This is a genomic window from uncultured Fibrobacter sp., from assembly GCF_900316465.1.
Classification (GTDB): domain Bacteria; phylum Fibrobacterota; class Fibrobacteria; order Fibrobacterales; family Fibrobacteraceae; genus Fibrobacter.
This window is the reverse complement of record NZ_ONDD01000004.1, coordinates 1-57671: the sequence shown is the minus strand read 5'-3', so window position 1 is coordinate 57671 and position 57671 is coordinate 1. Positions and strand designations below refer to the sequence as shown.

The window sequence follows — 57671 nt, the reverse complement described above, 5'->3', positions numbered from 1 at the left end:
AGGCGATATCACATTCTTGTTGATGCGATAGAGCCGAGCAGTCTCCGTGAGCAACAAAGCCCTCGGGTGTTAACCGAGGGCGGTTGCGAGAGCGAGGCGATATCACATTCTTGTTAATGCGATAGAGCCGAGCGGTCTCTTACTTACGACACGAGCATCATCGAGAACACCATGACGAACAGTGCGACGGTTTCGCCGACGCCCAAGACCATCAGGTAGTTCACGAGGCCCTTGCCGGTTTCGCCGAGGGCGTTGCAGGCGTCCGCAGCGGACTTACCCACGTACCAGGCGCTGGCCATCATGCCGATGCCACCGAAGATGCCCACACCCAGGTATGCAGCCCAGTTAGCCGGAGCCGCCTGAGACTTGTTCAGGATGTACATCATCAGCAACATGCCGTAGATTGTCTGCGCAATCGGCGCGCCCACGAAGATGAGCAGCGTAAACAGCGCGTTCTTACCCTTGAGATACGCCTTCTTCCAGGCTCCGATGGCCGCCATGCCGGCAGTCCCGCAGCCCAGCGCAGAACCCACCGCGGCAAGGCCCAAGGCCGCCACCGCGCCAAGTTTCGCGAGCGTTAAAAGTTGAGCTTGATCCATACGTGTTACCTCGCTGGATTAGAGCACCATCATGGAGAACACGAGAACGAACAGGGCCACGGTTTCCACGATACCGAGCACCATGAGGTAGTTCACCATGCCCTTGCCGGTTTCGCCGAGGGCGTCGCAGGCCACGGCCGCGGACTTGCCCTGGTACCAAGCAGAAGCCATCATACCGAGACCGCCGAAGATACCGGCGCCGAGGCAGCCGCCCCAGTTGGTAAAGCCGGATTCAGCAGCCTTGCTCAGGATGAAGTTCATCAAAAGCATGCCGTAAATCGTCTGGGAAATCGGGGCACCCACGAACACCAGCAAGGTGAAGAGAGCGCTCTTGCCCTGGGCATAAGCCTTCTTCCACATGGTGATGGCGGACATACCGGCCGTTCCGCAACCAAGGGCGGAGCCCATTGCCGCAATGCCAAGCGCAGCTGCAGCACCCATTTTAGCGAGAGTAACCATTGTATTCGGTTCCATTGTTTTTTCCTCATTAAGTAGCGGGAATCATCCCTTGGTTTAATTTTTCTGCTTGGCGAAGGGCGCGAACGCGAATCCGCTCCATTCCTGGCCAAGTCCATTTGAAAATTCGAGTGTATTCAGACGTACCGCGTGGACCGCGACGCCCATGACCGCAAGCGCGATGTTCAGGCCATGCACGAAGAGCAGCAGGAAGGCAGCACCGGCGATACCGACAGCAGAGCCGAACAGCGGCGAAAGCATGTCGTTGAACGCCTCGGCAATGGCCGCACCAGACATGCCCACAGCAAACAGACGGATATAGCTGATCACGTCGGTAAAGCTGTTCACCACGTCGAGCACAAGCATCGGGATGCTGATGAAGTCCTGTTTGAGGCGCTTCGGCGGCACAGTAAAGAGCACCAGAAGCACCGCTTCCACGATGAACATCGGGATGACGAACTTCGGCATGTCGATACCGAGCACCATCTGGCACGCAAGGAAGAACATCACCCAGCAGCCGATAAGCCAGCCCACCTGCGCCATGAACGTGGAGTCCTTGCGCTTGATACGCACGCACACGTTCCAGATATGAGCGATACTCAAGTGGACCACGGCGATGCAGAAGCAGAACAGCTGGATATGCTGCATCTGGGAGGCACCTGCCGCCTTCGGCACGAAGCTTTCGGGCAACAGCGTGATCGACTGGGCGAAGGCCTTGTAGGCTTCGAACTTCGCAGGGTCAGTCGGTGCGCTTGTGCGGATCCAGAGCATCGCGTTCTTCAGCGGTTCAGGCAACCAGCCGTAGTTGGTGATGTCCAGGTAATACGTCCACCCCGCAAGCGCCGGAGAAAGTCCGAGGAAGCTTGCGTTGATGACACCCCACACGATGGTGGCGATGCTCATGAGGTAGATAAAGTGGAAACCAGCAGGGTTCGCCTTCGGCATCTTGGAGCGGGCAAAGAGTGCCAGACCGAGGAACAACAGGCCGTAAGCCGAGTCGCCCACAATCATCGCAAAGAAGATGCTGAAGAAGCAAAGGAACACGGCCGACACGTCCACTTCCTTGTACCCCGGCGAAATGCCGATGATGTCGTACAGGAACTGCATGGGGCGGCTGAGCTTGCTGTAGGTCAACAGCGTCGGGATATCGTCGTCTTCGGCGGGGTCGTCCACTAGGAGGCCCCAGCCGTGCTCGCGGGCGGCCTTCTCGAGTTCGCCCACGCGAGGTGCGGGGCAGAAGCCCTGCACGGCGGCGACGTTCTTGTCGCCCACCATCGAGGCTTCGGCTTCGACCATGCGGTAGTCGTCACCCACTTCGAGGAGTTTGTCTTCGATAGATTCCCTGACGCCCGAAAGTTCACCCAGGCGTTTTTGGACGCGGGCAAGCGTTTCCTTGGCTTTCGCTTCCATTTCGCGGTATTCGGCAAGCGACTTCTGCGGCATCGTGAGTTCGGTGAAGTTTCCCTTCACGGCGACAGGGGCTTCTCCCCTGCTCACGACAGCCACATACTTGCCGTTTTCATCCTGGCCGAATTCTTCGATAGAGCCTTCGCCCTCGAGTTCGAACGGGATTTTACCGTCATGGAGCTGGTAAAGTTTGACATAGATACCCTTCGCCTGCAAGGCTGCAGCCGTTGCGGGGTCCAGGTTCTTGAACATGGAAAGTTTAGAGAGTTCCTCTTCAGCCTGTTCCTTGTCGATTTCCGCCTGCTTGCTTTCGGCAACCAGGTTCTGGATTTCATCGATAAGGCTTGCTGCGGTCGCGGCTTCCTTCACGGGAGTCACACCCTTCGGAGCTTTTTCGGGCACCACTTCCAAGGCCTTCTGCACGCGATTCATTTCGCCGCGGGCCTTATTCAGCTTAGCGCCTGCAGCCGCCTGCAAAGGCGTGAGGTGCAAAATTTCAAGCGTACGGAGCGCCTGGAGCGTCTCTTCAACTGCACTTGCAACCGTCAGCACCGTCACTTTCTTCATAGGAGTAATCATGCGGCGGCCTCCTTCGCGAGTGCATCCTGGGCAGCGGTACGGGCGGTGGCCTTACCCTTGGCAAGCTTGCTGCGGGCAACGCCGGACGTCTGCTGGTCGCCCAGGAAGATGTTGATGACGCGGATATTTTCCTTCGCTTCGGGAATCTTCACCTTTTCGAACAGGTTCACGCGCTGGCTCGTGGTACGCAGTTCCTTAGAAAGAAGTTCGTACTGCTTTTCGAGCACGCGGCGTTCCAGACGCAGCGAAATCAGGCCCTGAAGGCTTCTGATACCGTCGTCCAGCCACACGGGCGTGGTAAAGAAATCCGGAATGGCGATATTAAAGTCTACCCCGTCGTATGTCGGAATCTTCACGCCGGCGATGTTACCTTCGCCCTGGCGCACTTCCTTCACCGACAGGTACTTTGACCATTCGATGGGTTCGGCAAACAGCGAAATCCAGGAAGCCATGCTCTTGCGGAGCTTATCCTCCTCTTCTCGCTTAGCCATCACCCTCTCCTGGAGCGTGCGCATTTCCATCTGCAGCTGCTGCTTTTTCAACAGCAACGTCGGCAGATAGCGCTGGAAGCGCTTCAATGCGTCGCGTTCCGCCTTGAGGGCGTTTTTAGTTAACTTGACCTTCGCCATATTACCCCTTCTTGGGCCAATATTCGTTGATCATCTTGGTCGGAATACCCGTTTCTTCGGGTGCGAAACAGTCAGCAAGGATTTCCCAGCCAAGGTCCAAAGCCTTTTCCAGCGGAATGTTGACAGAAAGGTCCATCATTTCGCTTTCGAAACGCTGGCCATACTTCAACAGCTTCTGGTCCCAGTTACTCATGTTGAAGCCCATGGACTGCTTTTCCAAAGTTTCCTTGTAGCTTGCGTACAGCTGAATCATGGTGTTCATGATGGTACGGTGGTCGCTACGGGTCTTGCCGTTCACCTGCTGTTTCAAACGAGACAGAGAACCGAACGGTTCAATACGGCCCTTACGCAGGTAGAACTGACCTTCGGTAATGTAACCGGTGTTGTCCGGAACCGGGTGGGTCACGTCGTCGCCAGGCATAGTCGTAACGGCCAGAATGGTGATGGAGCCCGAACCTTCGAAGTCCACAGCCTTTTCGTAACGGCTAGCAAGCTGAGAGTAAAGGTCGCCAGGATAACCACGGTTCGACGGAATCTGTTCCATCGTAATGGCGATTTCCTTCATGGCGTCTGCAAAGTTCGTCATATCGGTGAGGAGCACGAGCACGTTCTTGCCTTCGGTAGCGAACTTTTCTGCCACAGCGAGGGATGCATCCGGCACGAGCAAGCATTCCACAATCGGGTCAGAGGCGGTGTGCATGAACATCACCGTACGGGAAAGAGCACCGTTCTTTTCGAGGAAGTCCTTCAGGTACAGATAGTCATCGTGCTTCAGGCCCATGCCGCCGAGGATAATCACGTCCACTTCGGCCTGCAATGCGATACGGGCCAGGAGTTCGTTATACGGTTCACCGGCGATAGAGAAAATCGGGAGCTTCTGCGAAACCACAAGCGTGTTGAACACGTCGATCATCGGGATACCCGTACGCACCATCGTCTTCGGGATGATACGCTTTGCGGGGTTCACGGAAGGGCCGCCAATAGTAATGCGTTCGCCGTCCACTTCGGGGCCGTTGTCGCGGGGCTTACCAGCACCGTTAAACACGCGGCCAAGCAAGGCTTCGCTGTACGGAACCTTCATCGGTTCGCCAAGGAAGCGCACTTCAGAGTCGGTCGAAATACCACGGGCACCTGCGAACACCTGCAAGTCCACCATGTCGCCGTCAATACGGATCACACGGGCAAGGGATGTTCCGAACGAGCTTGTCACCTGGGCAAGTTCCTGGTTTGCTACACCTTCGGCACGGAGCGTAATCACGGAACCGGCGATGCGTTCAATACGATGGTATGCCACATTATGCATTAGCGGAAACCTCCTTCACGGAAGCAAAAATACTTTGTTCAAGGTCCTTGAATTCCTGGGAATCGAACTTGACGCGGTTCCAGTCCTTCGTCGACTGAGTGAGCTTAAGGAAGAACGTACGAGCGACGTCCTTTTCGCTGAACTTCATCGGGGTCTTGAGAATGGTGTAAACCTTGTCGAACACGTACTTCTGACGTTCAGCAGAGCAAGCGGCGTCAATTTCGTTATAGGCGTCCTGCTGCAGGTAAACGGCATCGAGGTATTCGGACTTCAGGTAAATCACGAAGTCGTCGATAGAGGTACCTTCTTCGCCCACCACCTTCATCATGTTGTTCACGTCCACGCCGTTTGCGAGGATGTGACGGGCTTCGGCAACCTTCTTGGAATCGATAATGCCTTCGTACTTGGACCAGGAATCCAACGGGTGGATTGCCGGGAAGCGGCGCTGGTCGGAACGTTCACGGGAAAGGCCGAGGAATGCGCCCACCACCTTCAAGGTAGCCTGGGTCACCGGTTCTTCGAAGTTACCACCTGCAGGCGACACGGAACCGCAAATCGTCACGGAACCGGTAGAGCCGTCCTTCAAGCGAACCACACCACCGCGTTCATAGAAGGCGGCGATCACGGATTCGAGGTAGGCCGGGAAGGCTTCTTCGCCCGGAATTTCTTCCAGACGGCCGCTCATTTCACGCAGAGCCTGAGCCCAACGAGAAGTCGAGTCAGCCAAGAGGAGCACGTTCAGGCCCATCTGGCGGTAGTATTCGGCGAGAGTCACGCCCGTATACACGGATGCTTCACGAGCAGCCACCGGCATCGAAGACGTGTTACAAATAATCAGCGTACGTTCCATGAGGGACTTGCCAGTACGCGGGTCAATCAGTTCAGGGAATTCGCGGAGGGTTTCCACCACTTCACCTGCACGTTCACCGCAAGCGGCCAAGATCACGATATCCACGTCGGCGTAGCGGCTCATGAGCTGCTGAAGCACGGTCTTGCCGGCACCGAAGGGGCCCGGCGTACAGAACGTACCGCCCTGCATCACGGGGAAGAACGTATCGATAATGCGCTGCTGCATGGTGAGGGGCTTGGAGGGACGCAGGCGTTCTTCGTAGGCCTTGATCGGCATCTTCACCGGCCAGGTCTGCACCATGGTCACGTCTTGGGTTTCGCCCTTGTCATTCTTGAGCTTAGCAACCACATCTTCAACCACATGTTCGCCAGCGGCAGCGACCGATTCCACAGTCCACTTACCGAGCAGGCGGAACGGCACCATAATGCGGTGCGTGAACACGCCTTCGGGCACGGTGCCGAGGGTATCGCCCGCGACCACCACATCGCCCACCTTGGCGACCGGGGTAAATGCCCACTTCTTGTCGCGCGGGAGCGCCTTCAAATACTTACCGCGCTGCAGGAAGAAGCCGCATTCATCGGCAAGCTTCGGGAGCGGGTTCTGCAAACCGTCAAAGACCTGGGTCAAAAGGCCGGGGCCAAGTTCTACGGACAAAAGTTCGCCGGTGAATTCCACCTCGTCACCCGTCTTGAGCCCCGTGGTGTCTTCGAACACCTGGAGTTCGGCGTAGTCACCGCGAATACGAATAACTTCGCTCTTAAGGGGGATAACTTCGGACTTACCGTCCTTGTTTTTCTGGGTAAGCTTGGCATATGCCACTTCGTTCTGAGACACGGCGGTTTCGAACTTGACACGGATCAAGTTTCCGTTCACGCCGATGATTTTTCCGATACTAGCCATTGAAAATGGACCTCCGGTCATTCCTGCTCCGCCGCAGAGGCGTATGCAGGATCGTTTGCATTAATAACATTCAATACGGCGCTGTCACCTGCAGCTTCGGTCAGGCGAGCCCAGCGTTCACAAATCTTCAGCTTAATAGCATAAGCGTAAACATGCTTGACGGTACCCTCGCCCACACCTGCGAGCGAGTCCACAAGCCAGAAACGGGCCTTGTCAATATCCTGCTCTTTTTCCATAGGATTCGACTTGGCAAACGCGTCCTGAATCATCTTTGCGAAAGTGACATCGTAGCCCGGGAAGGACTTGTCCGTAAAACGGACATCGGGACCCCACGCAGCAGCGCGGAGCCTACCTGAAACGTTCTTCATCTGGATTTCGTGGGCCTTGTAGGCACGAACGAACTCGTCGTCACATTCTTCGCATTCACCGTCATCGAGAAGCGCGTCCAGGGCGGAGATTTCCGAATCGGACAGCACACCGATGCAGCGGTGACGGAACTCTTCCATGGAGAGAGGCGGAACGTCGCCCATCTCGATCATCGGAAGAGAGGCCATCAGGTAAGAAGGAGAGCTCATCGCTAACCTACTTGGCCTGGGCAGCGGCGTTTACAACGCGGGAAAGTTGCGGACGGAGCAGGGCCGAGAGAGCATCGGCCATGGCAGCTTCGGTAAATTCGTGAGTGACCTTGCCACCGTCGAGCTTGACGCGGAAGCCGAACTTGACGCCCTTGTCGCTTTCGACCTTAACGCCGGCGGAAAGCTGCTTGGCAAATTCGCCCATCACAAAGGAGCTGAGCTTGCGAGCATCGGCGTCAGAAAAATCCACTTCGATGTCGGAAGAATAATTCTTAGCAAGGGTCAAAAGCATGGACTTCACGGTGGATTCGTCGAGGGACTTTTCCACCTGGAGGTTCAGCAAATCCATAATCATCTTTTCAAGGTTCTTGCCTACCGAAAGCAGGAGGTCGCGGGCGGACTGTTCAAGAGTGCGTTCGCTGCGTTCCGTGAACGCTTCGGCGTCCTTGTCGGCCTTTTCCAGACGGGCGGACGCTTCGGCTTCGGCAGCCTTCACGATATCGGCCGCCTTTTCCTTGGCCTTGGCAATGATAGCCGCCGCCTCGTTTTCTGCTTTATCGACAGCATCTTTCTGGATGCGTTCCATAAGGTATTGCAAGTCTTCTGCCATATATATCATCTCCAAATAACGTTTCCAAAAGATTCCAATAGCAAAAAACGCACCAAAAGAGTCTTTTGGGAAAATTTCGATAGTAATATACAAGTAATTTTGACAAAAAGTCGAAAAAAACGGCAAATTTTTTGAAATAATGGATAAAAACCACGTTTTTGGCGATAAAAACGCAAAATTTGCGAAAACTAAAGTTTACAAGAAAAAACTTTTGGATTTACAGGATTTGCTTTGGAGCCAAAACAGTTTACAGAATTTGTTTTCTACGCAAATTTAGCGGTGCTCGTTAGTCGAGGGTTCAAGGCCACGGAAAAAAGCCAAACCATCAAAATCGTCCTTGAGGGCCTGCACCGTTTCGCCAATCATATAGAGGCTGCCGGTCACTAAAACAGGAATATTTTCGTTATCTACAGAGGCAATTTCGGCAACTTGGTCCAAAAAATTTCGGCTGAGTTCGCCTTCGCTAGCAACTTTCAAGCCCAAATTCGAGAGTTCCGAGCGCAAATCGTCCAGTTCGCGGAAACGCGGGTAAGGAGTCTTGGTTATATGCCAGTGACTTACAAATGGAGCCATCAACTTGAGCATTTCGCCCACATCTTTATCTTTAAGGGCTCCGAAAACGCAGTGGAACTTGGTACCGGGGTAATATTCCGCCAAGGTTTCAACCAAGCGACGCACCGCATGAGAATTATGCGCCCCATCCAGAATGTAGCGAACCACCCCATTTTTATCGGTCAACTGCTGCATGCGGCCAGCCCAGGAACGGGTTTCAAGCGTTTTTAAGGCGAGAGAATCGTCAAAAACGCGACCCACACTGTGAACAAAGCTTTCGGCGGCAGCCAAAGAAAGGCTTGCGTTTTCAATGTAATGGTGGCCCAGATTCGGGAGTTTGATGTCGGTCCGAATCGCAGGAACGAAACATTCTGCACCAAGTTCGCTTGCATAAGCACGGGCTTCTGCCAGTAATTCTTCGGAAAGGCCTCCAACGACAAAAGTCTTATTGCGGCGACGGTCCGCTTCGACAACAGCCATCTTTTCTTTAAGAATGGCGCTTTCGGTGGGGCCCAGAACTTCGGTGTGTTCAAGTCCGATACTCGTGAGCACCACGATATTGCCGCATGCCACCGCCGTACTGTCCAAGCGGCCGCCCATGCCTGCTTCCATCGAAACCACGTCTACACCCTGCTCGGCGTAATACAAAAACGACACAAGTGTCAAGACCTCAAAGAAGGTCGGCTCCACCTGCACCTGTTCTGCTGCAGCCTTCACCTGGAGAAGCAAACGATCCAAATCAGCGTCACTAATGGGATTGTCGTTTACACGAATACGTTCGCGAAGGCTTACCAGATGCGGGCTCGTGAAAAGCCCAGTCTTAAAACCATGGGCCTGCAAAACGCCCGCGAGGTAATAGCTCGTTGAGCCCTTGCCATTCGTACCGACGATATGGATTGTCTTGAAAGATCGTTCAGGATTTCCGAGAGCGTTGCAGAGTTTGCGAGTCGATTCAAGCCCCGGCACCATGCCGAACATGAGCCTAGAATTCAAATAATCCATACCAAGCGATTGCATGCGCCAAATATAGCTAATCGTACATACTCCACCATATTGTCATGCCGCACTTGATGACAATAGCCACTTGCAGCTTTGCTGCTTAGTGGATATGATCCTCGGCAACGGGGACAGCATCTCCTTTTCCATTTAAATAAAAAACGCTTTTTTCAAATACAAGAGGAGATTCCCGCCTACGCGGGAATGACATCTTACTATCTTACTTCATGTTACTACATGGTTTTTATATGAAAAGTTTTGGAATTATACTGCTTCTGGCGGTTTTTATCGCTATTGCCTGGTCGCGCGTAGACCCGACAGCAGCCCCGCAGCATTACAACTACCGCGACGCGAGCAAGCAGCTGAGGCGCGTGTATTACGGCGAACTTCAAGAAACTCTTTACTGCGGTTGCCGATACGACGACAAGAAGAACGTCGACTTTTCAAGCTGCAACTTCAAGCCGCGCGAAAATCCGAAACGCAAGAGTTTTAAGCGCGCCGAGCGCATTGAATGGGAGCACATGGTAACCGCCCACAATATGGGACAGCACCTCCCCTGCTGGCGCGATGGAGGTCGCAAGAACTGCAGCGCGAACGACACGACCTTCAAAATCATGGAAGGCGACATGCACAACCTGTACCCCGCCATTGGCGAAGTCAACGGCGACCGCAACAACTTTATGTACAGCCAGTGGACTAATGACCCAGAACCCATGTACGGCGGCTGCAAGACCATTGTAGATTTCAAGCTAAAAAAGGCCCAACCCCGAGAAGAAGCTCGAGGAATCATAGCCCGAGCAAGCCTTTACATGGAAAAAACCTACGGCGTTAATTTATCCAAACAGGACCGTCAGCTTTTTGAAGCCTGGAATAAAATGTACCCCGTAACCCCCAGGGAATGTGAGCGAGACCGCCGAATTTTTAAGGTTCAAGGGGATCATAACCCCTTTGTGTACGAAAAATGCCCTAAATAATGGAAAAATGTTAGACAAATTACATATTTAATTGTTCGTTTTTCTTTTTTAATTCCCACTTACATTTATTTATATATATTTACAAACGAGGTTAGTATGTACAGGACCCTATTCTTTTTTATTGTCTTTTTTGCAGTTTCTGTGTGCGCCCAGGTGGAATTCCCCATGGCGTCCAAGATTATTAATGTCACAAAAGACCCATATTATGCTAAGGGTGACGGCAAAACCGATGACACCGAAGCTATTCAGAGGGCCTTGAACGACCACCCCGATGGCGACTATATTATTTACTTACCCCATGGTATCTACAAGATTACCGATGGATTGACTTGGCCTGTTACCAAAAAACAGGAATCTTCGAGCCGTCGTACGATTTTGCAAGGTCAAAGCATTGGCGGAACCATTCTGCAATTGGCAGACAACACCTACGGTTTTGACAATCCTGAATTTCCGAAAGCAGTCATTTTTACAGGTGAAGGCCCCGGCCCCAAGTACAGAAACGCCGTCCGCGATATGACGATCCGTACCGGTAAAGGAAACCCGGGTGCAATCGGCATCCAATTTAACGCTTCGAACCAAGGCACAATCCACAACGTCAAGATCCATTCCGGAGACTCCCTGGGTGTGTACGGTATTGACCTCGGCTTTACCGAAGGCATTGGTCCGCTTTTGCTCAAGAATGTCGAAATCAACGGTTTTAACGTCGGTGTTTACGCCAAGGGCGAAACGGGAACGGCAACGCTCGAACATGTAACCATGGGCGGCCAGAGAAAGTACGGCCTTGAAAACGACAACATGAACCTTGCTGTTCGAGCTCTCCGATTCAAGGGTTACGTTCCTGCTGTTTACAACCACGGCGATTTCGCCATCATGAGTTTGCTTGATGGTTTGCTGGAATTCGATAGCGGAAACAAGAAGGTCAAGCCCACTACAGCCATTTTGAACGAAAGCCACCTGTTCGCCAGGTCCATGAAGGTTTCGCGTTACAAGACCATGATCAATTCCAAGAAGAAAGGCTACAACGAGGAAATGATCCAGGGCGAAATCATCGAATTCTCGACACAAGAAACCAAGCAACTTTGCCACAGCCCCAAGCAGTCGATGCGCTTGGCTGTTGCAGAAACGCCGGCATACCCGGAACAGAAGCCCGACAACTGGATTACCATTGCCGGCGACTACGGTGGAAAATCAAACACGGGTTCCGACGACTCAAAGGCTATTCAAGACGCAATTGATGACGGCGCCGAAACGCTCTACTTCCCGCCGGGAGGCCGCTGGACAATCAACCGCGACATTTACATCCGTAACCGCATTCGCCAGATTATCGGTATCGAAGGCCGTATTGACGGTAAGGGCAAGTTCATTATCGAAGCCGGCGCATTCAACGAACTCACGATTGAACGTTTCTCGGAATTCGGTAGCGGAATTATTTTGAAGGCAAAGCGCAACCTGCTCCTGAAGAACATGATGGTGCGCTCGCTCGAAACCGCCGAAGTCGGTGGCGGCGACATTTACCTCGAAGACGTAACGCTTGGAACCCTCCAGCTGAACTACCAGAAGTTGTGGGGACGCCAGGTGGCCTTGATTGGCGACACCAAGGGTCCGAAGATTACCAATAACGGTGGTCACATTTGGATTCTCGGGCTTACGGCCAAGAAAGGCAACACGATTATCCAGAACTTCAACAAGGCTCACGCCGAACTCATCGGTGTTGAAATCGTTGCAAGCGACAAGGCAAAAGACCGTCCGATGTTCATTAACGACAACTCTGGACTTTCGATTACGGGCCTTCGCGAAACGCTTACCCGCGGAAACGCTTACCCCACTATTGTCGAAGAATCCAGAAAGGGATCTAAAATCAAGTCGCTGTACGGAAAAGACTTGAAGCACACCCCCAACGGCGGTGTGATGATTCCGCTGTTTACGGGCTACGCTCCGAAGCTTGGCGCAAACGAAAAGCCTCAGGCATTCATTCCTGACGAAATGGTGATCGTGCAGCCCAACCTGCTTAGAATGAAGGGTTCCGTGGTCGATGACGGTCGTGGCGACGGTCTTTGCGAAGACCCCGTGCGCTGGACGAAGGGACTTGGCCCCGGAAAGGTCGTGTTCTCGGACAGCATGGCTTACGAGACCGACGTTTCGTTTACGGCAAGCGGCCGCTACAACATTATCTTTACCGCCGACGACGGATACCAGACTGGCTCTGACACCGGTAAGGTTTACGTGTTCGACCTGCACTATACCACGCTCGACAATACCGGCAACGGATTCCCGAGCGGTAAGGGTGCCGCCACCTGGATTTCAGAATTTGACAACTTTAGCCCGCACAACTCCGACCAAGAACTGCATGTCGCAAACGTGACGACCGGAAACGCCGGAAAGATCTATCTGCGATTTGACCTGTCTTCTTTGCCGGGCCCGCTGTTCGACGCAGCTCTCAAGTTGGAATTCAACAAGGATTCTATCAAGAAGCCCGTGCAGCTGAACATCTTTGGCCTTAAAGAAACCAGCAAGGACATGAACTTCGGCGACCAGAAGCTGGGCGTCGACTGGGTTGACTACGAACTCACTTGGGAAAACGCTCCGGCAAATATCCCGCAGCAAAAGGGCGGCCAGTTCAACATCCGCAAGAATTCGGGTGGTGGCGTTGACACCAAATACGCAGACTTCTTGGGCATTATCACAATCAACCCGAAGGCTCCTCTCGGCGCATTCGTAAGAACCCCGACCCTCACGGAATTCTTCAAGCGCAAGCACCCCTCACAGCTGTACACGCTGATTCTTACCGCCGTAGAACCGGGTGAAACCGTTTTGCCCAGTGCCGCCGCAGGCAAGGAATTCGCGCCATCGCTCTATGTCGGCTACTTCGACAACTCTCGTTCTGTTGGCGGTGAAGCCATGGACGGCGGTTATACGCTTACCAAGGTAAACATCGACATTTACAGTTTGGAGTGCGACTTTGACTTGACAGTCGGTTACCCGCAGTTCGTGCAGATTGAAATCGTGAACGAATTCGGAAAGCGCATGCTTACTGTCGCAGCCCGCGACCTCGCTGGCGAAAAGAAAACCCACTTCAAGTTTAAGGCCATGGCCTTCCCCACCGGCAAATATATTCTTCGCGTAATCGGCGAAGCATTCACCGCCGAGCAGCAATTCTATATCCTGAACTAGGAGACACCAAATGCAGTTCAAGAAACTATTTAGCCTTAGTGCAGCATTATTCATGACCGTCGCCTTTACCGCATGCGGCGACGACTCCAGTTCTTCGGCCTCTGACGAAGAGTCCAGTTCCTCGGTTCCTTCGTTCAGGTCGAGTAGCTCCTTGAGCACTCGTGCAGACCTTGACTACAAGGATACCGTCAAACTCGGCGACACGCTCCGCATTTACTTGGAACTGTTCAAGGGTGATTCCTCCAAAATGGACGAAAGCGAAATTTACCTTGACAGCACGGCAACCACGATGCCGCTATACTTGGGCGAATTCCCGAAAGGCAGTCGCATCAAGGTATTCGCAAGCACCTCTAACATTGAAAATGACCAAATTCGAATCAAGAGCGAATACGGAGATTACCTGCAGGCAACCAAGGCTGCCCCCAAAACGGCAGCCCGCAAAGATTCCGTTTATAGAAACGCCTTGATACCCAGCTTTGGTGCAGATTCTTCTGCAACTTTCAGGGATTCCAACACCTTCGTAACCTTTAACGACAACCACTACTTCCTTGAACTTGAAGGCGAATTCAGCGATGAATCCAGCATGAAGCTCAAGGTCGTCGTTGATACGACTTATTACAAGTACACAGGCGAAGACGAAAAGATTTCCATGAAGATGAGCGACACCTTGCGCGGCATTCTTTTAATTGACAACGCGCCCAAGGAAGTGTCTATCGCATTCTCCGCTAACGAAGGCTACAGCGTAAACCTCACCACCGTCGGCGAAAACATTATTCTCTACAAGCTTACCGATGGCGACAAGGAACTCGGTTCTTCAAAAACGAATCTCGATACCATGCTGGTACCGAATGATTCCGTGAACTGGTCGATCAAGATCAAGCCTGAATCTTTCTCTAGCATTTGGACAGGCCCGTACGCCTTCTTTGAAGCCATTACCAAAGCCCGCGAACTTGAACAGGGCGAATATTTCTCTAATCCGGATTCAATCAAGTACCCCGGCGAAGCTTACGAGCGCACCCGTCCTAAAGACGACATTGGTACGTACAAGTACAACTTACGTCAGGAACAGTTCGTGTGGATCGGTGACTACAAGAAGGGAGATTCCGTAATCGTCAAACACTGGATTCAGAACTACAACGACGAAAATTTCCAGAACGTATCTATTGAAATTTTGGACAAGAAAAAGAAGTCTCAGGCCAAAATCAGCAGCGTTTACGGCGGAAGCTTTAAGGTGAGCGGAGACATGCCCGAAGGCCCGTATTACTTGCATTACCTTCGTTTGAATTCCGACCCGTACGACCAAGGCATTCCTGACAGCCTGCGTTACGTGCTGCAGCTCTACACCATGGTTCAGCAGCCCGGCCTCTTAAAAGAAATGAAGTTCTACGATTCCGAAAAAGACGTTCCGCTAAACGAAAAGGTTCTTGCTGTTGGCGACACCATGCGTTTCGAAAACTTTGACTTCTTGATGACTCCAAATTCCAAAACTTCTTGGGATATTATTGGTTCAGACATTGCCTGGTATGTGCCGTGCAAAACGCTTGACTACCTGAACAACAGTAGTAACTACAAGTCTGAATCGTGTGAAGAAGAACAGGAAATTTCGTCGAACTACCTGATTGCGCTTGAAAGCGGAATTGGCGAAAAGGCTCAACTGATTGCCCAAAGTGTCGCTGACCCCTCTATGCGCGACACTCTGACCATTACGATTATTGCTAAAGCGGACTAATCTTCCCAGATTTGGTTCGGAAGTTTACCGATATCGCGAAAGTCTAAAAGCCCTGCCGTCGGAGCGTTCACGTTTACCAGACGCGCCAGGGGTTTTCCTGCGCGTTCTATGACAATTTCTTCGTCCTTGAGAGAAACCTGGTTCAACATCGAGCCAAAATTTTGGCGGACTTCCATGGCTGAAACAACTTTAGACATGTCCTAAAAATAGTATATTCTGCGCATGGAAACCGAAAACAAGTCCTACTCCGTTACGCAATACATGAAAGCCTTGAAGCAGAAGGTAGAATCAACCCCTGCCGTATGGGTGCGTGGCGTGATTACCCAGATTAACGAAAAATCGAAAGTCGTTTACCTGAGTATTGCGGACTTTGAAGAAGGGAACGTGAATCCGCTCGCGACTGTACCGCTTTACTGTTTTGCGGCCAAATTCGCAGCCATCCGCGCTAAAATAGAGAATTACCCGCAACCTTTTGAACTTAAGGAGCAGCTCAAGGTCAGTTTTTTGATTAAGGCAGACCTTTACGTGCCTTACGGCAAACTGCAGGCGCAAATTCTAGACATAGACCCCGTTTACACGCTCGGCGAACTGGCGCTTACCAAAAGTGCCATTTTAAAGAGGCTCGCGCTTGAAGGCTTACTTGAGAAGAACAAGGCTTTGACGCTTGCCGATGTTCCCATTCGCGTGGGCCTGATTACCGGCGAAGGCACCGCCGCCTACAAGGATTTTACCACAAAACTCGCAGAATCCCCGTTCGCCTTCAAGGTGAAAACGGTGTATGCCAAAATGCAGGGATCCGAAACCGAATCTACAGTTCTTGCTGCACTCGAAGAACTCGCCAAAGATTCGGAGCTTGACGTAGTTTGCATTATCCGCGGTGGCGGAAGCAAGACGGATTTAAACTTTTTCGATAGCGAAGCATTGTGTCGCGCTGTCGCAAACTTTCCGCTGCCCGTATTCACCGGAATCGGGCACGAGATTGACCGCAGTTTGCTAGATGAAGTCGCGTACCAGTCCTGCATTACGCCGACCGATACCGCCAAGCGCTTGCTTGACCGCGTTGCGGACAGTTGGAACAAGATGCTTTCGACAGCGCAAGAAATCGCCGGGCAAACTAAAGAAGTCCTTCACGACTACAAGCAAGAACTTTCTAATACAGGCAACCGCTTGCAGCAAAAGGTGAATGCCCTGATTCAGAAAGAAGCCCTCAAACTTTCGCTCTACAGAAGCAACATGCAAAAGGATTTGCAGTTCATTTTTAGAGGCGAGCGCGAGCGCATTGCCCGCGACAGCGAAGGTTTGCATCAAGGTTCCCGCAAGATTCTGGATCTTGAAAAATCAAGATTCAACCTGGTGGAGCTGCGTGTCAAGAATGCCGACCCCGAAACGACACTTTCAAAAGGCTACACGCTTACGCTTGATGCCAACGGAAAGTTTGTTCGTAACAAGAGCCAGCTCAAGCCCGGCGACACGCTTACGACTCGATTTAAGGACGGAAGCGTACAATCAGTCGTAAAGTAGCCGCATTATTTAAATTCCGGCAATTTCTCAATTTTCATGAAGCGCTTGGTTACAGCATCCAGCGCAAAGTAGCGCACGGCATCGCCCAAAGAAAGCATTACGTACTTGGGAGTAAGAATTTGCAAGTACTTATTCAACTGCACCTGTAAAGCTTGCCATGTATACTCGCCGGGAGCCTTGCATTCCACCAAGAGCCACGGGTGTTTTAAGTCACCAGACGCCTTGAAATCTTGCACCAGCAAATCCACTCGGTCATCAGTTTTAGGCTCCACCGTCGAAAGCGCAAACTCCACCGCAATCAAGTTCTGAGGCACCTTGACTTCATCGATCAGGAATTTGATAGTCGCCTGACGCACCCGTTCTTCGGGCGTATCGGGAACATCTTTCCCGCGAATCGGGTCATATATCATGCCGTGTGTCATATCTGCAAAAATAAAAAATTACCCACCAAACCTTGACAATTTCACATCTCTGAAAGTATATTTAGGCGCATGAATAAAATCTTTGGACAGAACATCGCAGCAGCAGCGAAAGCAGCAAGCCCGGCAGCAGCCCGAGCTATTATGGGGCTGTCCAGAGAAACCAAAATCTGTAAAGCATAATGCTTAAATCCAGACAAAAAGTTTCAAGGGCAGCCCCGCAACAGGCTACCCTTTTTTAGACCGCTCGTTCGTCATATCAAGTGACAAGACCTCCGGGTCCTCACGAGCTCTCGCCATCACGGCACGTTCACACCGTGCCGTTCCTGGCTCACGGTTTATACCCTTTTTAACCATTAACCATAAGGAAAAACGAAAATTCTTAAAAGATTATATTCTATAATTACAAGGTAAAAACAAGAATTTTCGATACCTATACAGGAGCATAAAATGCGCAGAAGACTATTGAGCGAAGGTGCCAAGGAACTCTCTTACGAAATCCGCGAGATCGTGAAGAAGGCAAACCAGCTCAAGGCACTCGGCCTCCCCATTCACTGGGAAAATATTGGTGACCCCATCGAAAAGAAATGTCAGATTCCTGACTGGATTAAGGATATTGTTGTAGACCTGGCTAAAACAAACCGCAGCTATGGTTACTGTCCGTCCAAGGGTATGCTCGAGACCCGTGAATTCCTGGTGAAGGAAAACAACAAGCTCGGCGGCGCCCAGATTAACGTGGACGACATCCTGTTCTTTAACGGCCTTGGCGACGCAATTGCAACGATTTACGGTCTTCTTTCGATGACGACCCGCATTATCGGACCGGCCCCGGCCTACTCCACTCACAGTTCTGCCGAAGCGGCACACGCCCACACGGCCCCCATCACCTACCGCTTGCAGCCGGAAAACCACTGGTACCCGGACCTCGAAGAACTCGAGAACAAGGTGAAGTACAACCCGAGCATCGCGGGCATCCTCATCTTGAACCCGGACAACCCAACCGGCATGGTCTATCCGCTTGAAATACTCCAGAAAATCGTGGATATCGCCAAGCGCTACAACCTGTTTATCATTTGCGACGAAATCTATAACAAGATTACGTACAATGGCGCCCACGCTTACGCACTCGCCGAATACATCGGCGATGTCCCGGGTATCGCTCTCAAGGGCATTTCCAAGGAATACCCGTGGCCGGGCGCTCGTTGCGGATGGGCCGAATACTACAACCGCGACAAGGACGAACAGTTCGACGCCTTCTGCCGCGCTTTGGACAACGCCAAGATGGTGGAAGTCTGCTCGACCACGCTCCCGCAGATGACGATTCCGCGCGTGCTTGGTGACAAGCGCTTCAAGGAACACCGTGATGCATTGAACGAAAAGATTGGCCGCCGTAGCGCAATCATCAATGAAATCCTTTCCGACATTCCGGAACTGTATTTCAACCCGACCTACGGTGCATTCTACAATACAATTATCTTCCGCGAAGGTACGCTCAACAACCATCAGAGCTTAAAGATCGACAATCCGATTATCAAGAAGAAAGTCGAAGAATGGTGCAGCAAGACCACGAATCTGGACTACCGTTTCGTGTACTACCTGCTTGGCGCTAAGGGAATTTGTGTGGTGCCGAGTACCAGTTTCTGCACGGACTTGAAGGGATTCCGCGTAACGCTTCTGGAAGAAGATGAAGACGAACTGCGCAGCGTATTCACGACCATCCACGATGCAATCATAGAATACCTGCATAGCTAGTCTACGCCTAAGAGGGGATTAGGAGGACTGTCAAAGAAGGAAGGAGAGGGTATGAAAAAAATGTTTTTTCACATCGCTGTTGCAACGATACTCCTTGCGACAGGATTTCTTTGCGGTTGCGACAAACAGTCTCAGCAGCACCCTGTGACAGTCACGGTCCTTACTTATAGCGAATACATGGATCCTGATATGATAACCGATTTTCAGATGAAAACCGGTTATAAACTGCAGTTGGTAGAATACGAAGCCCAAGAAGAAATGATTGATAAACTGCAGGCAGCCATGGAAAAACAGTACGACGTGGTAATTGCTTCGGACGTGATGATTCAGCAATTGATTCACTTGGGGCTGATTGCTCGCATAGACATGGACCAGATTCCAAACAAAGTAAACATCGCCGATCAGTTCAAGAACCCCGTATACGATCCAAATAACATGTACACGCTCCCCTACCAATGGGGAACCACAGGCATTCTTTACCGCGACACGACGCTTAACCCCAGCGGCGTAAGCTACAACACGCTTTTCAACCCCAAGCAAATCAAAGGCAAATTCAGCCTGCTTGACGAATCCCGTTCCATGCTTTCCATTGCATTGCAGGCGAAGGGTATAAACGCCAACAGTTTTAGACCAGAAGATATCGACAAGGCCGTTGAATGGATTCGCGAAATCAAACGCGACTCGAATTTCGCCGGTTTCGAAGGTTCCGTTGCCGCCAAGGACAAAATTCTTGCGAACGAATACTGGGCAGCGATTGTATTTAACGGAGAAGCCATGGACGCCATCTCGGAAGACCCGACGCTGCGCTACGCCATTCCCGTTGAAGGGAGCTTTATGTGGGTCGATGCCATGACGCTCAGTAGCCATGCACAAAATACCGAAGGCGCATACGCATTCATGAACTACATTCTTGACGCCCCAAACGGCGCAAAACTCGCAACAACAATCAACTATGCATCTCCCAATAGGGCGTCGCTCAAGCTCATTGACGAAAAGTTCAAGAATAACCGCGTCATCAACCCCACCCGCGAAGAAATAGACCGCATGGTATTCTTGCGCTACCCAGGTGATGCAGTCAAGCTCTTTGACGATGCCTGGAAAAATGTCAAAGCAAATTAAGTGCTAAAAAAGCGAACGCTCCTCAAAAGGAGCGTTTTTTTATTGTTCGTATGCAGGAGCCGGAGTCGCAATAGGCAGCGGCGCAAACGGAGGTTCAAGTTCAATGCTGATTGGGCAATGGTCCGAGCCCATCACATTTGGATGTATCTCGGCATTGATAATGTTGGGAACAAGGCCTTCGTCTACAAAAGCATAATCGATACGCCAACCCACGTTACGTGCACGAGCACCAAAACGGTTTGACCACCAGGAATAGCGATCACGATCTTCGGGATGCAACAGACGGAATGAGTCTACAAAGCCATTTTCAACATACTTGTCCATCCACGCGCGTTCTATCGGCAAGAATCCGCTGACATCCTCGTTTTCCTTTGGGCGTGCGATATCGATTTCCTTATGGCAAGTATTGTAATCGCCGAGCGTTACCACATGTTTACCATCATTAATCCAGCGCTTGCAGTTTTCAAGGAAGGCATCGTAAAAACGGAGCTTGTAGTCCAGGCGGTCATCGCCCTGGCCACCATTCGGGAAATAAATGCTATTGAGAACCCAGTCCGGGAACACGAGCTGGAGCACGCGGCCTTCTTCGTCGAATTCCTCAATATCGAAGCCATAGTTCACGCGATCAGGTTCAATTTGGGTATAAATACCTACGCCACTGTAACCTTTCTTGCGACGGCAAGGGTTCCAATAGGCAAAGTAGCCGTCGGGGTTTGCGACCTCTTCAGGAATCTGGTCTACCTCGGCACGGACCTCTTGCAAGCACAAGATATCCGGCTTCGTTGCAGCAAACCAGTCCGTAAAACCCTTTTTAAGGGCAGAGCGCAACCCGTTCACGTTCCAGCTGTAAATATTCATGTTATACCCAATTCTTAATCCGCGGCAAAAATACATTTTTTTAACAGCCCTAGGGAGTAAAGATGATTTTATCCCTCGATACTCTGACATTTCAGCCTAAAAACCCATTGAGGAAACAAAAAGTTTACAATTCTCGGTTAAAAAAATTTGAACTTTCTAAAGAAAATAAATGCAATTCGGAATAATAAAATTATATTTAAAGCATGAAATCTTCAATCTTGCTATTCTCTGGTTTCGCTATAGCTACCCTCCTTTCCGCCTGTGCCGGTTCAAACAACGCTGGCGAAAACTTGGATGTTCCGACAAACATGCCCCCTATCTGCCGCGATATTGACTTTGTGGAACAGCCTGATATGCGTGAAATGTGCGGTGTTCGTACAGTGCATACCCTTGCCTATAAGAACATCCCGCAGCAGCGTTACCTGATCAAGCCGCAAGAAACATCTATTGTAAAATCGGGTGAAAAACTCGAACTCCGTTTCCAGAACTCCTTACCGCTCCTTTTGGAAGGCCCCATTACCGAAGAAATTGAATTTTCCCAGCAAAAGCGCCTCGAAAAGATCAAGAATTCCTACGATTATCACGAAATTTACAACAAGGGCGCCCAGCGTATCCGTATTTTCAAAATGGGCATCCCGACCGACAAGGGGAATGTCTACAGTTTCTGCTTCCGTATTCCCGAAAAGAAGGGTAATGCCCGTACCCGTAGCGTCGCCATGGGTAACCATATCGAAGCTTTAAGTTGTGAAGATTTCGACAAGCTAGTCGCAGAAAACGCAAAGACCAAGTAGTTATAGAGCTTAGTTGGTAAAACTTAGTAAGCCCACATAAGTGGGCTTTTCTTTTTTTCTACATTTGGCGTAGAAAATTCATGGCAGAGAGTAAATACATTCATAACGCCTTAAAGCAAGTTCACGTGAACACCTCGTGCACTTCCGTTGTCGGGTTCTCGATTTCGGGGCTTGCTACCTATATACAGCTTCCGGAGCTGGATTTTTGCATCGATATGGGCGAATGTCCGCTTTCGGCGACCTCGCTGAACCACGTTTTCTTGACTCACGCCCACGGGGACCACGCCCGTTGCCTAATGCGTCACTACAGTTTGCGCAAGATGATGGGTGTCGAGCGCGAAAGCACTTATTACATGCCCGAGAGCATTTGCGAAAAAGCCCGCAATTGGATTCATTCCGAAGCCATGTTCGAGGGAGTGCCCGAAACCAAGTTCCGCTATCCTGAAATCGTCCCGGTAAACACGGGCGACCTCCTGTTTTTGGAACACCGCAAGGACTTGGCGTTTGAAGCGTTTGAAGTCAAGCATTCCATTTACGCCATGGGCGGCACCTTGTACCATTACAAGAAAAAGCTCAAGGATGAATACCTGGGCAAGACTCCCGACGAAATCATCAAGTTGCGCGAAAGCGGTACCGAAATCACACGTGAAGTGTACGATCCGCTGGTGAGCTTTATGGGCGACTGCATGGGCGAAAGCCTGTTAGAAAACCAGCGCGTATTCCAGTCGAAGGTGCTGATTACGGAATGCACATTCCTCGCTCCCGAAGACTATGAAATGAGCCACAAGAAGGGCCACACGCATATTACCCAGATTGCAGACGCATTGAACCGTTTAGGCGATCAAGTGAAATGCGAAAAGATTATCCTGGCGCATTTTTCGATGAAGTATTCCGAAAAGTACATTCGCGAAATGATTGCGAAGGAGATTCCGGAAAAGTTTTTGGATAGGATCGTCGCGTTTATTTAGACGAAAGAAATTTTATGGCAAACGAAGAATTGAACGAAGAAAAAGAACCCAAAGAAGTCGTTATTCCTGAATTTTACCGCGACTTGAAAGAAGACCCGGAATCGAAGGGCCTTTGGCATTACGTGTTCCGTACCCACGGCGACCGCAAGCCGATTGCAACGCCCGACGGACTCCCCCACAAGTTGGACTTTAACTGGAAAGACATGTTCCCGAACATGGGTGACCGCGTAGAAGTCGAAATCGGTAGCGGCAAGGGCGGATTCCTTTCGGAATACGCTCCCAAGCACCCCGACACCGTCATCATGGGCAGCGAATGGGACTACACTTGGGCCAAGTTTGCCCAGCGCAAAATGGACAAGGCAGGTGCCCTCGCCAACGCCACCATGCTCCGCGGCGATGTATTCTTCTTTTTGCGCGACTGCGTGAAAGACAATACGGTGGATGCATTCCACATGTATTTCCCGGACCCGTGGCCGAAAGAACGCCACCACAAGAACCGCCTTTTACGCCCGGATTTTCTGGTAGAAGTCGCCCGCGTATTGAAGCCGGGCAAGCACATTTTCTACTGGGGTACCGACCACCAGGAATACAACGAAGTCGCGCTCGAAGTTTTCGACAACTTTAAGGGTTGCAAAATTCTGGAACGAAACACCGCAGAACCGACCGAAGGTATTATGACCGGCTTCGAAAAGAAGTACCGCAAGGAAGGTCGCCCCATCTATCGCAGTGTTGTCGAATTTGAAAAATGACACTTAGTGTCAAGCTAAATTGCTAATTTAATTGTCGTATGTTAAAGCACCTGTCGATTAGTGGATTTACTTTGATTGCGAATGCGGAAGTTCCTTTCCGCGATGGTTTTACTGCAATTACCGGCGAAACCGGTGCCGGAAAATCAGTGCTTTTAAAGGCGCTCCGCATAGTATGCGGCGACAAGGCGCAATCTACCATGGTGCGTACCGGCGAAGAAAAAGCCGTCGTCGAAGCCACATTCGATATTGCAAACGAACCGCAAGTCAAGAAGGTTCTTGAAGAACTGGAGCTTGACAGCGATGACGAACTGATTATCCGCCGCGAAATCCAGGAAAACGGCAAGAGCCGAGCCCGCGTGAACGGCGCCGTGGTAGCTCTCCCCGATTTACAGCGCTTGGGCGAAGAACTGATCCAGATGCACGGCCAGAGCGAACAGCTCTTGCTGCGCGACATTCGCACGCATACGCAGATGCTCGACGACTTTGCCGGAAACGGTGAACTGCTCGCCGAATACACAAGCGAATGGACCGCCTGGAATAAGATCCAAGACGAAATCAAGGCTACCGAAGAGCGCGCAAAGAACTTGGCCGCCCAGAAGGATTTTTTGAAGTTCCAATTCGATGAACTTTCAAAAGCATCCCTGAAAGAAGGCGAAGAAGAAGCCCTCGAAGAAAAGGTGAACAGCGCAAGCAAGCAAGAAGCCGAAACTCGCTACTTGAACGACATTCAAGGGATGCTCGGTGGCGAAAACGGGCTCTTGGACCAAGTGCAAATTTTGCAGTCCAAGTTGCGTTCACTCGCTGCAAAGCTCCCTGATTACGAAGATTACTTAAAATCGCTTGAAGAAGTGACAGACCCGTACGAATGCGTATGCAAGGACTTGCTGCGTTTGCGTCCGTCTGCAGCCATGAGCGCTGCAGATATTGACCGCGCCAACGCCCGCATCGCGGCGATTCAGAAGCTCAAGCGCAAATACCGCACCGATGTCGCAGGCCTGATTGCCTTGACCGAACAACGCAAGGAAGAACTTTCGAGCCTTGAAAACCTGGACGCCGATTTGGAAGAACTTTCCAGACAATCCAAGAAGGCGCTCGAAGCATTGCAGGCAACAGCCCTCAAGCTGACAACATCTCGCCAGAATGCCGCGGAACGCTATGACAAGGCCGTAAGCGCCATTCTGAATACGCTCGGCATGCCGAAGGCGATTTTTGCGACATCGATTACCATGCAGTCTTTGTCGCCGAACGGCGCCGACAAGATTGAATTTACGCTCGCCCCAAACCCCGGCGAAGGCTTCAAGGGCCTGCAAAAAGCGGTTTCGGGCGGCGAACTCAGCCGCGTACTGCTTTCGATCAAGAGCGTGATGGCCGACCTCGACCGCGTTCCCCTCTTGATATTCGACGAAGTGGATTCCGGAATCAGCGGCGAAGTCGGCAACAGCATCGGCGAGGCATTAAAGAACTTGGGCCAGCACCACCAAGTGCTCACGATTACGCACTTGCACCAGGTGGCAAGCCGAGCCAAGAACCAACTCGCGGTCAGCAAAGAAGAAATCGACGGCCGCACGTACACGCATGTGGTCGAACTGGACCACGACGGTCGTATTAAGGAACTTTCTCGCATGCTCGGTGGCGAAAGCGACACGATTCGCGAGCACGCAAGACAACTATTAGAAGTTTGACAGAGGCTTTAAATGACACAAGAACAGACATCCGATATTAGACTGCGCTCACGAGTTTGGAGCGTTTTGCGAGCTATGGTTTTTATAGCCGTCATTGTCTTTATCTGGATGGGCATGGCCAAAACCGCCACCGCCCTGGTTGCAATCGCCCTCATCATGGGTTGGGTTAATTTGTACCAACTCCGTTCGCAAGAAATTGAAAAGCCCTATTACCGACTCTGGCTGAACGTGGTTGACGGATTCCTTTCGTTTGCAGTGATGACCAGCATTTTCGTGCGCGACTTGCTTCAAAACGATCAAACCGAGAAATTGCTTGCCGTGGGTTGCGTATTCTTGCTTGCCCGCCTGGTGGCCCACACGCTCTTTAGCCTCGGCGTGCTCCGCGAAGGCAAATCACTCCCCCGCAAGCGTCGTTGGAGCAAGTTGTCGAATATCGCGATTACGGTAACCATGGGCGTGTACTTGCTGAATCTCGAAGATTACCAGCAGATTTGCATGGTAACCTCGATTCTCTTGATTATCGCCTCGACCGTTGCATATGCCTACTGGTATTACCGCGACCCCGCTCACCGTAAGCCATTGTCAATCGCAAGCCAGCTGACCATGAGCCGCATTGTGCTGACACCGTTCTTCTTGTGGGTATTCTTCTACGATAACGACCTGGATTACAGCAACAACAGCCTCGTTTTCAAGAGCCTTTCGTTGGTGATGGTGCTTGGCTTTATGCTGACCGACTTTTTGGACGGCTACCTCGCCCGCAAACTCGGCGAAGTGAGCACGCTAGGCAAGTATCTGGACCCGTTCAGCGATAAGATTTCGAACATGACAATTTTCATGTGCTTTATCGCTACAGGATATGCCCCGGTGTGGATGGTCGCCCTCATTTACTTCCGCGAATCGAGTGTCGAAACACTCCGTACACTTGCAGCAAGCGAAGGCTTGATTATGCCGGCTCGCCGTAGCGGCAAATGGAAGACAGCTCTCCAGGGTATCGGAATTGTCGCCATATTGCTTGGCGCCCTTGATCCGATGGAAGCGATTATCCCCAATTATCAAGCATTCTGGGCAATTTTCCCGCAAGCTGTGATGGGCGTCATAACCGCAATTACCATTATTAGCGGTATTGATTATTTCGTCGCCAGCAAGCATATTCTGAAAAAATTCGTGTAAAAAACCCTTGACAGGGCTATAAAAATTTACTATATATGGTGCAACCTCGACGCGGGGTGGAGCAGTTGGTAGCTCGTCGGGCTCATAACCCGAAGGTCGCAGCGTTCAAGTCCTGCCCCCGCTACTAAAAAGAATCCGGTTCATCAAGAACGGATTCTTTTTTTATATCCGTGTCAAAATTTCAACAGCCTTTCTTGCTAAATTTGAGCCGTGGCGTTCTATTCTAACGAAATCATTCAGCAACTCAAAGCCCACGCAGATATTGCGTTGGTCATTGAGAATTTTGTTCCGCTGAAACGTTCCGGAAATGGCCGCTACCTGGGCGTCTGTCCCTTCCATGATGACAGAAGCCCTTCTATGAACGTGAACCCGAGTCTGGGCATATACAAATGCTTTGCCTGTGGTGCCGGCGGTGACGTTTTCAAGTTCGTGCAAGAACATGAAAAAATGGATTTTAAGGGAGCCGTGGAATGGGTCGCAAACTTTACCGGCTTTGCACTCCCCCAGCTAGGCGCCCCTGAAGACAGCGAAAAGACCGAAGAACGCGCCATGGTCCGCAGGCTGAACGAACTAGCCTGCGAATGGTTTGAGCAGCAGCTCGCTCTTTCTCCCAAGGCGCTCCAGTATCTCGCCAGCCGCCACATTACCGATGCCACCCGCAAGCAGTTCCATATCGGTTACGCTCCGGAGGGCCGCGAAGGCTTTATCGGGTATGCCGTCAAGAACGGTTTTTCGCCGCTGGATTGCGTCAAGGCGGGACTTGCCGTCGAAAAAGAAAATGGCGGCATCTCGGATAAGTTCCGCGATCGCTTAATGATTGCCATCCAAAACCTTTCAGGCGTGATTGTCGCCTTCGGTGGCCGCGACTTAAGCGACAATAAGGATTTTAAGCGCGCGAAGTACATGAACAGCCCGGAATCGGCGCTGTACCATAAGAGCGATATCCTGTTCGGTTTGCACCAAAGCCGCCAAAGCATCGCGAAAGAAAACGCGGTGATTATCGTTGAAGGCTACTTTGACATGATCAGCCTGTATCAAGGCGGCGTCACGAACGTGGTGGCCGCCTCGGGAACGGCTTTGACCGAAACCCACGCGAGCATTCTTGCACGATACGCCAACACCGCCTACTTGGTATTCGACGGTGACGCAGCCGGCCAGAAGGCAACCCTCAGAAGTTTGGAAATTGTCTTGCCCAAGGGAATTGCGCCCCGCGTGTTTGCGCTTTCGCGCCCCGATGGCACCAAGATCGACCCCGACAACTTTGTGAATGAACGCGGTGCAGACGCATTCCGTGCGGCTTTGCGCGAATCCGAAGACTGGCTTTCTTATTTGGCCCGTCAGCACGACATGCAAAGCCCCGAAGAACGCGCCCGCTTTGTGACTTACACCAAGTCGCTTGTAAAAAGCATTACCGACCGCGAGCTTCAAAATCAGTATGTGAAGCTGATTGCGGAGCGATTCAACACGAGCCGTTCCTTGGCCCAGGTAAAAAGCCTAAAGCCGCAAAAAGGTTTCGAAGAACGCCGACCGATGGCAGCAAATGCCGCCACCGGCGCACCAGAAGTGATTCCGCAACTGGAGCAGGCCGCCACGCTCGATTGGGCAAGCATTCCGCCCATGGAAATCCGTTTTGCGAACTTAGTGCTTCGAAACCCGACGCTGATGGACCGCGCGCTGGAATACTTTGACATGGACTGGGCCGCGAGCGGAGTCCGCATGTTTGAATCTCCGGTGGTCGAAGAATTTGTGAATTCAGCCATTGCACTTTACGCCGAAACTGGCGCCGTTTCGCCGCAGCTGATGTACGAAAACGTCTCGCCCACGCTCAGGCTCTTTTTGGAAGGCTTGCCCGAAGAAAAGTGGAAAACGCCGCAAGAAATCATCGAATTTTACCAGACGCTGACCGTATTTTCAACCAAGCTCTGCGACAGGCAAAAGCACCTGATTCCGTTGACAAGCAACGAAGCGGTCGAAACGCGCATGCAGATGTCCAAGTTTACGCAGGGCATGCAAAAGTTGAACGCCTTGTTCAACGCCGAAAAGATTACGATTGATGCCTTCGCCGACCAAGTGGTTCGCAGCAAGGCACAGCTGATATTGTTCCAGTCGGTGATTCAAGGCGCCCCGATGCCTGCAGCGCCAACCGTGATTACGCCGGCATCCATTCAAGCAGCGTCCGCACCGGTTCAAGCTGCGCCTGTTCAAGCGACACCTGCACCGCAAAGCACGCAACCGAGCGATCCTCAATTTGCAGAAAATGTGCCGCAGCCCCCTGCTGACTTCGCTTCTGAAAATTATTCCGAAGAGCAAATGCCAGCCGACGAACCTCCCGAGGGTTTTGAGCCCCCGCCGCCCGAAGACGACGAAGAATATTCCTACGGCAACGATGATTTCAACGCCGATTCAGACGATTTCGGTTACTAAAACAATCTTGCAATGCTTTCTACGGCCCTTGAAAAACGAATCAAACGCCAGATAATCGGTAAGCCTCACCGTTTTTTGGCGATTGTTCCTCTCGGTTTTGAACAGACACTTGTTCAAGAATTGCTCGGACTCGGTTTGGATTTCGTTGACGACGAAGGCAAGCCGCACGCCGCAAGCGACGGAAAAGTTGAATTTACCGTCAAGATTACCGAAGCCTGGAAAGCGGTCGCTTACAGCCGTATCGCCAACCGCATTTTGATGCACGTTGACGACTTCAAAGCCGAGAATTTCCGCGATTTGGAAAAGAAAGCCGCCGAAATTCCGTGGGAGCTATACCTTGCTGCGCCTCCGGACCAAATCCACGTGACATGCAAGCATTCGCGCCTGTACCACAGCGACGCCGTCGCCGAGCGCTTGCAAAAAACAATAGGGGGAAGCCTCCCCCTGGCCCAACGTCATCCCGGCGAAGGCCGGGAACAGCATTCCTTGTCAGAGCCACTGCTCTTACACGTGACACTCATCGATGACCGCTGTACGATTTGGCTTGATCTTTCTGGCGAAGAACTTTATAAGCGAGGCCACGAACGCTTCGTAAATGACGCCCCCCTCAAGGAAACCATCGCCGCCGCAATGCTATTTGAAGCATCAGGTGTTGCGCCCTCCAAAGAAATCGCAGTCTTCGATTTAATGGCTGGCAGCGGAACCTTCAGTCTCGAAGCAGCATACATGGCAAACGGACTCATTCCAGGCAAATGCCGCGATTTCGCCTTAAAACACCAGCCCGCATTCAAAGAAGCCACGTGGAATTTCATCACGAGAAACGTCGTTGACGGCGACAACGGAGCGAAACAATCCATTGCGAAAATCATCACTTCCGACATTTCGCCTAAGGCTGTCGAAATCATCAAGCACAATGTAGAGTGCTCGCCGCTCGCAGGCATTGAGCCCGCGCTCGTCTCGCCGCTGCTCCGCGACTTTTTCGACTACACCGCCCAAGAAATTGCCAACGCCTGCCAGGCCGGAATTCACTCTGACAACTCAAATCCGAGCGAAGCCTCCCCCGTTATCGTGCTGAATCCGCCCTACGGCAAGCGCCTTGATTTTGACGCACCCAAGCTTTACACGCGCCTCGGCCGCCGACTCGCCGAGCTCGCCCACGCCCTGCAGGCCCTCGGCCAATCGCTCACGGTCGCCATCCTTGCGCCCAAAGACGACAACCGCCCCGGCTCCGCATACACCTGCACCGCAAACTTGCTGCGAGAGTGCCCCGGCTTATCGCCCGAGCACAATCCGGCCGCCAAATGCATCGCCACCAGCCACGGCGGCTTCTCGCTAAACGTCTTTATCGCAAAAATTTAAAGTCGAACGACTTCGTCGCAAATTTCAGACATCGCCGAACGGTGAGTCACAAAAATCATGGTCTTGTCAGGGTAAGTCGCAAACAGCCTTTCGAACAATTCGCACTCCGTAGATTCATCGAGCGAAGAACTCACCTCGTCAAACAGCCAAACATTCCCAGGCCGTAAAAGCCCGCGGGCAATTCCGATTCGCTGCGCTTGGCCCTCGCTCAAGCCGCGACCGCGCTCGCCGATTTCGGTATCCAAGCCATCGGGCAAATCCAGCACAAAGTCGGCACAGGCCGCATGCAAGGCCTGCAACATCTCTTGTTCGCTCGCATCGGGCTTGGCCAGCTGCAAGTTCAGGCGGACGCTCCCGCTCAGCAAGGTATTGCCTTGCGGCACGTACACAAAATTCGTGCGAGTTTCTTTGCCAATCGCACACACCTCGGAACTTGAATAAACCAGCATGCGCCCACTATCGGGCCTTACAAAGCCGAGCAACAACCGGAACAGCGTCGTCTTTCCGGCACCCGTTTTGCCCATAATCGCCGTCTTGGAACCAGGCTCAAAATCGTGGCTGAAACCTTCCAGAACCTCGTGCCTGCCCGCCGCATAGCCAAAATGCAAGTTCTCGAGTCGCACGCCAAGCGAACCTTCAAGCGCCATAGGCGTTCCGTCACTTTCGGGCTCCTTGGATTTTTCAAGATCTTCCAAGCGGTCAATGCTAGCCGTGGTATGCACCACTTGCGGCACCATGTTCAAAATCGAAAGAATCGGGTGCTGAATCTGGCCCACCAGCTGCAAGAAGGACGTCATCATACCGAAGGTAATCGCCCCATCGCGCAGCCCGAGGCCGCCCCAAATAAAGGCTAGCAAATAACCCAGCCCAAAAGCAGACCCAAGCGCAAAACGCGAAAGCGTGGTAAATCGCGTACGGCGCAAAACATCGCTTTCCAAGTGCTGTTGCATGTCGCCCAGACGGCCCGCCACCCAGCTTTCACTTTCGAGCGAACGCATGAGCACATTGTGTTCCACGCCCTCTTGCACCTGCATCTGGATTTTCGATTCCCGTTCACGAATTGCAAGCGTCATGTTTCTGAGTTTGCGAGACACCAGCTTACCGAGCACAATCGCCACCGGCGTAAGCAACAGCAAAGCCCAGGCAAGTCGCGGGTCAAACCAGCGCATCAAAAGGAACGCGCCCACCAGCTGTAGCGCCGTCACAATCATTTGCGGCAAAGTTTCCATGGTCGTGGTCGACACCGACTCAATATCTTTCGAAAGCCTAGACGCCACATCGCCCGAATGCAGTTCAGCCCCCGCGTAAAGCTTACGCAAGAACAAGCCCTCGAACACCTGCAAGCGCAAGCGATTCGATTGGCGGACCATGGCCACATTCGTCATATAATAAAAAACAATGCGCAAGACAATCGCACCCACGACCGTCGCCACAAGCAAAGCAATCATGCGCACAATATCGTCTTGACTACCCGTGCGAATCGTTTCGTCTATAAAACGCTTGCTGAGCCATACCATCAATAGCCCAAGCGAGATTCGCCCCACACCAAATACAATGCGGAGCGCTATGTTCAGGCGGAATCCTTCCGTCCTATTCCATAACCACGAAAGGTATTTCATTCGACTACATTCACGTTTTGCCACTGCGAAACAATGCTCTTGACATCGTTCAAGGCATCGTCAGCGGCAACGTCGTATTCGCTACAGAGCGCATCGGCAAGCGCTTCGACGGTAAATTCGCCGAGTTCGCTTGCACGCGTCCAAAGCCAAGACGCCGTTTCGTTCAGGCAAAGGAGCTTCCCGAAATCGAGAGCGCCAACGCCTTCGCCCATAATTACCTGTTCACCGCAGACTTCGCGCAGAACAAATCCTTTTTTGATGTGCATGGTGTACTCTCCTTCTAGAAATTCCGGATTCGAATGTAGACTCTATATAATTTAAGCAAATAACGACGCAAAGGTAAAAGGCTCACCCACATTTTTTGGACAAATTGTATAAAAGGCGTGTAAAGAGATCTTTTGTAACCATTTGGATGCACAACATAGGTCACTTTAGCATAAATTTGTTTACATTCAGTATGCTCGCGGCCCTGTAAATTGCCATCGCCCATCAAAGTTACACGGTCGCCCGCCATTTCCATAACGCGGTGAATCACGTAGCGGCCGTCATCCGTTTTGGCGAGCACCACATCCATCACATTCACGTTTTCTGGACGAACAAGCACCACACTGTCGCGGCCACCCTCGATAAACGGGCGCATGCTTCGTCCATTCACCGGGAAGGTCACTTCGAGACCCTCGCCCACCAGGCGAATCGCCTCGGAAAGAATCATCGCATCATCTTTCTTTTGCATCATGCATCCTGTTAGGCCGAAACCGTTTCGCAGCACAGCTTTGCGGCAGCTTCATCCGGCAAGCATTCCAAATACCACACCGGTACATTCATGGCAAGCGCGTTTTCAGTCTTGTGAAGACCATCGGCAATCACGCGTTCCCAACGCTTGCCCGAAATGCACGGAACAAGAGCGGCAAAAGCTTGCACGCCACGCAAGCGGGCAATCTTGTTGTAGGGAGCCTGCGAAAGCAGCACAAAGCCACCCAATGCAAATTCCTGATTCTTGTAGCAAGGCGTCTTGCCGCTCCACGGCGAGCCATAAACGACCGCACGAGCGCCATCAAAAACGCGAACCACCGGATTATCGTCATTCAAAAGGTCTGTGCCAGCAATATGCTTGAGCCAAAGCCTGGCATGCGTACTCTTGCCCGTACCGCTCTTACCCAAGAACAGATAGCCGCGATCTTTGTAACTCACGACCGCCGCATGGAACAGCGCCGTATTGTAAGGCGCCGTCGCGATTGCATACAGCACCATCAATGCGTTATTCACCGCAAACTTAAGGGAACTCAATTTTTGGTTTTGCGGAACATAAAGAACAGCCTTTTTATAGTCGGCCGAACAAATCAACACACCCATCGCCTCGCCGAACAGGCGAAAATCAAAAGCCGATTCCTGTTTAGCCGTAAGCCCGCAAATAATCTGCTGGCCTTCTTCATCCTGACGGGTTTCTTCGGTGTATTCAGGCGCCTCGCCGCATTCTACGTTCAAAACAAAAAGACAATCATCCGTTTTTTCAATCGCAAACGGTTTGTAGTTATCCATGCATTCGGCAAAAATCTTGTCGCCAACATCAGCTTGCGCCGACACGGCAAACACATGTTCCGCCACTCTATAAAAACATTCCATCATAAAGCAATACGCCTGCGTTTAATGCGCTTAGGGATCAATGAGATTGTCGCACGCCAGTACTTGAGTTCCTTGAAAATCGCATTCACCGGATCAAACGGGAGCCACGAAAGAGCTTGCAGGCGGTCCTTGAACCAGCGAACAAAAACATTCTTGGGTTTTGACTTGTACTGACCAAAATTACCGAACGCAAGCGCCAATTTCAAAAGGGTTTCGCCACGCCTGCGGTCAGGCGCACAAAGCATCAAGCCCTGTTCTAGTCCGAACACCTGTTGCAGCAGCCACATTACAGCACCACATGCATGCATCATGCTCAGGCGTTTCATGACAGCTACCGCTGCGCTACGATCGCCTTCGGTAGAATGCCTAAGCAGCATCAGGTAGTCCATATACTGCCTTAGGCCCAGACCGCCGCTATAAAAATGCTGCTGCAAGTGCGCCATTTGCATCACGAGCGCAAACTTGATCGACGGCGAATAAAAGCCCTCGGGCACCTTTTCGGCTTTGCGGATTTCTTCATTCAAAAACTTTTGCAACGAACCATTGCGGAACGGGATTCCCGATGCCGGTTTAAAATGCACCTCGACAGTGATTCCGTCCTTATTTTCGGGCAGATGAATGTGGTGTCGCGAATAAGCGTGATCATCGGTTTCCGGGGTCAACAAATTCAATTTATAAAGCAGTTCAGAAACGGCCTTACGACCACCCTCGACCCAAATATCAATATCGCCTGCTTGCCTCGAAAGTACATCAGGGTAAAGTCGCGCATTCGCCTGGCCTTTCAAAACGGCATTCTTGCTGCCGGCACCATCAAAAATTTGAGTCAGGCGCGCGCCTTCTTGATCCATGAGTTTGTTCTTGCCGGCAATCGCTTCGGCATCGAGCGACCAGCGCAAAAGCAAAGCCCTTGCAGGTCGAACATTTTCAGGCAGTTTCTTGATTCCCGAAAAAGCGACGCCACGCACACACTGACGTTTGGCCAGCTCGTAAATAACCTTCCACTGTGCGTCAGAGGGAGCCTCTTTAAATCCCTGCAATTCACCTGTCGTATCAAGCGCAAACCGCAAGAGTTCGAACAGGAGTTTGTCCGTCTTTTTCAGAACCATACCCATGCGCGTAAAGATAAAATAAAAAAGAACCCTCAAGGGGTCCTCTTAAAGAATTTTATGCTAAGTATTCCTTTTCGGAATCGTGGAAACCTATATTTCCGCTATATTGCATTAAGGCTTCTTGTCGATGTAATTCAACGACTTTCATTTTTGGGAATTTATATGGTTTTAAAAATTTTCTATCCATATAAGATTCTCCATAAATTAGTCGTCGTCCTTATCGTCAAGACATGTAGCCAATTCTCCTTCACAGCTACTATCAAACAAGATTGCGCCTTGATAGCCATATTCTTCCACAATCATCTGCGGGGCAACATACTCTTTTTTTTCTTGATTTTTCACTTTCACACCTCTTTTATTTAATAATCACACGCTTGCCATTGCAATAGTATGTACCACGGGTGGTAGGTTTGACATTCAACTTACGACCGTTCATATCAAACCAGCGATCCATACGGAACTCGCCCGTAGCCGTGTTAAGCGTACCCGTTTGAATTACATTATCGTTTTCATCAACAATTTCGACATCAATTTCATTCGTAATCGTCCAAATTGCAGAGTTAAACGATCCGCTTACAGATTTAGTCAATGCCACTTGATGTTGTATCAAGTAGGCTCGGAACGGATTAGCTGTAGCAGCACCCAACTTAACAAATTGCCCAACTTTGGCACCATTTTGCGTCTGTCCAGCAAATCCATATTTTTCACCAAGTTCAGGATCTTCAGCAAATTGCTTATAAGCAAAAGTTCCCTTGAATTCCCAGTTTTCGTAAATCAACACTTCTGAGGGTTTGATTCCCGTATCAAATGTAACATCTCCTTCAAATGTAATTTCCGAAGCTTTCGGCATTACGATATATGGAGTATTGGCTCCAATTTGCAAAGTTTTGACTTTTCCAATAATAACCTTATGCTGGTCATTAACGATATCTATACGTTTAAACCTATAGAACTGAGCTCCCTTAACCTTTGCCGTATCAATCGAGAAAGGCAGCATAATGGTAGATGTTTTACCAACTTCAAACTTTCTGTTAAGCACAACCTGATCAGCATGGACATTCGACATTTCGGTAACATCACTACCGGTATACTCCCCATCAATTTCAGCGACTGTCTTATCGGGGTATTCCGTAATCGTCACGGCACCATACCGGGTCACCTTAACCGTCAAAACAGAAATTGTAGCCGCTCCATAACCGTTCAAAGCCAGCGACTTTTCGCCCACAGACCACGGCGAATCCTTATCGCAAACGCCATCGGTCAAGGTTCCGTTATTCAGTTTGCAAGCCACTTCGGCCACATTCACTTCGTCCATCTTATGAACGTCTGCGGCCGCAGTACCCTTACCCGTACCCAACAAAGCGTCATCGTCATAATAGTTTTGAGCAGAAGTCAGCGTTCCAGACAAATGGTTACCGACAATGGCACCCGTAGAGCCGTTACCCATATTAGAAAGGCCTTCGCCATCATACACGCAAGTCTTCACCGTCAAGCTGGCTTTCGAAATACCCACAATGCCACCAATGAAAGCGTCATTACCCGTTGCCGAAATCGAAACCGCGCTCATGCAGTTTTCAATAGTACCATTCTTGGCGTTACCGACAATGCCGCCCACGCCCTGGCCATTACCAGTCGCCGTAATGTTACCAGACACATAGCAAGTCGATACAACGCCACCAGGAGTTTTGTCGGCCAACCAGCCCACAACGGCACCGACAGAAATCTGGCTTGTCTTATTTGTCACAATCGAGCCTGCGTTAGTCGACGTTACAATGTCCACATTTTCAAAGACAATGTTTTTCACCGAGCCATTGCCCAAGACACCTACAAAACCAAGGTTCTGAGCATATGTCGATTTAATTTGCGCAATTTCGTCGCTATTGATGTACAAATTCGAAATAACGTGATTATCGCCATCAATGATACCCTCGAAAGCGACATCACCCTTACCGGCGGCCATCGGGGTCCACAATTTGTGGTTCATATCCAAGTCAGCGGCCAACTTGGCATTGATATCCAGTTTGCCCCCCTTGTTGGTTTCGTTCGCAAACCAAGCCAATTGGGATTCATTTTCGATTAAATAGAAGTCTTTACCGTCGATTTCTTGAACGCCCGGTTCTTCCATAGATGTTCCGTTCCAAGCGGCAAAAGACGGTGCGACAAACAGCATAAGAGCGCATACAAATACGCCACAAAATCTATTCGTGAGAATATTCTTGTCCATCAAAATACCAACCTCGTTTTTTGACGGGGCTTAATATAGACTTATTACCTATTATTTTAAAGGGTTTTTGAACAACGTTCCGTGTACGTTTTGTACAATGCCTGCGAAATTTGCGTAAAATCGCCAATTATAACATTATTTTAAGAATTCTGAAAGAAACATACTACATTGGTAGGTTGGCGTTTTTAGTTCAAAAACGCCATTTTTTCGCACTCAAAAAGGCATTTTAGACCGTTTCGGGCAGCACTTTTGTGCGTCGCATAAAGGCAAGCGTCTCTTTTTCACCCTTTTCGGCAAGCATTTTCAAGAGGTAAAGCAACTTCCTGTAAGTCTTTTCCGTCATCTTTTCGCGGGCCGTGCTTTTAGTCAAATACAAAAGCGGAGACTCCTGCGTATAAGTTAATTTGTTGTAAGTTTTGGAGGCGGCCACGCGATCGCAGAACATTTCCTTGATGTAGCGGTCAGGCATATCCATCGGCACCAGTTTTTTAGTCGACATTTCATAGTCGTACCAAAACTCAAAATGGTGTTTGTTGCGACCCTTGTGGTGCATCCATGCAAGGCTATACCCCTTGTCGTTTCGTTCGCCGTTGTTTGGCGACTGGTCACCCATATAATACTTTGCCCCAGGAATAAATTCCGTCGGGCTATACTTTGAAAGGTCATGGAACAAGCCCTGAAAGCCAATTCCCGCCTTAAAGCACAAACGAATGACCTCGTTGCGATGCTTAGTAATCGTTATAAAATGTTTTATCGGGTGAAACATAGCACGCGTAAAAATAGAATTTTCTACATTTCCATTCAAAATTTGGCGTATTTCTCTCGCAATTTTTTACGAGTAACGCCGCAGATTTTAAAGACACAAAAAGAGGATTATTATGCCGAAACTTCGTTCGCTCAAGACTATGGAAGGCCGCGAAATGGCCGGTGCACGCGCCCTGTGGCACGCAACTGGAACCAAGGTGGAAGACTTTGGTAAGCCCGTGATTTGCGTGGTGAACAGCTACACCCAGTTTGTTCCGGGACACGTTCACCTGAAAGACTTGGGCCAGGTAGTCGCCCGCGCGATCGAAGCTGCCGGCGGTGTCGCTAAGGAAATGAACACCATCGCTGTGGACGACGGTATCGCCATGGGCCACGACGGCATGCTCTACAGCTTGCCCAGCCGCGACCTCATCGCAGACTCTACTGAATACATGGCAAACGCCCACCGCGCCGACGCCCTCGTTTGCATCTCCAACTGCGACAAGGTGACTCCGGGTATGCTCATGGCAGCCATGCGCCTCAACATTCCGGCAATCTTCGTTTCTGGCGGCCCGATGGAAGCTGGCCACGTCACCACGAAGGACGGCAAGGACCGCGCTCTTGACTTGATTGACGCCATGATCGATTCCGCAGACAACACCATCAGCGACGAAGAAGTGGCCGCCATCGAAGCTAACGCTTGCCCGACTTGCGGTTCCTGCTCCGGCATGTTCACTGCAAACTCCATGAACTCCCTTACCGAAGCCCTCGGCCTCAGCCTCCCGGGCAACGGCACCATCGTTGCAACGCACGCCGAACGTAAGAAGCTCTTTGAAGCTGCCGGTAAGCGTATCGTGGAACTCTGTCACCAGTATTACGATTTGAACGACGAAAGCATCCTTCCGCGCAGTATCGCCACGAAGGAAGCCTTCGAAAACGCCATGCGCCTCGACATCGCCATGGGCGGTTCCTCCAACACCGTGCTCCACTTGCTCGCTGTCGCTCAGGAAGCAGGCGTCGACTTCACCATGAAGGACATCGACCGCCTTTCCCGCAACACGCCGTGCATCTGCAAGGTCGCCCCGACCGTTCACAACATCCACGTTGAAAACGTGAACCGCGCCGGTGGCATCATGGGTATTCTCGGTGAACTTGACCGCATGGGCCTCATCCACAAGAATGCAAAGACCGTTCACGCCGCCACCATGGGCGAAGCTCTCGAAGTGAACGACCTCAAGCGTAACCCGAGCGCCGAAGCCAAGCAGCGCTACCTCGCTGGCCCGGGCCGCAAGTACAATATCGAAGCTTTCTCTCAGAACTTCATGTACCCCGACCACGACCTCGACCGCGCTAACGGCGCTATCCGCGATGGCGAACACGCTTATACCAAGGACGGCGGCCTCGCAGTTCTTTACGGCAACCTCGCAATCGACGGCTGCATCGTGAAGACCGCAGGCGTGGACGAATCCATCTGGAAGTTCACCGGTCCGGCAATCGTGTTCGAAAGCCAGGAAGAAGCCGTTGAAGGCATCCTCGGCAACAAGGTGAAGGCTGGCGACGTCGTCGTTATCCGCTACGAAGGCCCGAAGGGTGGCCCCGGCATGCAGGAAATGCTCTACCCGACCTCTTACCTCAAGAGCCGTCACCTCGGCAAGTCCTGCGCCCTCCTTACCGACGGTCGTTTCTCCGGCGGTACGAGCGGCCTCTCCATCGGCCACGCTTCTCCGGAAGCCGCCAACAAGGGTAACATCGGCCTCGTGCACACGGGCGACGTTATCGAAATCGATATTCCGAACCGCACCATCAATGTGGAACTCACCGACGCCGAACTCGACGCCCGCCGCAAGGAAATGGAATCTCGCGGTGCCAAGGCTTGGAAGCCGGAAACCCGCAACCGCGTGGTGTCCAAGGCTCTGCAGGCATACGCTGCCATGGCCTCTTCTGCAGATAAAGGAGCCGTTCGAGATCTTTCCTTGATTGGCATCAAGTAAAGAATCTCTCACTCTCGCGACCGCCCCAGCTTAACGCATGGGGCTTAGTCGCTCACAGGGGCGCAGTCCGCGACCTGTGCATAATTGGAGCAAAGTAATGGATTCTCTCCTTAAACCTTTTATGAATTCCCGCAAGGTGTATGTTCCGGGGAAAATGTACCCGGACATCCGCGTGGGAATGCGCGAAATTTTGACTGAAGACCCCGAAACGCCTGTCGTGACGGTGTACGATACGAGTGGCCCTTACAGCGATGTAGACGCCAAGCTCGACGTAACGAAGGGGATTGAACGTTTTCGCGAACCCTGGATTATGGAACGTGGTGAAGCCGAACAGCTCGACGACATGACGTCTGCTTATGGCCGCGCCCGCCGCGAAAACCATGAGCTCGACCACCTGCGCTTTAACGCAGAACACCACCCGCTCCGAGCCAAAGCTGGTCATCACCTGACGCAGCTCGATTACGCCCGCAAGGGAATCGTCACCAAGGAAATGGAATACGTGGCCATCCGCGAAAACCAGCGCCTTGATGAATTGCAGTCCCAGGGTAAAATCCAGGTGGCAGGCTCCCCCATTACGCCGGAGTTCGTGCGCGACGAAATCGCCGCGGGCCGCGCAATTCTGCCGGGGAACATCAACCACCCGGAATGCGAACCGATGATTATCGGCAACCGTTTCCTCACCAAAATCAACAGCAACATCGGCAACTCGGCCATCACCTCTTCGATCGAAGAAGAGGTCGAAAAAATGGCTTGGTCGGTACGATGGGGCGCAGACACGGTCATGGACCTTTCCACTGGAAAGCACATCCACGAAACGCGCGAATGGATCATCCGTAACAGCCCCGTACCTATCGGAACGGTGCCTATCTATCAGGCGCTCGAGAAGGTGAACGGCAAGGCCGAAGAACTCACGTGGGAACTGTACCGCGACACGCTCATCGAGCAGGCGGAACAGGGCGTAGACTACTTCACGATTCACGCGGGCCTTTTGCTGGAACACATTCCGCTGACCGCGAAGCGCACCACGGGTATCGTGAGCCGCGGCGGTTCGATTCTTGCCCTTTGGCAGATGCGCCACCACCAGCAAAATTTCTTGTACACGCACTTCCGCGAAATCTGCGAGATTCTTGCCGCCTACGACGTTGCCGTTTCTTTGGGCGATGGCCTGCGTCCGGGGAGCCTCGCCGATGCCAACGACGCGGCCCAGTTCGGAGAACTGGACACGCTCGGCGAGCTCACAAAGATTGCCTGGGAATACGGCGTGCAGGTGATTATCGAAGGCCCGGGCCACGTGCCCATGCACAAGATTCAAGACAACATGGCGCGCCAGCTCGAAAAGTGCCACGGCGCTCCGTTCTACACGCTCGGCCCTCTCACCACCGATATCGCCCCCGGTTACGACCACATTACGTCGGCCATCGGAGCTGCTCAGATCGGCTGGTACGGTACCGCAATGCTCTGCTACGTAACACCCAAGGAACACCTCGGACTCCCCGACCGCGACGACGTGCGCGCCGGTGTGGTCACCTACAAGCTCGCCGCTCACGCGGCCGACCTTGCAAAGGGCCATTTCGCAGCACAGTTCCGCGACGACGCCCTTTCGCGCGCCCGCTTTGACTTCCGTTGGAACGACCAGTTCGCGCTTTCTTTGGACCCCGAAAAGGCCATGGAATTCCACGACAAGACGCTCCCCGGCAGCCAGGCCAAGGCAAGCCACTTCTGCAGCATGTGTGGTCCGAACTTCTGTTCGATGCGCATCACGCGTGCCGTGCGCAACTTTGTGGCCACAGGCGAAGTCGGCGACGTTTAAGGCGCAGGCAAAGCGCCAAAACAGAAAATTCTAAAACAAATCCCCTGGACACTCGTCCAAGGGATTTTTTCAATTACTGTTGTTGCGTTTGTGTTTCTGTTGTTGCAGGAGGTTGCGCAGCAGCATTATTCTCCGGCGCAGCCTCTTTCGGTGGCACCTTATTTTTCACACACCGGAGCGAGTAAGCATTCCCGTCGAAATCTTCTTCGTTCTTGAAATCATCCTTGCTGCTCACGACATACCAGTAAGCGGCTCCCGAACCAGCACCGCCTTCGGCCGCCCAGAAATACGCACTCGTTCCAAGTTCCGTATATTCGCCATCGTTGCGGAATCGGATCCCCGCCGGCAAGGCGTTAAAGCCGCTCGCATTGTTGTTCTTAGTCATATTCCCCTGAGCCCAGCCTTCGCGGCTCTTAAGAGCAGCAGCCAATCCCTTGCGCTTGTTGATTGCAAACTGCCCCAACCGAGTCCATTCTTCCTGTCGCGGGATATGCCATCCATCGGGGCAAATTCCCTGATGTTCTTCGAGAACGGCCCCCTGCGACACGCTATCCAGCGAATTCTCGATAAAGTCTTCGGGAAGTCTCATCGCCACATGCCACGGATAAAGCCTTCCGTAATTGCGGCAACGGATATCCTTGTCCTCGTAACAGAAGCTCCCCGGAGCGGCAAAGCGCAGGTTTTCCGCCATCCAGACATCCTCGCCCACGGCCAAAGTCTTGTAGCGGTTATCGTCACGCTTGTCGTAAATCGAGGTACTATCATAAATTTCATCGATATCGGGCGGATTCATCAAGCAACGCACCGGATACGCCCGACTCTTCAAACTCGAATCCATCACGAAGTCGTCATTGTTATTCGGGAGCGTCCAAACAATCGCCCGCGACGAATCAAGCTCATTCACTGACCAAAATCCCGTAAAGGTTCCTATTCCAGAATACGCCGAAATCGTATCGGCGGAATCGCGCACACCCGAAGCCAACGCCGTAAATCCGAAACCGTTTTCACCCATAAGCGCAAGGTCGCTTTCTAGCCAGGTTTCTCGGGCACGCAGGTTCGTACCCACGCCCACCGCATCGTCAATATCCTTCAGGTAAATATTGAGCCTGTAAAAATCAAGCGATGTCGGTACGTGCCAGCCATTGGGGCACACATCCTTCATCTTCGACTTTTCCGTAATATTGGTGGCAGCCTCCCACGTGTAAAGACGCCCGAACCGTTCACAATTTTCTTCCCGGTCGTCGTAGCAGTAGCTACCCGGCACCTTCACATTCAGGTTATTGACCATCCACACCTGATCGCCAATATGAATCGTGAGCACGGCCTTGTTCTGCACATTGACCACCTGCGGAATCACCTTCGGGCGAGGCGGAGGAGGCGGCTCCCTAAAGGGGTACGCCTTGTTTTCGATACAGCGGATAGAGGCCCCGTCATCCTTGGAGGCGTAGATCTTATCAAAAGCCCTTGAATCGTAGAGCAAGCCCCAGTAAATCGCCCCCACGTTATCTATTTCGGACGAAGACCAGAACTGGGCCGAAGTTTTCAAATCCATAAAACCGGTATACTCGTTACGCACACCCGCCGGCAAAGCATTAAAGCCGAATTCGTCGGAACCCGCCGGCACACGCAGTTCCTTTTCCCACATTTCAGGAGACTTAAGGCTCAAACCGACGCCATCACTCTTGCCGATTCGCCCTACATAACGCTTTAGAGTCACCCAGTCCTTATTGGCAGGCAAACGCCACCCCGCAGGGCAGGCATCATGGTACGTTTTCCAGTCCTTTTTGGTAAAATCGATGTCAGCAATGGAGTGGTTGTTATAAAAATCCACCAGTCGCATCGCCATCGCCCAATTGTACAACCTGCCGTATGTTTCGCAGTTGTAGTCGCGATTGTCATAGCACCAACTCCCCTTCACGTTAAAACGCAAATTCTCGGCAAACCAACGTTGGTTACCGATCTGCACCGTCTTATACACGCGGCCATCGCGTTTATCCTTGAAATCAGGCATTTTTTCGACAAAGGCAAAAGCCCCCACGCCCCCAAACAAAATCAAAGCAACCGGTAAAATTCTCATTTCATCCTCTTACCATGCAATATATACTCAAAAACGCCTAAAGGACAAATTAATGTAAACTTTTTTATTCTAAACAAAAAAGCCCCCGGCTTGTGACCGGAGGACTTTTTGAAGTGAATTCTTTTTAAGAATTTTTCCGTGAGCAAAAAGCGACCGGTATTAACCGGTCGCGATTGACGCCTTTGGCGTCCGCAGCTTCGGCTCAGCAATAAAATTAAACTAATTTAATTTTGCTGCATTCGCCTTGCATGCTTTTGCGAGAGCGAGGCGATATCACATTGTATTGAATGCGATAGAGCCGAGCGGTCTTATTAGACAGCGCCCTGCCACTTCATGGCATCGGCAACCTTGAGGAAGCCAGCGATGTTTGCACCCATCACGAGGTTGCCCTTCTGGCCGTACTTGACAGCGGCAGAGGAAGCAGCGGCGTAGATGCTCTTCATGATGCCTTCGAGCTTCTTGTCCACTTCTTCGAAGGTCCAGGAGAGACGTTCGGAGTTCTGAGACATTTCGAGGCCGGAGGTAGCAACGCCACCAGCGTTAGCAGCCTTGGCAGGTCCAAAGAGAACGCCGGCCTTCTGGAAGGCTTCGATAGCTTCCGGAGTAGACGGCATGTTAGCACCTTCAGCAACAGCCTTCACGCCGTTAGCGATAAGGGCCTTGGCACCTTCGAGGTCGAGTTCGTTCTGGGTAGCGCACGGAAGAGCGATATCGCACTTGACCGTCCAAACACCCTTAGAACCTTCGTGGTATTCAGAACCCGGAACGAGCTTGGCGTATTCGCTGATACGAGCGCGCTTCACGTTCTTGAGGTCGAGAACGATGTCGAGGTTGATGCCGTTCGGGTCGTAGATGTAGCCGTTAGAGTCGGACATCGTAACAACCTTGCCACCGAGCTGAGTAGCCTTCTGGCAAGCGAACTGAGCAACGTTACCGGAACCGGAAATCACGACGGTCTTGCCCTGGAAGGAGTCGTTAGCGAGGTCCTTGAGCATTTCGCGAGTGAAGTAGCAGAGGCCGTAACCAGTAGCTTCGGTACGAGCGAGAGAACCACCGTAGGAGAGGCCCTTACCGGTGAGAACGCCCACGAATTCGTTGCGGATGCGCTTGTACTGACCGAACATGTAACCGATTTCGCGAGCGCCAGTACCCTGGTCACCAGCCGGAACGTCCGTGTCGGCACCGACGTGCTTGCAGAGTTCAGTCATGAAGGACTGGCAGAAACGCATCACTTCGTTGTCGCTCTTGCCCTTAGGATCGAAGTCGGAACCGCCCTTGCCGCCGCCCATGGGGAGCGTGGTCAAGCTGTTCTTGAAGATCTGTTCGAAGCCGAGGAACTTCAGCATAGAAAGAGTCACTTCGTTACGGAGACGGATACCGCCCTTGTACGGGCCGATAGCGGAGTTGAACTGCACGCGGTAGCCACGGTTCACCTGAACGTTACCCTTGTCATCGAGCCAAGGTACGCGGAAGGTAATCACGCGTTCCGGTTCGACGAGGCGGTCGATCACGCCGTTGGTTTCCCAAGACTTGTCCTGTTCGAGGACGGGGTCCAGGGATTCGAGGAATTCACGGACAGCCTGGTGGAAGAGGGCCTGGTCCGGATCGCGAGCGACGACCTTGTCATAGACTTTCTGAAGGTAAGCATTCTTGATTGCCATTTTATATATCTCCGTTGAGAGTTTTGATTGTTAATGTTTTCAACGGGTGTAAAGATAGCAAAGACGATTGAAAAAAAGTGAAAAACGGGCAAAAATCTTCAATTTCTTACATTTTTGTAAGTTACTTTTTTGACAGAAAATAAAAGTGCGTTTTTTCGTTAAAAATTAAAGGGTGCCATTGCAAAAACATACATTTTTGTAAGTTCACCCATTTTTCACCGGAATATAAAATTAATTTTACAATTTAACTATACGAAAAACGTAAAACGAATACGTCACCACATCACCTCATATAAAAATAAAACCCCGCCGAATGGCAGGGTTCTATTAAAATTCATGATTTTGGGGCCGTATTAATAAGCCTTCACCGTGAACATCTCGCTTGCTCGAGCAGAGATAACTCGCACGCGGAACACACCCTTGCTTTCAATCTTGAATTCAAGGTTCTTACCCTCGCTCTTGACTTCCTGCACAAGCTTACCGGTCAGGTCAAATACCTGCACGCGGAAAGGCATGTTCAACATCTGCGAAACGCTCACCATGGAACCGCTCGAAATCAGGTTGAAGTTCTTGGTCAAAGAAAGACGCGGGATAATGGCGTCGCCGGAATCCTTGACAACAGTGTCCTTCTTGACAGTATCCTTGCTAACGGTATCTTTCTTGACAGTGTCTTTCTTGGCGACGGACTTGACACCAAGTTCTTCATCCGTCTTCGGAGCCTTCTTGCTCAAGATGTAGCCAAGTGCACCCACCAGCGGGGCATTCATGTCGACGCAGACTTCGTTTTCCTGCCAGTTAGAAACAGTACCGCTATGGCTTCCGCTGTTGAAGTTACCGGCAATCATACCACCCAGGAGTTTGTTCTTTTCGGGCGGCTGCAAACCGGAATCCACTTCGCGACCCGGATCTTCGTTACCATAGTAGCCACGATGGTGCGGAGACTTCGGAGCGTTAGCACCATTCTTCGTAAAGCCGACCACATAAGATTTCTTGTTGCTATTGTCGCCAAGCAAGTACGCGATATTCTTTTCAACCTGATCGTCGTAGGTATCATCATCAAAATACTTGGCATAGAGCGCGTAAAGGAAGGCGCCACCCGCCGGAGAACGAACATGGAAATGATCGCTACCGCTGGTTTCGACCAAGAACACACCGCTGCTGGAAACCTTTTCCTGGTAAAGCTTATCCAAGAAACGTTCCACATCGCGATACTGTCCACCCGGTTCAAGTTCCAGCACACCAGCACCCAGCACCACAGAAAGCGGCACAGCGTTGCTGTAAGACAATCTGGTATAAGTACCCTTCATGAATTCCAGGTCATCGAAAATCTTTTCAGCATCTTTCTTGTAGGTCTCGTCTTTCGTCGTACGGTAAAGTTCCAAGGCGGCAAGGAACACGCCATCCTGCGTACGGCCATCCCACCAGGTAGATTCATAGAATCCACCCGAAGTCGTAACACCCTTGTGGCCCTTGGCATAGCTGTACGCCGTCTTGGCTGCTTCAAGGTACTTTTTCTGGTTCGATTCTTCGGGATCCATACGGGCCATCACGGCGAGCATAGCGGCAGCCATACCCGGAGTGTAGGCGTCATTGGCGTTTCCGGTAATCGAGCGCGGTTCACCACCTTCGCCCGAGCCCAGCGTACTCATCATACCGGCGGTCACCCACTTGGTGTGGTCGGCGTTGCCATCGCCCTTCACAGTCACAAAAGCAGAACTGCTAATAGCGGCCTTGACCCAGAAATCGGCTTCGTAGCGAAGTTCTTCGAGCAAGTCGCGTTCCTTATTGGGCTTGCCGCCCTTCATGGAATAGTCCTTGCTGGCCTTGTAGTCGGAATAGTCGCCGGTATAAAGGTCGTAGAAACCTTCGGTAAATTCAGCGTAAGCCAAAGCGAGCACGTAAGAGGCGTAACCCTGGGACTGACCATACATCACGTGGTCACCGCAGTCGAACCAACCGCCGCTCACATTTTTGCCGTTGTAGCTATCCTTTGTAAAACTGGTTGTATGATTGGTGCCATCCAGAATCCAGTTGGGGCCTTCACCCGAACGCTGTGCTCCGAAAAAGCGGGTGGTCATCCAAGCTGCTTCTACGTAATCATCTGTGCTGAGCGCAGCAAAAGCAGTTGTCGCAGCCAAGCCAAAAAGGGCAAGACCCGAAAAAAGGTATTTTTTACAATTCATGACTTTCTCCAAAAATACACACCAATCCTAGGTGTGCAATATAGTTTATTTTGGAGATTTTTCACTAAAAAGAATGTTTACACGGTGCCGTGGCACCGCAGACTTACGAAACGGTATTTACGAGAATTTCGTGTAAAATTCCGTTACTAAAGGCGACTTGTTCGGCGTCCACGAACTGCATGGGGCTACCGTCGATATGGGTTGACTTGCCGCCGGCTTCTTCGACAAGCAGGGCGATGGCCGCAATATCCCACGGATAGCTCATGGTCATCACAAAGCAGTCCAGGCGGCCGCAGGCCGTAAAGCAGCCTTCAATCACCGCCGAGCCAAAGCACTTGACCCGTTCGAAGGTTTCGGCCTCACGGGCGAAATTCTTGGAATTCTGGGCGTTGATTTTAGCCACATCGCCCACGTTAAAGTCGCCATTGCTTACAATCGCATGCACCGGGTCCGATTCGTCGCTCACATGGATCGGTTTACCGTTCATGAAGGCGCCTTCGCCCTTTACCGCGGAAAAAAGTTCACCCAGGCGTGGCAAGTTCACGACCGCGACCAAGGGTTTGCCCTCGAAGTGGAGCGCAATCGAAATTCCCCAAAACGGGATTCCGCGGCTAAAATTCACGGTTCCATCGACTGGGTCGATAATCCAGCGGAAACGCGGGTCAGTGCCCTCAATAATTCCGGCTTCTTCCGTGCGGATCGAATGCTCGGGGAACGCCTTGCGGAGTCCTTCGACAATCAGTTTTTCACTCGCAATGTCTGCACGGGTCACCACATCTTTCTTGGACTTGTACTTGATATCGCCCAAGTTCTGTTGGATTTCAAGACAAAGAGCGCCTGCTTCTTTAGCAAGCGCTTCAGCAACTTTCAAAAAATCACTATTCTTCATTTTGTTCTTTATAGGCGCAGCAACGGAATCCGATGCTTGTAGACCTGTAGTAGTTCGATGCTCCGCGGTAAGCGACACGCTCGCCCGTCAAGAACACGACCTCGATATGGTCCGGCACATACTTCATGCCGTTGGAAATGGTTTCAAGCCATTCATCGCCGCCCTGTTTGTATTCTGCATAAGGCACGTAGTCCGTACCCACGGAATTTCCGCTAGAATCCTGAATGTCAAAGAATTGCAAGGTATCCTTGAAATCTTTCTTGGCCAGCACCTTGTACAAAGTTCTCGAAGTGTCGGCGGTATAAACGGTATCAACTCTAGTACCTTCGCGGTACAGGAAGACAGAATCGGTCGTGTAGGCCAAACGGGTAAAGAACGGGAAGTAGCGGTTCGTACAAAGGGCCTGCGTTTCACGACCAAACTCGCCACTTTCAAGCCCGCTCATCACGCGGTAAGAACCGCCCTTGAGCACGGCAATCGTATCTTCGGAGCGACCCCTCACCCATTCCTGGTACTGGCCAGGCAAATCGCGAATGCCCATCGGGTTCATGCAGCGGGAACTACGCTTGGCGGGATTTGCCGCCGAGGCAGAATCGTTCGTCGCCACATTGCAGTACTTGAACAAGAATTCAGCCGTTTCTACAGTATCGTCTTGAACCACGCCATAGGCAAGCGTTCCGCCCGAAAGGCAAACGAGTTCCCAGTCGCGTTCGTTACACAGGCTCACCTTGAAGCCGCTCGCCGAAATCGCTTCACAGGTCGCAAGCGCTTCGGAATGCAAAACGTTCGTCATGAATTCGCCAGAATCATTCTGGTGTTCCATACGTTCCATGCAGAAGTAATTGGTATCTGACGCCTTGACTGCGACAAAGCCTTCGGGGCATTCAATTTCGTTTGCAATAGCGCCCGGAGACACGGCAATCGTGTCAATCAACGGCACGGACCAGTAGCCGGATTCATCAATGGCGATAATACGAAGCACAAGTGTATCGCCCGGAGCGACATAACGAATCGTGTCCGAAATGAACTTACCCGTGGCAGAAACCTTCATGGTATCGCCCGAGGGCTTGTAAAGCTTGGTGTAGCGGTCCAGGGTATCCACATCGCTGCTAACCACCCACTGTTCGGTGTAGCGGTCCCAATATTCAACCCTGTACATTTTCACCTTGTCATAGCACAAGTCAACAAGGCATGTATCCGGAATCGAGAGAACCGTATCGACCTTGATGTCGTGTTCGCGCTTGTACGGGTCTACGCTTTGGCTCCAGAAAATGAGCAGGCGGTTATTGCTGTCGAGCCTTGCCATTTCGGGGTACAAGGTATCCTTCATCGTAAAGATCTTGGTGGGCATCAAAGGAGCGACAGAATCCGTCGTATTGATGGTAAGCCACGCACGCATGTCCGAACGGTCTACGCCCGTATAGTTGCCACAAGTATCCCATGTCGAATAACCGATTTTGTATTCGGATTCCGCCTTAAGGCCCTCGATTGTCAAACGGAAAATATTGGAATCGGGGCTTTCGGTGTTGTAGCCCTTGCCGTCCGGAATAGCAAGGAACAATTCGTTCTTGCGGCTGTCGCCATGTTCTTTTGACTGCAGGAACACGGAATCCACGTTAGAATGATAGCCCTTATGGCGTAAATAAAGAGTTTCGCCGGTTGAATCGATTCCATCCGAAGATTCAAGCTTAATCTTCAGCTTGCGCAAGTCCTCGTTTTTGTTTTCGCTATAGATTCTGATATTGTAACCAAGAATCGGGCCCGAAAGTTCATTCGGCTTGTAGTGATTCGTCTGGTCTGTCGGGCGCGTCCATTCCAGAAGAGCTCCGGTAGTCCATGTAGAATCGGAGATATTGATGTCGGACGGAGCAAGCTTGTCGCCAAAATACAGATAAATTCTTTGGACTGTTCCCGGACGTCCACCCGAGTAGTCGCAATAGAGCGCCACCATCAGGCTTTCGCGTTCTTCCACATAATCCTGGATATACGGAGTCACGTCAATCGTGTCGAAAAGTTCTTCGGTCTTCGAGGGGTAAGCAAAACGATCCGTCGCCTTAGACTTTTCCTTGTCGCCAACAGTCTTCGAAGTATCGTCCAACACGTCGTTACCGACCCACAAGTAAATGCTGTCCAGGTTCTCCGTATCGTCCGGATAGCGGAAACGAACCATAAAGCAGTAAGCACCGCTATCGGCACCCTTGGCACACTGCAACAAGGTTGAAATATCCGAAACTTCGCGCTCTACCCTAAATTCAACAGAGCTATCGTCGTCAGAACAAGCCCAAAAAACAGCCGCCATCGAAAACAAGACGGCAACTAACAAAAAGCGAATCGTCATAAACCTAGACATTGGCCATAAAATAGCAAAATACAATAAAAAAAACCGACGGCACTTGTGGTACCGTCGGCTCTAAACGATTCAAAACCGATTAGTTTTCTTCCGGATAGACAGAAACTTTCTGACGCTTTGCATCGAGGCGTTCGAACTTCACCTTGCCATCGACGAGAGAGAACAGAGTGAAGTCTCTGCCCATACCCACGTTGGAGCCCTTGTGGAAGTGAGAACCGCGCTGACGAACGATGATGTTGCCAGCCTTGACGACTTCGCCCGCATACTTCTTAACACCAAGGTACTTGGCGTTACTGTCGCGGCCGTTACGTACTGAACCTTGACCTTTCTTATGAGCCATGGATTATACCTCCTTAGCCTTACGCAGAGAGTTCTTCTTAACCTTGGCGGGCTTCGGGAGACCCTGGGCAATCTTTTCCTTGCGAGTCAGAGGCACAGACTGTACCTTCTGCTTGGCGAGGGCAGCCACGCGAGCGCGGTTGCGATCGATAACCTTGGAGTCGACCTTTGCGGATTCTGCGCCGGAGCGAAGTTCCGTAACCAGCACCTCGGTATAGCCCTGACGATGACCGTTACGACGTTCGTAACGGGTACGGCGCTTCTTCTTGTAAACGATGACGGTGTCATACTTGCCGTGGGCAAGAATTTCAACCTTCACGGAGGCGTCGTTCAGGACAGGGGTGCCGATTTGCACTTCTTTTCCTGCGAAAAGAAGAACGGACTTGAGCTCCAGTTCGGAACCAACAGCGGCATCGAGCGTGGGGACCTTGTAAGCCTTGCCCAGCTCAACTTTATACTGGAAACCACCTGTTTCAACAATAGAATACATTTTTGTAATCCTTTTTTGGTTGCTATTGGGACCCCAAATGTAGCAAAATTTGCGAAATTGTAAAGACACGGGGCGTTACTTTTTCTAAATTTCACCTCAAAATTTCATAAAGGAACCTCGAATGAGCAAGATTTTGAGCCTTGATGGCGACTGGCAGATGATTTGGGACACCGAAGATGCCGGTATTTCTAATCGTTGGTACGCTACTTACCCCAAAGACACCCAGGAAGTGCAAGTCCCCCACATTTGGGAAAGGGCTTTTGACAAGCTCTTGATGTCGCACGACTGCGCCTTCTACTTCAAGCGTTTTACCATCGATGACGAAAAACAGGTCGCAAAGCGCATTTTCTTGCGTTTTGAGCGCATTGCAAGCCATGCCACCGTTTGGCTGAACGGCAAACTCCTGGGCACCCACTTCGGCGCCTACACTCCCTTTATTATTGAACTCCAGAAGGCTTTGAAGCTCGGCGAAGAAAACGTACTCTGCGTGCGTGTCGCCAACATGGGCGCCCTCAACAGCCGCATTGACTTTGGCCGCGAAAGCGCCGACGGCGCCGATGACCGCTTCGTACACCCGGGCGAACTCCCGGTCGGCCTCCCCTGGACCCAGTACCCGTTTGGCGGTATCTTTGGCCATGTGGACCTGATTTTGGGCACAGCAGCCTTTATTTCCGACGTGAAGCTCGAACCCGATGCCGATACCCAGCGTATCGCCTGCGAAATCAGCTTCAACAACCCCCGCGGCTTCCAGACCAGGCTCCGCGTGCTCATGCGCAACCCCGATGGCGACGTTTACGAGCAGTTCGTGAACAACCTGAAGCTCGACAAGGAAAACATGACCCAGCGTTTTGTTTTCGAAGTCAAGGAACAGCAACGCCACAAGTTCCAGTGGAGCCCCGAACACCCGAACGTTTACGCCATTGAATTCCAGATGGAAATCAAGGCCGGCAAGGAAAAGGACGGCAAGGAAATCAAGCGCGCCGAATACGCGTTCCCCGTGGTGCGCACCTTCGGTTTCCGCAAGTTCGACTGCCTCAAGGGCGACTACTACCTGAACGACCAGATTTTGAAGATCCAGGGCATTACCTACAACCAGCAGTGGAGCGAAGGTGGCCTCTGGACGTTCGACAACCCGAAGCTCGAAAAGGACCTGCAGGCCGTGAAGGCTGCCGGCTACAACGCCATTCGTAGCTGCGGCGCCCCGCTTTCTACCCAGGCCCTCGACATTTGCGACAAGCTCGGTCTTATCGTGTTCCAGGAATTCCCGATCCACACCATGAGGTCTACCGCCCAGGGTCTTGAAATCGTCAAAAAACTGATCAACGACATCGTGGCAGAACAGCATCACCACCCCTGCATTGGCGCATGGGTCATGGGTGCCGAGAACGGCACGCTCCTGTTGCAGAACGGTAACAAGCTTTTGAACGCGATTAGCCCGGTCGACATGACTCGCCCGGTCATTAGCAACCTGAACAGTATTTACATCGACAACGAAGGTAACTTCCGCAAGGATACCGGCAAGCTCTTGCCCGTGTCTGTCGACAAGATTTCGACCTACGCCACGCTCCGCATGAACCCGCGTATGACGCCCAACGCCGCCTACACGCACTTCTTGGCCCACAGTTTTGACCGTGACGCCGAAGAAATTTCCGTGCCGGATACGGGCCTTGGCGACAGCCACTTCCAGGACGAAGAAGAAAATGTAGTCAGCGACATCAACAACAAGATGCTGGTGACACTCAAGAACCACACGCTCCTCCCGGAAACGGCCACCAACATCAAGGGACCGCGCAGTTCCAAGAACCAGAAGGCCATCAAGAACGCCATCAAGGCAATCGAAACCTTCGTGGAAAGCGACATGTCCATTTGGAAGGACTACAAGAGCTTTGTGGCCGACGCCAACCGCATCGCCATCAAGAGTAAGCTTGACCAGATTACCGCCCTCCAGAGCAACCCGCAGATTGCCGGTTTCTTCCTGGACCAGTGGGCCGACTGCGGCACCGAATTTGACGGTCTGTGCGACGAAAACCGCGTAAGCAAGGGTTTCGAAGATTTCTCGAAGGAAATCACGACTCCGAGCCGCGCCCTCATCAGCGAACTGGAACACGTGGTCGCCCCGCAGAGCGAAATCAGCTTCCAGGTGACGCTCCTGAACAACAGCCGTTACGAAGACGTGTCTGTGGAAGTCAAGCTGGTGGACGACAAGGGCAAGGAACTTGCAACCGACAAGATTTCCCCTGAAGAACCGGCCGGCAAGACGAGCCTTACGCAGATGGGCATTTGCACCATGATGGCCCCGCGTGCCGAAGGCAGCTACAAGTTGCAAGTGACGCTCATTAACGACGGCAACAAGATTCACACGACTGAAGAAGACTTGATTGTGATTGCCGAAGCCGACGTGAAGAGCGCCATGAAGAAGGTCTGCTTCTTGGACAACAGCGAAGAATCCAGCGACGCACTCGCCGCTCTCACTGGTCCGGAACAGGTGATCTTTACCGCAAACCTGAGCTCTTGGCCCGACGAAATTCTGGACAAGCTCGTGGATGTCGTGAAGAACGGTGGCAAGACGCTCCTGCTTTCCGACCTCACGCAAGAAGACATCGACTACCTGAACCAGAGCCACCAGTTCGACTGCAATATCGAATCTCACTGGAGCACGGGTGCAAACGAACTCAGCTTGCACTACTTGCCCAAGGGTTCCGAACTCGCACCGGTATTCGGCGAAGCCACTGTTCTTGACAGCAATGCCGCCGCCGTGATGCCGAGCCTTTCGCTGAACGAACTGCCGGGCGCCAAGGTATTTGCTCGCTCCGTCACTTTGAAAGATGGCGAAGTCAAGACCGGTTCGGACCTGCAGCTCTACCCGTTCGGTAACGGCAAGATCATGTTCAACCAGTTTAACGTATTCGAAGGTCTGGAAACGAACGTGCTCGCCGACAAGCTGTTTGCGACGATCGTGAATTTGCTGTAAAAGATTCGAACAAAAAAAGACTCGGTGCTTCCCCGAGAGAGAAGGATTGCACCGAGTCTAAACACCCAAGTCCGATACCTTGCGACTATAAACCCACGTCGCGGGTAAAAACAAACCTGTACGGTATTAACTTATACTCCAATGTGATGAAAATCAAGTTTTACAATGTAAAACAATTGAAACAATCACGATAAAAGCTCAAAAAAGGATAAAAACGGCTTATGACTTGCTCCAATTTGAAATATTCCAACTTGGAAGAATACTCCGACCTTTTGGCCAGAAACGCCCAGAAGGCAAGCAAGACGCTCCGTACCCTGCCGGGAGAAAAGCGTAGCGCCGTGCTGAATCGCGTTGCCCAAATTTTGCGCGACCGTAAGCCAGAAATCCTTGCCGCAAACAAGATTGACCTTGAAGCCGCCGCCGGAAAGCTCGACGACTCGAAGATGGACCGTCTGACTTTGAATGACGCCCGCATCGAGGCCATGGCCAAGGGCGCCGAAGAAATCGCCTCTTTTGCAGACCCGCTGAACAAGGTCCTCGAAAGCCGCGAACTCAAGAACGGCATCAAGATTAGCCGCGTGGCCGTGCCTATCGGTTCTGTGTTCTTTATTTTTGAAAGCCGCCCGAACGTAACGATCGATGGCGCCTGCCTCTGCTTTAAGGCAGGCAATGCTGTGATTTTGCGCGGCGGTAAGGAATCTCTGAATTCCGCCAAGTGCCTCGCCGGAATCTTCCACGAAGCCCTTGCCGAAGAAGGCATTGACCAAGACGCTGTGCAGCTCGTGACCGAAACGAGCCATGATCTGGTTGGTATGCTTTTGCAGCGCAACGATTGCCTCGACCTCGTGATTCCCCGCGGTGGCGAACGCCTGATTCGCGCCGTCGTAGAACAGAGCAAGATTCCTGTGATCAAGCACTTCAACGGCATTTGCCACGTGTACGTGGACAAGTCTGCCGATATGGACAAGGCAGTTAACATCTTGATTAACGCCAAGACGCAGCGCACGGGCGTGTGCAACGCCATGGAATGCGTGATTATTGACCGCCATATCGATGATGCCACTACCAAGAAGTTGATCGATTGCCTCGCCGACCGCGGCGTAGAACTCTTTGGCAACAAGGACGCCCAGAGCCACGATAGCCGTATCAAGGATATTGGCGACGACAGCAATTACCACCACGAATACCTTGCCCTCAAGGCAAGCGTCAAGTTCGTCGATAACGTGGCCGAAGCCTGCGACCATATCGAAAAGAACAGCAGCCGCCACACCGAAGCGGTCGTTGCTGAAGACGCATCCGTTCAGGACTACTTTGTCGCGAACGTGGACAGCAGCAGCGTGATGGTGAACGCCAGTACGCGCTTTGCCGACGGTGGCGAATACGGCCTCGGCGCCGAAGTGGGCATTTCTACCGACAAGTTGCATGCCCGCGGCCCTATGGGCGTGGAAAGCCTCTGCAGCTACAAGTGGATTCTCCGCGGCAACGGCCAGGTGAGAGGTTAATCATGAAGTTCGAAGATTTGATTAAAGAAGTAAAGTTCGAAGTTGTTGTAGATGGCGTAGCACTTGCGCCGGCAATCGTTCAAGATGCCGACAAGGGCGACGTTCTGATGATGGCCTGGATGAACGAAGAAGCACTCCGCCGCACGCACGAATGCGGCGAAATGGTGTTCTGGAGCCGTAGCCGCAAGGAATACTGGCACAAGGGCGACACCAGCGGAAACGTGATGACCGTCGTGGAATGGGCAGCCGACTGCGACAGCGACGCTTTGCTCTTTAAGGTTCGCATGCAGGGCCCGCAAGTGGCTTGCCACACGGGCGCCCGCAGCTGCTTCTTTAAAAAATGCGAAAAGTAAAATGAGAAATGTGAGATGAGTGATGTGTAATTACTCATTCCACATTACACATTTCACATCATTTTGACGGGTCTAGTGATATGAAAAAAATTCTCGCACTATTGCTCACGATGGCGATTTCGGGATTTGCCCAGGACCGTCACCAGATGGGTAGCAATTACTACGCCTACCCCACTCCAACCGCCAAGTACACCAAGGCTCCCGCCGGCTACAAGCCATTCTACCTGAGTCATTATGGCAGACACGGCAGCCGTTTTCACCAGCCTGCCGACCATTACCACGCTCTGTACAGCACGCTTGCCAAGGCCGATTCTTTAGGTAAGCTCACCGATTTGGGCAAAAGCCTGCTTGAACGCGCCAAGTACTTAGACGAATACGCCGCCCCGCGCGCAGGCGATTTGACCCAGCTCGGCGTGGCCCAGCACCAGGGAATCGCAAAGCGCATGGTCAAGAATTTCCCCGAAGTGTTCAAGAATGACGCCTACGTAGAAGCCTACGCCAGCACCAGCGTACGCTGCGTCGTAAGCATGGCCGCATTCCTCGAAGAACTGCATGCACAAAAACCCAAAGTCGAGATTCACCAGGAATCAGGCAAATACCTGATGAGCTTCATCAGCCCGCTCGACTTCGGGAAAATCATCGGCGAATCGAACACACCCGCCTGGCAAAAAGAAAACGAAAAACTCTACAGCCACGTGAATCCGACTCGCATGATGCGCGCGATTTTCAACGATTCCAACTACATCAAGAAGAATGTAGACGGAGGCGATCTTTTAAGCAAGATTTATGAAATCGGAAACAGCCTGCAAGGCAGCCCCGAAATCGAATTCAACTTCGACGATTTGTGGACCGACGAAGAACTCACTGCTCGTTGGCACGCGCAAAATGCCTGGTGGTATAGCGTGCTCGGCAACAATCCCTTCGCTAAAAAGCAAGGTCTTGAAAACGCACGTCCGCTCCTGAAAAACGTTTTGGACGAAGCCGACAAGGCGATTGCCGCCGACACGACAAAGGCCGACAAGACTGCCGCAAAGCCCGCCAAAAAAACCACGGCCACACTCCGTTTCGGGCATGACACTGTCATTTTCCCGTTCGCCGTATTGTTGCAACTAGAAAACGGTTCGATGAGTACCGGCATCGAAACCGCCGACATGGAAAATCTGCACAAAGTATGGCGTGATTACGAAATAAGCCCGATGGCAGCAAACGTGCAATTCGTCTTCTACAAATCAGCAAAGAAAGGCTCCCCCATTTTGATAAAGGTGATGCTCAACGAAATCGAGCAAAAGCTGCCCGTGACATGCGATTCAGCGACAATAAAGAACTGCCCCGCAGCGCCTTATTACCGCTGGGATGACGTAAGAGAGTTCTACAGGAAATAAAAGGGAAATCCCCCGCATCGGCGAGGGATTTCTTGTGTTTAAGGGTTCTAGTATACTTCGTCTTGTCGCGGACGATTCTGGTCCGCAGGGTGGCTCCATTCTGGGAGCCGTCAATGCGCAGCGTTCTGAGCCTTGCGCTTTCTTTTGCGTCGTTTTTAGCCATAACGGCCTCCTTGAGGGGCAAATATAAATTATTTTTAGGACATACAAAG

47 protein-coding genes and 1 tRNA gene are annotated in these 57671 nt (G+C 51.6%); 20 read left to right on the top strand and 28 right to left on the bottom strand.

Annotated elements, in window-relative coordinates; all coding sequences use genetic code 11:
* Nucleotides 1-143: 143 nt before the first annotated feature.
* The 9 genes from QZN53_RS02570 to QZN53_RS02530 form a co-directional block, all read right to left on the bottom strand.
* Entirely contained in the window at nucleotides 144-599 is a 456-nt protein-coding gene (locus QZN53_RS02570) for a V-type ATP synthase subunit K (RefSeq protein ID WP_072799628.1), read from the bottom strand.
* Between the two features lie 18 nt (nucleotides 600-617).
* The gene (locus tag QZN53_RS02565; protein ID WP_083532182.1) at nucleotides 618-1073 is read right to left on the bottom strand and encodes a V-type ATP synthase subunit K; all 456 of its coding nucleotides are present in this window, start codon (nucleotides 1071-1073) and stop codon (nucleotides 618-620) included.
* A gap of 39 nt (nucleotides 1074-1112) precedes the next feature.
* Complete coding sequence (locus tag QZN53_RS02560; RefSeq protein ID WP_163437265.1) at nucleotides 1113-3041, bottom strand: V-type ATP synthase subunit I; 1929 nt, start codon at nucleotides 3039-3041, stop codon at nucleotides 1113-1115.
* A complete protein-coding gene (locus tag QZN53_RS02555) occupies nucleotides 3038-3670 on the bottom strand; it encodes a V-type ATP synthase subunit D (protein WP_088627880.1) in 633 nt (210 codons plus the stop codon). The genes QZN53_RS02560 and QZN53_RS02555 overlap by 4 nt, the downstream gene beginning before the upstream one ends.
* A 1-nt stretch (nucleotide 3671) precedes the next feature.
* On the bottom strand, nucleotides 3672-4973 hold the full coding sequence (locus QZN53_RS02550; protein ID WP_072799621.1) for a V-type ATP synthase subunit B: 1302 nt from the start codon (nucleotides 4971-4973) through the stop codon (nucleotides 3672-3674).
* A complete protein-coding gene (locus QZN53_RS02545) occupies nucleotides 4966-6723 on the bottom strand; it encodes a V-type ATP synthase subunit A (RefSeq protein ID WP_163437263.1) in 1758 nt (585 codons plus the stop codon). The genes QZN53_RS02550 and QZN53_RS02545 overlap by 8 nt, the downstream gene beginning before the upstream one ends.
* Nucleotides 6724-6740: 17 nt before the next feature.
* Complete coding sequence (locus QZN53_RS02540) at nucleotides 6741-7298, bottom strand: DUF2764 family protein (RefSeq protein ID WP_163437261.1); 558 nt, start codon at nucleotides 7296-7298, stop codon at nucleotides 6741-6743.
* A 7-nt stretch (nucleotides 7299-7305) separates the two neighbouring features.
* Nucleotides 7306-7908 (bottom strand): ATPase, encoded by a 603-nt coding sequence (locus QZN53_RS02535; protein WP_163437260.1) that lies wholly within the window; start codon nucleotides 7906-7908, stop codon nucleotides 7306-7308.
* Between the two features lie 273 nt (nucleotides 7909-8181).
* Complete coding sequence (locus QZN53_RS02530; protein WP_163437259.1) at nucleotides 8182-9477, bottom strand: folylpolyglutamate synthase/dihydrofolate synthase family protein; 1296 nt, start codon at nucleotides 9475-9477, stop codon at nucleotides 8182-8184.
* 227 nt (nucleotides 9478-9704) lie between these two features.
* Between QZN53_RS02530 and QZN53_RS02525 the strand changes: the two genes are divergently transcribed.
* The 3 genes from QZN53_RS02525 to QZN53_RS02515 all read left to right on the top strand — a co-directional run bounded on the left by QZN53_RS02525 (nucleotide 9705) and on the right by QZN53_RS02515 (nucleotide 15330).
* A complete protein-coding gene (locus QZN53_RS02525; RefSeq protein ID WP_163437257.1) occupies nucleotides 9705-10430 on the top strand; it encodes an endonuclease in 726 nt (241 codons plus the stop codon).
* Nucleotides 10431-10526: 96 nt separating this feature from the next.
* Nucleotides 10527-13601, top strand: a complete 3075-nt coding sequence (locus QZN53_RS02520) for a glycosyl hydrolase family 28-related protein (protein ID WP_163437255.1) — start codon at nucleotides 10527-10529, stop codon at nucleotides 13599-13601.
* A gap of 10 nt (nucleotides 13602-13611) precedes the next feature.
* Entirely contained in the window at nucleotides 13612-15330 is a 1719-nt protein-coding gene (locus tag QZN53_RS02515; RefSeq protein ID WP_163437253.1) for a hypothetical protein, read from the top strand.
* On the opposite strand, the gene QZN53_RS02510 is transcribed toward QZN53_RS02515, so the two are convergent.
* Nucleotides 15327-15527, bottom strand: coding sequence for a type II toxin-antitoxin system Phd/YefM family antitoxin (locus tag QZN53_RS02510; RefSeq protein ID WP_163437251.1), 201 nt, complete (start codon nucleotides 15525-15527; stop codon nucleotides 15327-15329). The genes QZN53_RS02515 and QZN53_RS02510 overlap by 4 nt on opposite strands.
* Before the next feature lie 25 nt (nucleotides 15528-15552).
* Here QZN53_RS02510 and xseA point away from each other — a divergent pair, with 25 nt between their 5' ends.
* Nucleotides 15553-16851, top strand: coding sequence for an exodeoxyribonuclease VII large subunit (gene xseA / locus QZN53_RS02505; RefSeq protein WP_163437249.1), 1299 nt, complete (start codon nucleotides 15553-15555; stop codon nucleotides 16849-16851).
* Nucleotides 16852-16856: 5 nt separating this feature from the next.
* Here xseA and QZN53_RS02500 read toward each other — a convergent pair whose 3' ends face one another.
* Entirely contained in the window at nucleotides 16857-17273 is a 417-nt protein-coding gene (locus QZN53_RS02500) for a type I restriction enzyme HsdR N-terminal domain-containing protein (protein WP_163437248.1), read from the bottom strand.
* Nucleotides 17274-17720: 447 nt separating this feature from the next.
* On the opposite strand from QZN53_RS02500, the gene QZN53_RS02495 reads away from it, so the two are divergent.
* Nucleotides 17721-19022 (top strand): pyridoxal phosphate-dependent aminotransferase, encoded by a 1302-nt coding sequence (locus QZN53_RS02495; protein WP_163437246.1) that lies wholly within the window; start codon nucleotides 17721-17723, stop codon nucleotides 19020-19022.
* Between the two features lie 51 nt (nucleotides 19023-19073).
* Entirely contained in the window at nucleotides 19074-20141 is a 1068-nt protein-coding gene (locus QZN53_RS02490; RefSeq protein WP_163437244.1) for a spermidine/putrescine ABC transporter substrate-binding protein, read from the top strand.
* Nucleotides 20142-20180: 39 nt separating this feature from the next.
* Here the strand turns inward: QZN53_RS02490 and QZN53_RS02485 are convergent, their stop codons facing one another.
* Entirely contained in the window at nucleotides 20181-20999 is an 819-nt protein-coding gene (locus QZN53_RS02485; protein WP_163437243.1) for an exodeoxyribonuclease III, read from the bottom strand.
* A 203-nt stretch (nucleotides 21000-21202) separates the two neighbouring features.
* Here QZN53_RS02485 and QZN53_RS02480 point away from each other — a divergent pair, with 203 nt between their 5' ends.
* The 8 genes from QZN53_RS02480 (at nucleotide 21203) to QZN53_RS02445 (ending at nucleotide 30142) form a co-directional block, all read left to right on the top strand.
* A complete protein-coding gene (locus QZN53_RS02480; protein ID WP_205428113.1) occupies nucleotides 21203-21790 on the top strand; it encodes a hypothetical protein in 588 nt (195 codons plus the stop codon).
* An 80-nt stretch (nucleotides 21791-21870) separates the two neighbouring features.
* A complete protein-coding gene (locus QZN53_RS02475; protein WP_163437242.1) occupies nucleotides 21871-22758 on the top strand; it encodes an MBL fold metallo-hydrolase in 888 nt (295 codons plus the stop codon).
* Between the two features lie 14 nt (nucleotides 22759-22772).
* The gene (locus QZN53_RS02470) at nucleotides 22773-23507 is read left to right on the top strand and encodes a tRNA (guanosine(46)-N(7))-methyltransferase TrmB (protein WP_163437241.1); all 735 of its coding nucleotides are present in this window, start codon (nucleotides 22773-22775) and stop codon (nucleotides 23505-23507) included.
* Between the two features lie 38 nt (nucleotides 23508-23545).
* On the top strand, nucleotides 23546-25189 hold the full coding sequence (gene recN, locus QZN53_RS02465; protein WP_163437240.1) for a DNA repair protein RecN: 1644 nt from the start codon (nucleotides 23546-23548) through the stop codon (nucleotides 25187-25189).
* 75 nt (nucleotides 25190-25264) lie between these two features.
* Nucleotides 25265-26359, top strand: a complete 1095-nt coding sequence (gene pgsA, locus QZN53_RS02460) for a CDP-diacylglycerol--glycerol-3-phosphate 3-phosphatidyltransferase (RefSeq protein WP_294651283.1) — start codon at nucleotides 25265-25267, stop codon at nucleotides 26357-26359.
* A 50-nt stretch (nucleotides 26360-26409) separates the two neighbouring features.
* Nucleotides 26410-26483: transfer RNA gene (locus QZN53_RS02455), tRNA-Met, on the top strand.
* Nucleotides 26484-26569: 86 nt separating this feature from the next.
* On the top strand, nucleotides 26570-28783 hold the full coding sequence (dnaG, locus tag QZN53_RS02450) for a DNA primase (RefSeq protein ID WP_163437238.1): 2214 nt from the start codon (nucleotides 26570-26572) through the stop codon (nucleotides 28781-28783).
* Nucleotides 28784-28795: 12 nt separating this feature from the next.
* Entirely contained in the window at nucleotides 28796-30142 is a 1347-nt protein-coding gene (locus tag QZN53_RS02445) for a class I SAM-dependent RNA methyltransferase (protein ID WP_163437237.1), read from the top strand.
* On the opposite strand, the gene QZN53_RS02440 is transcribed toward QZN53_RS02445, so the two are convergent.
* The 9 genes from QZN53_RS02440 to QZN53_RS02400 form a co-directional block, all read right to left on the bottom strand.
* Entirely contained in the window at nucleotides 30139-31761 is a 1623-nt protein-coding gene (locus QZN53_RS02440) for an ABC transporter ATP-binding protein (RefSeq protein WP_163437236.1), read from the bottom strand. The genes QZN53_RS02445 and QZN53_RS02440 overlap by 4 nt on opposite strands.
* Nucleotides 31758-32027, bottom strand: coding sequence for a PqqD family protein (locus QZN53_RS02435; RefSeq protein WP_163437234.1), 270 nt, complete (start codon nucleotides 32025-32027; stop codon nucleotides 31758-31760). The genes QZN53_RS02440 and QZN53_RS02435 overlap by 4 nt, the downstream gene beginning before the upstream one ends.
* A gap of 14 nt (nucleotides 32028-32041) precedes the next feature.
* Entirely contained in the window at nucleotides 32042-32497 is a 456-nt protein-coding gene (locus QZN53_RS02430) for a S24/S26 family peptidase (RefSeq protein ID WP_205428112.1), read from the bottom strand.
* A gap of 8 nt (nucleotides 32498-32505) precedes the next feature.
* Complete coding sequence (locus QZN53_RS02425; RefSeq protein WP_163437232.1) at nucleotides 32506-33387, bottom strand: hypothetical protein; 882 nt, start codon at nucleotides 33385-33387, stop codon at nucleotides 32506-32508.
* Entirely contained in the window at nucleotides 33384-34496 is a 1113-nt protein-coding gene (locus QZN53_RS02420) for a nucleotidyltransferase family protein (protein WP_163437230.1), read from the bottom strand. The genes QZN53_RS02425 and QZN53_RS02420 overlap by 4 nt, the downstream gene beginning before the upstream one ends.
* Nucleotides 34497-34548: 52 nt before the next feature.
* Nucleotides 34549-34680, bottom strand: a complete 132-nt coding sequence (locus tag QZN53_RS02415; RefSeq protein ID WP_294651272.1) for a hypothetical protein — start codon at nucleotides 34678-34680, stop codon at nucleotides 34549-34551.
* Between the two features lie 17 nt (nucleotides 34681-34697).
* Nucleotides 34698-34835: a hypothetical protein gene (locus tag QZN53_RS02410; RefSeq protein WP_163437229.1), complete on the bottom strand. Its 138-nt coding sequence runs from the start codon at nucleotides 34833-34835 to the stop codon at nucleotides 34698-34700.
* A gap of 13 nt (nucleotides 34836-34848) precedes the next feature.
* The gene (locus tag QZN53_RS02405; RefSeq protein WP_163437227.1) at nucleotides 34849-36663 is read right to left on the bottom strand and encodes a hypothetical protein; all 1815 of its coding nucleotides are present in this window, start codon (nucleotides 36661-36663) and stop codon (nucleotides 34849-34851) included.
* A gap of 280 nt (nucleotides 36664-36943) precedes the next feature.
* Complete coding sequence (locus QZN53_RS02400; protein WP_163437225.1) at nucleotides 36944-37483, bottom strand: DUF5662 family protein; 540 nt, start codon at nucleotides 37481-37483, stop codon at nucleotides 36944-36946.
* Nucleotides 37484-37595: 112 nt separating this feature from the next.
* On the opposite strand from QZN53_RS02400, the gene ilvD reads away from it, so the two are divergent.
* Together ilvD and thiC are read left to right on the top strand one after the other, a co-directional pair.
* Nucleotides 37596-39452, top strand: a complete 1857-nt coding sequence (gene ilvD / locus QZN53_RS02395; RefSeq protein WP_163437223.1) for a dihydroxy-acid dehydratase — start codon at nucleotides 37596-37598, stop codon at nucleotides 39450-39452.
* 97 nt (nucleotides 39453-39549) lie between these two features.
* Nucleotides 39550-41262, top strand: coding sequence for a phosphomethylpyrimidine synthase ThiC (gene thiC / locus QZN53_RS02390; protein WP_163437222.1), 1713 nt, complete (start codon nucleotides 39550-39552; stop codon nucleotides 41260-41262).
* 73 nt (nucleotides 41263-41335) lie between these two features.
* On the opposite strand, the gene QZN53_RS02385 is transcribed toward thiC, so the two are convergent.
* From QZN53_RS02385 to rplU, 7 genes are all read right to left on the bottom strand, one after another.
* Complete coding sequence (locus tag QZN53_RS02385) at nucleotides 41336-43339, bottom strand: FISUMP domain-containing protein (RefSeq protein ID WP_163437220.1); 2004 nt, start codon at nucleotides 43337-43339, stop codon at nucleotides 41336-41338.
* Between the two features lie 311 nt (nucleotides 43340-43650).
* On the bottom strand, nucleotides 43651-45000 hold the full coding sequence (gene gdhA / locus QZN53_RS02380; RefSeq protein WP_072801230.1) for an NADP-specific glutamate dehydrogenase: 1350 nt from the start codon (nucleotides 44998-45000) through the stop codon (nucleotides 43651-43653).
* 353 nt (nucleotides 45001-45353) lie between these two features.
* Entirely contained in the window at nucleotides 45354-47183 is a 1830-nt protein-coding gene (locus QZN53_RS02375; protein ID WP_163437219.1) for a glycoside hydrolase family 9 protein, read from the bottom strand.
* A gap of 103 nt (nucleotides 47184-47286) precedes the next feature.
* Entirely contained in the window at nucleotides 47287-48072 is a 786-nt protein-coding gene (locus QZN53_RS02370; RefSeq protein WP_163437217.1) for an inositol monophosphatase family protein, read from the bottom strand.
* Complete coding sequence (locus QZN53_RS02365; protein ID WP_294651260.1) at nucleotides 48062-50422, bottom strand: hypothetical protein; 2361 nt, start codon at nucleotides 50420-50422, stop codon at nucleotides 48062-48064. Before QZN53_RS02365 ends, QZN53_RS02370 begins: the two co-directional genes overlap by 11 nt.
* 79 nt (nucleotides 50423-50501) lie before the next feature.
* The gene (gene rpmA, locus QZN53_RS02360; RefSeq protein WP_163437215.1) at nucleotides 50502-50762 is read right to left on the bottom strand and encodes a 50S ribosomal protein L27; all 261 of its coding nucleotides are present in this window, start codon (nucleotides 50760-50762) and stop codon (nucleotides 50502-50504) included.
* Nucleotides 50763-50765: 3 nt separating this feature from the next.
* Nucleotides 50766-51251, bottom strand: a complete 486-nt coding sequence (gene rplU, locus QZN53_RS02355) for a 50S ribosomal protein L21 (protein WP_163437213.1) — start codon at nucleotides 51249-51251, stop codon at nucleotides 50766-50768.
* A gap of 121 nt (nucleotides 51252-51372) precedes the next feature.
* On the opposite strand from rplU, the gene QZN53_RS02350 reads away from it, so the two are divergent.
* The 4 genes from QZN53_RS02350 to QZN53_RS02335 all read left to right on the top strand — a co-directional run bounded on the left by QZN53_RS02350 (nucleotide 51373) and on the right by QZN53_RS02335 (nucleotide 57459).
* The gene (locus QZN53_RS02350) at nucleotides 51373-54222 is read left to right on the top strand and encodes a glycoside hydrolase family 2 protein (protein ID WP_163437212.1); all 2850 of its coding nucleotides are present in this window, start codon (nucleotides 51373-51375) and stop codon (nucleotides 54220-54222) included.
* Nucleotides 54223-54443: 221 nt separating this feature from the next.
* Nucleotides 54444-55724: a glutamate-5-semialdehyde dehydrogenase gene (locus QZN53_RS02345; protein ID WP_163437210.1), complete on the top strand. Its 1281-nt coding sequence runs from the start codon at nucleotides 54444-54446 to the stop codon at nucleotides 55722-55724.
* A 2-nt stretch (nucleotides 55725-55726) separates the two neighbouring features.
* Nucleotides 55727-56077, top strand: coding sequence for a phosphoribosyl-AMP cyclohydrolase (hisI, locus tag QZN53_RS02340; protein ID WP_163437208.1), 351 nt, complete (start codon nucleotides 55727-55729; stop codon nucleotides 56075-56077).
* A gap of 80 nt (nucleotides 56078-56157) precedes the next feature.
* Nucleotides 56158-57459, top strand: coding sequence for a histidine-type phosphatase (locus QZN53_RS02335; RefSeq protein ID WP_163437206.1), 1302 nt, complete (start codon nucleotides 56158-56160; stop codon nucleotides 57457-57459).
* Nucleotides 57460-57671 lie beyond the last annotated feature (212 nt).

Excerpts from the sequence above, each read along its gene's own strand:
- thiC (WP_163437222.1), top strand. The coding sequence starts at position 39,550 with ATGGATTCTCTCCTTAAACCTTTTATGAATTCCCGCAAGGTGTATGTT.
- QZN53_RS02405 (WP_163437227.1), bottom strand. The coding sequence starts at position 36,663 with ATGCTGTTTGTCGCACCGTCTTTTGCCGCTTGGAACGGAACATCTATG.
- xseA (WP_163437249.1), top strand. The coding sequence starts at position 15,553 with ATGGAAACCGAAAACAAGTCCTACTCCGTTACGCAATACATGAAAGCC.
- rplU (WP_163437213.1), bottom strand. The coding sequence starts at position 51,251 with ATGTATTCTATTGTTGAAACAGGTGGTTTCCAGTATAAAGTTGAGCTG.
- QZN53_RS02430 (WP_205428112.1), bottom strand. The coding sequence starts at position 32,497 with ATGATGCAAAAGAAAGATGATGCGATGATTCTTTCCGAGGCGATTCGC.
- QZN53_RS02345 (WP_163437210.1), top strand. The coding sequence starts at position 54,444 with ATGACTTGCTCCAATTTGAAATATTCCAACTTGGAAGAATACTCCGAC.
- QZN53_RS02435 (WP_163437234.1), bottom strand. The coding sequence starts at position 32,027 with ATGCACATCAAAAAAGGATTTGTTCTGCGCGAAGTCTGCGGTGAACAG.
- hisI (WP_163437208.1), top strand. The coding sequence starts at position 55,727 with ATGAAGTTCGAAGATTTGATTAAAGAAGTAAAGTTCGAAGTTGTTGTA.
- QZN53_RS02375 (WP_163437219.1), bottom strand. The coding sequence starts at position 47,183 with ATGAATTGTAAAAAATACCTTTTTTCGGGTCTTGCCCTTTTTGGCTTG.
- QZN53_RS02485 (WP_163437243.1), bottom strand. The coding sequence starts at position 20,999 with ATGAATATTTACAGCTGGAACGTGAACGGGTTGCGCTCTGCCCTTAAA.
- QZN53_RS02475 (WP_163437242.1), top strand. The coding sequence starts at position 21,871 with ATGGCAGAGAGTAAATACATTCATAACGCCTTAAAGCAAGTTCACGTG.
- QZN53_RS02570 (WP_072799628.1), bottom strand. The coding sequence starts at position 599 with ATGGATCAAGCTCAACTTTTAACGCTCGCGAAACTTGGCGCGGTGGCG.
- pgsA (WP_294651283.1), top strand. The coding sequence starts at position 25,265 with ATGGTTTTTATAGCCGTCATTGTCTTTATCTGGATGGGCATGGCCAAA.
- QZN53_RS02530 (WP_163437259.1), bottom strand. The coding sequence starts at position 9,477 with ATGCAATCGCTTGGTATGGATTATTTGAATTCTAGGCTCATGTTCGGC.
- QZN53_RS02425 (WP_163437232.1), bottom strand. The coding sequence starts at position 33,387 with ATGATGGAATGTTTTTATAGAGTGGCGGAACATGTGTTTGCCGTGTCG.
- QZN53_RS02515 (WP_163437253.1), top strand. The coding sequence starts at position 13,612 with ATGCAGTTCAAGAAACTATTTAGCCTTAGTGCAGCATTATTCATGACC.
- QZN53_RS02535 (WP_163437260.1), bottom strand. The coding sequence starts at position 7,908 with ATGGCAGAAGACTTGCAATACCTTATGGAACGCATCCAGAAAGATGCT.
- recN (WP_163437240.1), top strand. The coding sequence starts at position 23,546 with ATGTTAAAGCACCTGTCGATTAGTGGATTTACTTTGATTGCGAATGCG.
- QZN53_RS02415 (WP_294651272.1), bottom strand. The coding sequence starts at position 34,680 with ATGGATAGAAAATTTTTAAAACCATATAAATTCCCAAAAATGAAAGTC.
- QZN53_RS02510 (WP_163437251.1), bottom strand. The coding sequence starts at position 15,527 with ATGTCTAAAGTTGTTTCAGCCATGGAAGTCCGCCAAAATTTTGGCTCG.
- QZN53_RS02335 (WP_163437206.1), top strand. The coding sequence starts at position 56,158 with ATGAAAAAAATTCTCGCACTATTGCTCACGATGGCGATTTCGGGATTT.
- QZN53_RS02385 (WP_163437220.1), bottom strand. The coding sequence starts at position 43,339 with ATGAGAATTTTACCGGTTGCTTTGATTTTGTTTGGGGGCGTGGGGGCT.
- QZN53_RS02370 (WP_163437217.1), bottom strand. The coding sequence starts at position 48,072 with ATGAAGAATAGTGATTTTTTGAAAGTTGCTGAAGCGCTTGCTAAAGAA.
- QZN53_RS02495 (WP_163437246.1), top strand. The coding sequence starts at position 17,721 with ATGCGCAGAAGACTATTGAGCGAAGGTGCCAAGGAACTCTCTTACGAA.
- QZN53_RS02470 (WP_163437241.1), top strand. The coding sequence starts at position 22,773 with ATGGCAAACGAAGAATTGAACGAAGAAAAAGAACCCAAAGAAGTCGTT.
- QZN53_RS02520 (WP_163437255.1), top strand. The coding sequence starts at position 10,527 with ATGTACAGGACCCTATTCTTTTTTATTGTCTTTTTTGCAGTTTCTGTG.
- QZN53_RS02490 (WP_163437244.1), top strand. The coding sequence starts at position 19,074 with ATGAAAAAAATGTTTTTTCACATCGCTGTTGCAACGATACTCCTTGCG.
- QZN53_RS02400 (WP_163437225.1), bottom strand. The coding sequence starts at position 37,483 with ATGTTTCACCCGATAAAACATTTTATAACGATTACTAAGCATCGCAAC.
- QZN53_RS02445 (WP_163437237.1), top strand. The coding sequence starts at position 28,796 with ATGCTTTCTACGGCCCTTGAAAAACGAATCAAACGCCAGATAATCGGT.
- QZN53_RS02565 (WP_083532182.1), bottom strand. The coding sequence starts at position 1,073 with ATGGAACCGAATACAATGGTTACTCTCGCTAAAATGGGTGCTGCAGCT.
- QZN53_RS02545 (WP_163437263.1), bottom strand. The coding sequence starts at position 6,723 with ATGGCTAGTATCGGAAAAATCATCGGCGTGAACGGAAACTTGATCCGT.
- QZN53_RS02500 (WP_163437248.1), bottom strand. The coding sequence starts at position 17,273 with ATGACACACGGCATGATATATGACCCGATTCGCGGGAAAGATGTTCCC.
- QZN53_RS02365 (WP_294651260.1), bottom strand. The coding sequence starts at position 50,422 with ATGTCTAGGTTTATGACGATTCGCTTTTTGTTAGTTGCCGTCTTGTTT.
- QZN53_RS02540 (WP_163437261.1), bottom strand. The coding sequence starts at position 7,298 with ATGAGCTCTCCTTCTTACCTGATGGCCTCTCTTCCGATGATCGAGATG.
- rpmA (WP_163437215.1), bottom strand. The coding sequence starts at position 50,762 with ATGGCTCATAAGAAAGGTCAAGGTTCAGTACGTAACGGCCGCGACAGT.
- QZN53_RS02555 (WP_088627880.1), bottom strand. The coding sequence starts at position 3,670 with ATGGCGAAGGTCAAGTTAACTAAAAACGCCCTCAAGGCGGAACGCGAC.
- gdhA (WP_072801230.1), bottom strand. The coding sequence starts at position 45,000 with ATGGCAATCAAGAATGCTTACCTTCAGAAAGTCTATGACAAGGTCGTC.
- QZN53_RS02350 (WP_163437212.1), top strand. The coding sequence starts at position 51,373 with ATGAGCAAGATTTTGAGCCTTGATGGCGACTGGCAGATGATTTGGGAC.
- QZN53_RS02440 (WP_163437236.1), bottom strand. The coding sequence starts at position 31,761 with ATGAAATACCTTTCGTGGTTATGGAATAGGACGGAAGGATTCCGCCTG.
- ilvD (WP_163437223.1), top strand. The coding sequence starts at position 37,596 with ATGCCGAAACTTCGTTCGCTCAAGACTATGGAAGGCCGCGAAATGGCC.
- QZN53_RS02480 (WP_205428113.1), top strand. The coding sequence starts at position 21,203 with ATGAAATCTTCAATCTTGCTATTCTCTGGTTTCGCTATAGCTACCCTC.
- QZN53_RS02525 (WP_163437257.1), top strand. The coding sequence starts at position 9,705 with ATGAAAAGTTTTGGAATTATACTGCTTCTGGCGGTTTTTATCGCTATT.
- QZN53_RS02420 (WP_163437230.1), bottom strand. The coding sequence starts at position 34,496 with ATGGGTATGGTTCTGAAAAAGACGGACAAACTCCTGTTCGAACTCTTG.
- QZN53_RS02550 (WP_072799621.1), bottom strand. The coding sequence starts at position 4,973 with ATGCATAATGTGGCATACCATCGTATTGAACGCATCGCCGGTTCCGTG.
- QZN53_RS02560 (WP_163437265.1), bottom strand. The coding sequence starts at position 3,041 with ATGATTACTCCTATGAAGAAAGTGACGGTGCTGACGGTTGCAAGTGCA.